The sequence below is a fragment of the Enterococcus sp. 9E7_DIV0242 genome (assembly GCF_002140975.2).
Classification (GTDB): domain Bacteria; phylum Bacillota; class Bacilli; order Lactobacillales; family Enterococcaceae; genus Enterococcus_L; species Enterococcus_L clewellii.
Map to the genome: position 1 here is coordinate 4,356,371 of NZ_CP147247.1, position 57,671 is coordinate 4,414,041.

The following is a 57,671-nucleotide window of genomic DNA, read 5'->3' on the forward strand; positions in this document are numbered from 1 at the left end:
TACGGAACTGGAGGAGTATTTGACCTCCGTGAATCTGATGATTGATGAACAGGAAGCTACTTTTCTTGCAGCGGCTGACAAAGGAGAATCCTTGGAGGAGTCGTTAACCCTGCCGACCTATCCTTTCTACCGAGCAGCACTCAATAATGAACTAATTAATAAAGAGCTACCGCCTTATTCTATGCGTTATGGGACACAAAGCAGTGTATTTTCTGCCATCGTCTTAACAGGGATTGCCAGTCTATTAGGAATTATCTTTTTCCTATTTTTATTTGGCGATAGTCTGACAAAAGAGTTTGAGGAACGAACAATGAACCTCTGTTTGACTCAGCCAATCTCACGCGTACGACTATATCTATTGAAGTATTCGCTGACAGTAGGGCATTCCTTTTTACTGACCATCTTTCTTGTAGTGGTTGCAAGTCTAATTGGGTTAGGTATATCAGGAGCTAGCTCATGGCAATATCCGATAATAGTATTTACAGAGATGTCTATGACATTTATACCGATTATTCAATATATGGCACGTGTTCTCGGCTTGTTTCTTTTTGTCCTGTTGTTTTGCTTTGCCATTCACTTTTTGTTCAGCACATTGTTTAGGAAAACGACCTTTTCCCTATTGGCGACTATTTTTATACTAGCTGAGGGGCATTTTATCAGTGTATCTTCAAATGAAGTCTTAAGGAAGATTGCTCATCTAAATCCTTTTACTTATCTAAATGTTGGTAAGCTGTTTATCGGCTATGATTTTCGGGAGTATGGTCAATACAACATTGAAAATCAAGAATATTATGCCAATTGGTGCTTGCCGCGAACGCTTCATAATCCCCAAATTGAGTTTACCCAGGGGCTTTTGGTTTTAGGTGTGACAGCGCTATTGATCTTTTGTATTGGCTGTTACTGCTTTAGAAAAAATATCCGTTTGGATGTGTAAAAAGAATAAGGCTTTTGTGCTACCTGATCGCAAGAAGAAGGAGTTTACTTTTTAGCATACAACACATAAAATAGTAGGGTATTCATTTATTGGAAGAAGGAGCTTATGCGTGAAGGATTATGTGAAACGAACAATGACCTTTTTTAAGGAAAAAAAGATAGATAAGCTATTGATCGGCTTGGGGTTGATTCTCTTGGTCATCGCCAGCAATCTCTATTTACAATGGTGTCAAAATGATCTTTCCGTCGTTCTTGCCCGTAATTTTGCTTTTTCTTGGCATACAGAGAAATTCTTTCTTGGTTGTCTGGTCTTGGCAGTTTTCTTACTATTTTTGGTTACGTTGGCTGGTTCGATTGGTATTGGAAGCCTACTTTATACAATCATTCTTGGGGTTCTTGGTTTTGCGGATTACCAGAAAATGTTTTATCGGACAGAACCGATCTATCCAGATGATTTAAAGATGATCACTGAGTTTGGCTTACTACGTGAAATGGTTGGAACAGGACCGTTCGTATTGATTCTGGTTATTGCAGCCATAGGTATTGGTGCATTTGGTTACGCCGTATATAAAAGTTTTTTCAAACCGAAAAAGCAACAGATCGTTCGGGGGATTCTATTTGTATGTTCGATTGGCCTGCTTGCATATATCAGCGATTTTAATAACCCAAATAATCTCCTGAGAAAAGCGTACAATGAGACAGCGCTGTGGATTCCATATAGTCAAAAAATGAACTACTATAATACTGGTTTTATTGGTGGTTTTCTTTACAATTTGAAAGTTGTCGCAATGGAAAAACCAACGGACTATTCGAAGGAACGAATTGAGGAAATTGTTGAGGAGTACGAAGAACTGGCGGACAAGAAAAATGAAACAGCTGCTCAGGAAAAACCGAATATTGTTTTTGTCATGAGTGAGAGCTTTTCGAATCCTCTGGCGTTAAGCGGTGTGACGGCCGATAAGAATCCTTTGGTAGACTATCAAAAAATTGCGGAGCAGACCTATAGTGGACAGATGCTTTCCCAAAATTATGGTGGTGGTACCGCGAACATCGAATTTGAAGCACTGACAAGCTTTTCAATGGAGCTTTTCAATGCACAAATGACGACGCCCTATACGATGCTGTTACCGAAGTTGGATGAAGTTCCTTCTATTGTCTCTCTATTGAAAGAAGAAGCCTATCAAACAACGGCGATTCATCCTTACAATACATCAATGTACAAAAGAAAAGATGTTTATGAGCTGTTGGGCTTTGATAACTTCCTCTATGAAGACACAATGAAGCATACGGAAAAGATAGAAAGTAATCCCTATATTTCTGATGCAGCGGCTTATCAAGAGGTTATGGATTTACTTGGCGATGATGAGACACCTCAATTTGTCCATCTTGTGACGATGCAAACGCATATGCCATACAGTGATAAGTATACTGCACTAAATTATTCCTCTCAGAGTAAAGGCAATAAAGGTGCTATTGACAGCTATATGCAGGATATTGCATATAGTAGCGAGGCATTGAAAAACTTTATTGAAGAATTGAATGAGCTTGATCGACGAACGTTGGTCGTTTTTTGGGGAGATCATTTGCCGAGTATCTATTCTGATGAAATAAAAGCAGACAACGATGAAGTGGCACTGCATAAAACAGAGTTTATGCTGTATGACACGGCGGGAGAATTGACTGAAAAAGCGGAACATGAAGTGACGACAAGTCCCTTCTATTTCGCACCAAGCTTGGTTGAACAGAGTAATTTAAAAACTAGTGGCTTCTATCAACTGTTATTAAAAGTGCAACAGGAACTTCCGGCATTTGAAAAAGGGTTCTATTATAAAGACGGCAAATGGACGAAGGAGCTTTCTCTGACGAAAGAGCAAGAAGCGTATTACAAAGCATACCAGCTGATTCAATATGATATAGTCTCAGGAGATCAATACAGTATGAAGTCAGATTTCTTTGCAGCAAGCAGAGAATAGCTGATTACATCAATAGTAGAGTTCAATTTAAGACAAAGTATAAAGTAGTACGGTAAATGGAAGAAAGAGTAGATGATTTTTGAAGGAGTTTCATTATGGGGTTTAAGAAAAAGGACAATCAGTTATACTACAATCCAATTCGAAAAGCTGTTTTATCGCATCAGATGATTGAGGCAGGAGATAAAGTGGCGATAGGAATGAGTGGCGGCAAAGACAGCACGAGCCTGTTTTATTTTCTAGATATGATTCAAAAACAGGAACGCTTAGGGTTTTCCTTTGAAATTGTGCCGATCTCACTGGACATGGGCTTTGAAATGGATATTCAGCCAATGAAGGAGTTTGTGGAGCAACTGGGGTATGAACTAGACGTTGTTCCAACAAATATTGCCCAAGTTGTGTTTGATATTCGAGAAGAGCGTTCCCCTTGTTCGCTTTGCGCAAAGCTGCGAAGAGGGATCTTATACAAACGAGCAAAGGCTTTAGGCTGTAATAAAGTAGCGTTGGGACATCATTTGGACGATGCGATAGAAACCTATTTCATGAATTTTCTATTTCATGGAAAGATGGCTAGCTTTGAACCCATCAGCTATTTGACGAAAACAGATATTACTCTTATTCGTCCGCTGCTCTATCTTCAAGAACGTGACATTATTCGACTGGTAAAAAGAGAAGAACTACCAGTGATATTCAATCCTTGCCCAGTGGATAAGAAGACAAAGAGAGAAGAGATCAAAAATCTCGTATCGAATCTTTCAGAAGATTATCCAGATATCCGAGAGAAGTTCATTATGGGAATGGAACAAGGAACAATGGAAGATTTCTGGCAGAAAAGTATCAAAAAATAAGTAACTAGAAAAAAAGCATCCAAGCAACTATGGAATAATCCATATGCTTGGATGCTTTTTTTTTGCCTGTATTTATATAGATGGGAAGATAGAAAAAAGGATTGAGCCGTCAAAATAGCGCACTAAACTCTTTTCATAAGTAATAATCGAAAAAAGAAAAATACTTTCTTTAATTAATATACTTTGAGAAAAAATTTGTTTTTCTTAATAAAACAATTCTAAAACAAACTAACAAAGAAGTCTATAGGTTTTTTATCATTTATTTCTCTATAATTCGATATTTTTGAGAAAAAAGAAATATATTATTTATTTTTTGGTAATAATAGAAATACTGATAAAACAGTAAAAACCATTGATTTATATGGTGTTTCAGGTCTTTTTGCCGTCATCTGAGCCGTCGGATTTTTTTGAAGTAAGAAATTATTATTTGATATATGATTTGATTTAGTTCATTTTTTCAATCTAATATTATACTATTTCATAGTTTAGCCTGTTAGAAAGCCGTCGAAAAGACCGTCAAATGTAATAGTAATCTCTTATTAAGAAAACAAATTTTTTCTCAAAGTATATTAATTAAAGAAATTTAAATCTCATAAAAAAGTTATGTAAATTAAGAAAAAAGCAATAATCGAAGGAGGAGAGTCATTAAATGAATGCAGGTGTTATCAACTTATCAGTAGAACTTGCTGAATCTTATTCAGAAGAACTTCAAAAAAATGATATCAACGTGATCCCCTTGACAATAGAAAATTTTGAACAGAAGATGTCTGAACTTGATGCAGTGATTATTAGAGAAAATACGCTAGAGGATACAGCGCAGACTTGTAGTATTTTACTAAAGCTTAAAGAAAACGCGGATATCCACGTTTGGGTATTTTCTTCAGGTTCTCAGAAGGTTATGCGAACAGTTTATCTTCAATTGGGTGCGCTGGGTATCATCTCTGAAGAATGTGAAGAAGATGAGCTGCAGCTGATCATATCTAACAGTTTAGGAAAGAAAAATGTTCGATGCGGCAAGCAATCGCTCAATGAAGACGAAGCAAGTCCGGAAGAAGCAGACAAGCTGAAGCTCATTCCAAGAAATCACAGCGTGAAGCTTCATGGAAAAAAAGAAATCCCGTTAACGAAGCTTGAGTATAAAACGCTTGAGCTACTCTATAAAAATAAGAACAATACGGTAACCTATGGAGAGCTATTTGAAGAGGTATGGAAAGAGAAATTCATCAATCAAAACTATCGTGTAGCGAATCTAGTTTTTCATTTGAGGGAAAAAATAGAAGATAATTCTGTGAGCCCTATATTTATTCGTACCGTTCGTTCTAAAGGGTATATGTTGGATTTATGGGATTCTTCAGTAGAAGAGTCGTAGTTTTAACCTTAATCAGTATTTCATTTCCTGAAATGGTCAGGGTCAAAACACAATATGAAATCTAATGATCTTGCCCGGGAGGGAGATTGAAATAAATGTATCTTGGTCAAAGGACAAGATACACAAATATTGAGGAAAGGAGGAAGAAAATGAGAATAGAAAAAAAGAACTATGTCTTAGGTACAATTGCTGTTCTTTTTAGTATCCTTTGTATGTATTTTGCAATGAATACGAACTTATTGAAAGCAAATGAAGCCGTTGGATCATATGGGCTTACGGGAGAAAATATTACCGAAGAAGCCGCATTTTCAGGAACAATTCAGGTTGATTCAACAAAAGAAGAAACGTTGAAATTGGAAGTAAGTGGAGAGAATGATGGCATTCTCTATGCCGAAAATCTTCAAGAAGCTCTTCCAGCTGAATATCAGGAGAAAGTTGAATTTAAGGATATCGATGCCGGTAAATCTGTAGCAATGACAGTCAAAAAAACTGACGGAGCTTTGGAAATACCAGTAACAATCGAAACAGAGCTTTTTGCTGAGGCATCAACAAGAACTCTTTCGTTAAAAAAATCAGATGAGGTCCTAGAAACTCTTGCGTTGGAAACAACAAAGGACCCAGAAGCAGATGTCCCTGTCCAACGTTCTGTGATGAACCTTTCCACTAGCATAACACCATTCGCCCTTGCGGGAGCCACAGAAGTCACTACTTGGGATGAATTTGTTTCAGCTTTACAAAATCCGAGTGTCACAGGCATTCAGTTGATGAACAATATTGCGAAAGGCTCATCATCTGCTACACCAGGTACGATTACAAGAAGCGTAGCAATTGATGGAAGTAGCAGCGATGGCTTAACGCAATATGAGCTTGATATGGGGAGCTTAGCAACAACAAACTTCCGTATCACGTTAGGTGCTGCAGCAGCAGGTTCTGAAATTCGTTTTCAGAATTTGAATCTGAAAGGGTCAGGAACTGCTTTTACGCTGGATTCGGCGATTGTTTATTCAACCGCTGCTAATAGTGCAAATTGGACAGCATCCTTTAACAATGTTTCTCTTTCAGAAGGGCATACTAAGCGGATTGCTTATCTGCCTAATGGAAGTATTGTCATGGATGGTGGTGAGTTCAATTTTTCTCATTCGGCAGTTGGCTCAGGTAGTGCCGGAGGAACCTCTATTACGGCTGGCTGGCATAAGCTGTTTGAAGCGAAAAACATTCATATCACAAATGGCAGTAAAGTTTCCGGTGAATTTTCAGACATGTTCTTAGCGTCAAGTGTCGCAGATTCAACGATTCGTGTTGATCAGGGATCCGTTTTAGATTTGAAAAACTCTCGAGTGGCGATGATTGCGATCGATGGGGCACGGGCGACTGTTCAATTTGATGGTGAAGGAACTAGAGCTACGTTATATGGTTCTCAAAGCGGTACCGATCGGATGGGTGGCTTGCTCTGTGTTGAAGGAGCCAACTCTTTGATCGAAGTAACTAATTATGCAGAGTTCGATCTTCATTCTGCTACCCACCCATGTACAATTTTGATGGGGAACTATAGTGTATTCAATATCAAAAATAATGCAGATTTTAATGTGAAAATCGATAACGATGCCAGTGGGAATGCTTACGGCGCCGTGATGCGTTTTAGAACATCGAATTATATGGAATTTAATATCGACGAAAATTCAGTTTTTTCTCTGATAAAAGAACAGAGTTCACGTTCCGAAACACTACGCCTGTCTGGAAGTGACAACACAGTCAATGTCACCGGTGGTTCAAAATTCTTTGTCCATAATAAGGGGAATCAAGAAGGGATCAACTATGACGGAGGCAGTCGGAACAGTTTCTATCTGAAAGACAAAAACTCCAAAGTGGAGGTTATCTCTGAGCAAGGTCGAGGCATTAACGCCGGCACTTACTTTAAGGTTGCCGGAGAATCAGGAACAGAATTTACAGTAGATGGGTATGGAAGTTCCAATGCGGCTTTTAGTTATGGTAATAATTCACAATTAGAGTTCCATAATATGCTTTATTATGATTTCCGAAACAATAGCGGTCATTCTGTATTCGATGGAACAGCTACACTAAATAGCGTCTATTCTGATGTTAGTATCTGGAAACAGGGAAATGCTAATCAGTTGGAAGGAAATCCTTATAGAGCATGGACGTTAGTTGACATGGGACTATACGGTGCCGGTGAACGCTATACAGTTCATAGCTCAAGAGCGTCTGCATATCGAACCTTTACAATGCCTTTGTTAGGTTTGACAGGCACATATACGACAGATGATGCCGTTCATTCCGTGTTAGGAACAACCGCTGATGATATGCGATCTATGGCTCGTATCAGTGGAAATAATGCTGATCCAGTCGTAGATGAACTCAGAATACCAACGAACGCAGACAAATATGCTTTTGGACATGTAACGATTCCGGAGGGTGTTGAAGGTCAGCGTGATGCGTGGACAGACGAAGTAACGGTTGTTTTAAAAGTTACAAAAGCGGATGGAACCACGTATGAAATCAATGGTAAGACTGTCGGTGATGATGAAATCGGTGATGGCTTGTCAATTTATGGCGAACCAGACAGAGCTGGGATGTTCCAGGCTGAAAATCGTGGTGGTGCTTTCTTTGAAGAAGGTGACACAGTCGAAGTTCTACGCGCTTGGCGTGGGGGCAATGATGGTGATTTGAATCCTGATCCTACCACTGTGCATATTGGTTATCCTGGAGATGATGTTCCTGGCGATCTTGCTCCTTGGGTAGACGCACCAGTAACAGCTATCGATGTCACACCTCCAACTCAGGCAGTTGTAGATTCAAGTATTACTTTAACCAATGCAACAAAACAATTAAATGGTACAAGTGATGAAAATGGTTCGAAAGTTTTTGTTAAAGTCAATGGTACTTGGTTGAGAGATGCAGCTTCCAATCTGCTAACTACTACAGTTACAGATGGGAAATGGGCATTGAATCTTCCTGGATACCTGAACACTTCAGACAAGCTGGATATCTATTTGAAAGACACAACGGTACTCAACGGTGATCCTGGATTTACATTACCAGTAACCTACACAACAGAACCTGATGGTGTGTACGGAAATATCAATGAGGAAGTAGATGGTTATGATAGCTATGCTGGGTATCATGATGCAGTAGACTCTACTTCAACAGGCGGTTCAGATGAGCGTTTTGATTCAGCTGTGCGTTTGATAGCTAAGGACATTATTCCAGATGCACCGAAACTGACCAAATATTCAGTATCTAGTGGTGGTACTACAACTTCCATTGGAGATGAAGTGACCTACACGTTGACTGCTAAAAATGATAAAGCAGACTCTGTGGATTGGACAGACGTAGTCTTGGAAGACATATTGGCAACTGGCTTAGATTTTGATGCGACTGATCATGGGATCACGATCAAACAAATCGATGCTTCCGGCACAGAAACAAATGTCCCATTAGCAGCTGATACCTTTGACTACAATGAAACAACCCGTTTGTTGTCGATCAAGCTTGGCGATATTCCTGCGAAGTATAGCTATGTCGTGACCTTCAAAGTAACGATAGGAAACGATGCTACAGTGGATCAGGATATCATGAATAAAGCAACGGCTAAAGGGTATTCGCCACAAGAATCGCTAGACCCATTTGTTCCGGGACCAATTACCGGTCCATTTAAGGTGATCGATGTCACCTCAGATGAAGTCGGACTTCCGGGTGGTACCTTGTATGGCATCCTACAGTTGACTTCCGCACCAACAGTTATCGATTTCAAGACACACACAGTCACAATGAATGACACACGGGTGGAAGAACCGGAGTTGAACATGCCTCTGACCGTTTCTGATAGTCGGGGCAATCTGAAGAGTTGGACATTGACAGCGACATTAACGAAGGAAATGGCGCATATGGGGGATACGACAAAAATCCTACATGACGCAATTAAATTCAATAATGGCACGACAGAAGACGCTTTGGATGGGGATTCGACCTTGATTAAGACGTATACACATCCGTCTGCCGGAGATTACGTTGTCAGTAATGACTGGAGTTCCGGAGGAACCGGGCTCAAGCTGGAAGTTCCAGCCGGTTCGGTAAGAAAACTTGGACAATATCAGGCGGAAATCACTTGGCATTTAGGTGACACGCCTTAAACATGGGGAGGAGAAACATGAAAAACAACATCATTCATCTGATTCGACTCTCCATGCTCCTGTTGCTGACTACCGCTTTTACAGCTGGTGTACCAACCAGTATTGCGGCAGAGAACGGTGGAGCAGTCCAAACCAATGGAGTCATTCAGTTTTATGAAGAAACAACGAGTAGTACGACAATACCCAGTACGTCTACCTCAACACCTGTCACAGAGACGTCCTCTTCGGTGTTGCCAGTCACAAAACCTGCTGGGAAATATCCCTCTACAGGGGAACTGGTGAAAAAAAGTCTGGCTATCAGTGGGTCCGCACTTGTTGTCCTTGTGCTTCTGTTCTTTTTCTGGAAGCGCAGAAAGGATGAAAAGGAGGCAGACAGCCGATGAAACAGAAACTATTTTCAGTCAGTCTGCTTGCTCTACTTTCTTTCGGAGTGAGCCATTCCGGAACGATTGCTTATGCAGATCCTAGTGTGACGAACCATGGCGTTGTAGAATTTGAAGGCGACTATGGCAAGGATGTACGAGATCCGGAAAATCCCGGAACGATCGTTGATCCCGGCCCAAGTCCCAGCACCGACGGTCCTTTACGGATTGAGTTTGTGCCTCAATTAGGCTTTGGACAAAATAAGATCACGAAGGGCGACCGCCTCTATGAAGCGAATGCTCAGCTGTTCTTTGGAGACACCAATCCTAGAGGAAACTTTATTCAAGTCTCTGATTATCGGGGAACCGGCGGCGGCTGGACGCTTCAGGTGCGTCAGGAAACTCAGTTTCAAAATGCCAACACACTCAATAATGAGCTGAAGGGTTCAGTCATTTCCTTTGATAAATCCTGGGTCAACTCGACATGGGATTTGTCAAAAGCGCCGAGCGTGTCTAAAGATGTCGTACGAATCAACAACATCGGAGAAACGTATACACTGGCGGAAGCGTCTAAAGGCAATGGGGAAGGAACGTGGCTGATTGAATTTGGTGCCTCAGAAGAGAACACCAATGGTCAGACCAATACGTTAAGCCCTAGACTGACGCTAAACGGCGAACAGGTGGTAGACCCTGCATTTGAGAACAAGCCTGTTTATAAAAACAGTGCAGTCACTTTGTCTATACCGGAGGCAACTAAAATCGATCCGGTGCCTTATACTACGGTGTTAACTTGGATTCTATCTGAGTTGCCATAAATGCAACAAACAAAATACACACACATATCTTAGGAGGAAAACACACATGAAAAACACACACAAATTATGCGGCGCTGCCCTATTAGCAGTAATTGGATTCGCAGTAGCAGCACCAAGCGCAACACAAGCAGACTGGAAAGGTGACGGTATCGTAGAATTCGAGAAAGATACAACACCAGATACAATTACACCACCGGATACTGACGGACCAGTATTGCCTTACCCACCAGTAAACCCAGATCCAGCGGATCTGAAAATCGTTGCGGTAACACCGTTAGACTTCGAAAAACATGCAATCCTAACAGACGGAAGTGACCAAACTTACACAGTAAAAGCATTCAACGATGCAGCTTTCGGCGACATGGAAAACTTTGTAGAATTCAAGGATGTTCGTTCCGTTGATGAAAACACCTACAAAATCGAAGCAGAATTGACAACACAATTCGCAAACGGAAGCAGTGTGTTGACTGGTTCATCAATCAAGTACAACAACGTTCGTGTATCAACAAACGGTTCAGCTGGTGCGAACGCATTGGCTCCAGAAGGCGTTGTAACGTCTCCTGCTGCTCTTGAATTGGGCAACAAAGTAACTTTCTTGGATAATACAAGCACAACTAAAGGTTTCGGACAATACAAACTAGCTTTCGGTCAACGTGGCTTAGCTGCAACTGACGCTGGTTCACCTGAACAATCAGTTAAATTGAATGTTTTGGGAACAAACGCTAAAAAAGTTGGTACGTATAAAGCTGAAATTACATGGTCAATCACTGCTGCGCCATAGATCGCAGAGTAAAAAAGAAAGACAGTAAAGTAATGAGTCCCCCCGATAGTATCGGGGGCTCATTTCTGATTGAAGGAAGGGAAATTATTTTGAACAAAAAATGGCCGGTTTTACTTTGTTTGGTATACATATTTTCATTCATTGGGTTTGGAATGACCGCTTATGGGGAAGAAACAGACGCTGATATCACGAATGCCGGAGGCTTCAGTTTTGAAGTGATCCAGCCGGAGAATCAGCGTGATAGCAGCAAAGGCTATTTCGATTTACGAATGACTCCAGGGCAACAGCAGACGGTCCAAGTCAAATTAGTCAATCCAACAGACATAGAAATAACAGTAAGTGTAAAGTTAAACGGAGCGAAAACAAATAAGAACGGTGTGATCGAGTATGGTCCGAATACCTTTGAAAATGATGCTTCATTAACGTATGATTTTGTAGACGTTGTGAAAGGTCCGGAAGAAATCAAGATTCCGGCAAACGGTGAGACAACATTGGATTTGGCAATCAGCATGCCGGCAGAACAATATGATGGTGTGATCACCGGTGGGATCGAGTTGCAGAACTTGAGCGCTGATTCGACTGAAAATCAAACAGGTTCTGTTATCAATAAGTATGCCTATTTGATTGGCATGGTGCTATCAGAAACGGATACCGAAGTTATGCCTGATTTAGCCTTGAATAAGGTCTATCCGGAATTAAGCAATTACCGCAATTCAATCTTTGTGAACTTTTCCAATACACAGGCAGTTATTGTCGATGATATGACGGTGGATGCACAAATTACAAAAAAAGGCTCTGATGACGTCCTTTATGATACGAAAGTAGCCTCCATGCGGATGGCACCCAACTCAATGATCGATTTCCCTATTTCGATGCAGGGTGACCGAATGGTAGCGGGCGATTATACAGCCAAAATCGTAGTAACAACAAAAACTGATCGTTGGGAATGGACCGAGGATTTCAAAATCACCGACGATGATGCCGATAAGTTTAACAGCGAGGACCTAGGGTTGCTTCAAGAGCAAGGGGTCGATTGGACACTGATTGCCATGATCGTAGGCGGCGTATTCTTAGTGGTTGTAATCATTTTCGTGTTGATTCGCCGATTCGGTAGTAAAAAGAGCAAAAAGAAGCGCGGAAAAAAACGTCCCAAAAAGAAGACAGGAAAAAAATGAGTGATGGATTTGGAGGATAGGTAAATGAGTGTATTAGATTGGTTGTTCATTGGCTTACTATCGAGCGCTATCCTCTTTCTATTATTTATGGTTTTAGTGAGCGTGGGTGCTTTACTGACCGGACGTAATGTAAAGAAGTTAAAGCAAAGAAAAGTCAAAAACAAAAAGAAACGAAAAAAATTGAAGCGTGCGATCCGTCAGATGCAGGAAAAGCGAAAGCAGCAATGGATAAATGTACTTCTGCTATTGGTTCTTTCTATTGGTCTGGGGGGAGGCGCCATCTATACGCGCCATTATCAAGGAACGACATTGGGCGAAAGAGATTCAGATGCGTTGACACAAGGCTATTATTTGGTAGATGAGATCAAAGGACAGCTGGAAGGTGCGGAGAGCGCAGAAAGTAAAACAAAGGTTGCCAAGAACATCAAAGACCTGTCCGGGCGACTTTCCAGCTATGGAACGCGTGTGGCCAGCCAACGGCTGACGTTAGAGAATCAGAGTATGTTGAACAAGCAATATAACTACATGATGGAGCTAGGCGTTAATCTGAATGCACAAACGGAAGAATTTCTGAGCGATCCGGAAAAACTGGCTGAGTTTGAAGCTGACTTGGAGAAAGTGCGTACGCATCAGCAACAAGTGTTGAAGCAGTTGAAAATCAGTGAAGATTCTCTAAAGAAAAAGGATAGATAAGAGTTGAGGTTCAGCGATGAAAAAGCCCAAAAAGCGGAAGCAAAGAATAGCCCCTTCGTCACCTACTCGCAGAACGAGCGCGACCACAAGTAAAAAAGCAGACAGCGCCAGCTTGTCTAGAAAAAAGAAAAGAACCATACAGAAAAAAAACAGCGACCGGCATCCCCAAAAGAAGACACGGCCGACTGCTCGTCAACGGAAAAAAGAACCTGAGAAAGCAATCAAAAGGATCCTGCTTCAATTAGGACTCAGTATCTTTTTGACGATCGGCTTGGTTTACCTCATCTCCTTATTCACTTTTACCATCCAACGGATGGAAGGCTATATGATGGCTCCAACAGTTACGGATAGAGAGGTCCTGTTTGTCAACAAGCTCGGAACGGTTCGCCGTTTTGATTTGGTGTTGATTGAGGATGAGCAGGGGATACGGTCTGTTCGGCGTGTTGTCGGATTGCCAACGGAAAGCATCTCCTATAAGAACGATGAGCTCTTTATTAATGGTACCTATCAAGTCGAGCGTTTTTTAGAGAAGAAGCTGTACGAGACCCATCAGATGGGGATGATTTTAACGAAAGATTTTACGATATCCCAGGTTACAGGAGAAGCCATGATCCCCAAAGAAGAATATTTTGTCTTGGGCGATAATCGAGCCTATGCGCAGGATAGCCGCGATTATGGGACGGTAAAGAAAACGCAGATTGTCGGTATTGTCAAAGCCCGACTATTTCCCTTTCACAAACTGAGTGGATTTTAGTTTCTCACTATAAGGAGTAACGTTATGGAACAGAAAAGGAACAGAAGAAAACGAAAAAAAGGGACGGGCAATAGACCCTACAAACAAAAGAGAAACGTACAGAAACAAGCGTCCAAGGAACCGCAGTCATGGCTGGTCAATGTTCTGATGGTGGTGTTTCTTGCCGGGCTTCTCTTTTTTTTATTTGCTTTCCAAAAGCACACCGTGGATGGGATTTCGATGGACCCAACCTTAAAAGATGGTGATCGAATCGTCATCAGGAAAACGAAAAAAGTACAACGCTACGAACTGATTACTTTTGAGCCAAAGGACCAACCGGGAAACTCATTTGTTAAACGAGTGATCGGGTTTCCGGGAGACCACATGAAGGTCGAAGAGAATACCTTGTATCTAACTAGCGGTCGATCCTTCGAAAATCAGAGTGATCTGCCGGATGGGACCCTCAAAGTATCGATTGCTTCCGAAGTCCAATATGCCTTGAGTGGTCTGACAGAAATCCCGGAGGATCACTATTTTGTTTTGGGTGATAATCGAGAGAAGTCAAATGACAGCCGCAGTTTTGGATTGATTACGCAGGATCAAATCGAAGGGGTCGTTGTTTTTCGTTATTTCCCATTTGCTTCGATTGGCTCACTTCGTTAAGTCGTTTGGCCGGTTGCTTGTGAGCCGTGGGTGAAAATTGAAAGAGAAAGGGAGACTTATGGATAGAAAAAGAAACACGTTTATAAAGGAAAAAGGGCGTTGGTTAGTGTTAGGCTTTGCCTTACCGATCATTGTATTGGTTATTGCGTATGGGCTGATTGGGATTTATCCGGGTAGTGAAAAAAGTATCATGGCCAGTGATTCCTTTAGCCAGCTGGGCAATTTCTTTGCCAGCTACAATACCATGTTAAAGGGAGAGGAGAGTATCTTCTATACCTGGTATGCTTCATTTGGATTGAACTACTGGTCGCTTATTTCTTATTACTTAGGCGGGGTGTTTACACCGTTGGTGTATTTCTTTGATAACCAGCAGATACCGGAATTTCTCTATTTCTTAACCTTGCTTAAATTCGGGTGTTCCGGTTTGGCGTTTTGTTATTACAGCTTGGAGACCTTCAAGCTGCCGAAATGGGGGCATGTCGGGCTAAGTATTTCCTATAGTCTGATGGGCTTTGGTTTGGCCTTTTCAGAGATGGTGATGTGGTTAGATACCTTCATTTATTTGCCATTGATCATCCTGGGGATTCATCGGATCCTGGAGAAACGAAAACCAACACTGTTGTTTGTTAGTTATGTCTTGTTATTTATTTCCAACTTCTATATGGCTTTCATGGCCGGGCTCTTTACGTTTCTTTATTTCTGTGCACGAGCACTATTGTTGCAAAAAGGGCAACGAAAACAGCCGATCGTTATGTATCTGACGACCTCCTTATTAGCAGGTGGGGCATCCATGGCGATGTTGTTGCCCACCATTCTGGATTTGAAAAACAATGGGGAAGCGATGTCGAAGGTACAAACGATCTTGACCGATGGCACCGGTCCATTGGACCTGATTGCCAAGAATTTCGTAGGGGTCTATGATACGACGATGTTTGGGGCAGTCCCTTTTGTATTTGTTGGGTTACTGTCTTTGATCCTCTGTCTGTATTTCTTTGTCAGTAAACAGACCACGAAACGAGAGAAGTTGGTTTATGGCGGTTTATTCGCTGTTCTGATTCTCAGCTTCTACTTGGAGCCGTTGAATCTGTTCTGGCATGGTCTGCACACGCCGAACATGTTTCCGTTTCGTTATAGCTTCGGCCTTTCTTTTCTAGTGATTGCCTTAGCCGGTTACGGCTGGGAGCGACTGGACAAACAGGGAATTGATCGGCTGTTGAATATCGTGTTGGTGCTCGTTTTACTGTTTACCGGGGTCAAATTAGTCGGTTCCTATAGCGGTTCGTATCACTATGTGACCTTGTTGTCCTTTGGGGTGACAGTGGTTCTGAGCTTTGGTTATTTAGGTCTCTTGTTCTTACAGAAGAAGCGTCCTACAAAATGGTTAGGCCTGCTCTTTGTTCTTGTTATTAGTATAGAGAGCGGCGTCAATGCCTATAGTATTTTTTCTGGTATTGAAGGGGAGTGGTCCTATCCAACGGTGGCGAAGTACAACGGTTCTTATTCGGACATCAAAACGCTAGTCGATCAGACGAAGGAAGAGAACGCCTCGTTTTATCGAATGGAGACCTTGGATCCTGTTACAAAAAATGACAGTTTAGCCTATGGCTATAGTGGAGTTGGCATGTTTTCTTCGATTCGTAACCGTCATTCCTTGTCCTATCTAAATGATCTGGGCTATCGTTCCTGGGGAACGAATCTACAGATCAATTATCTAAACAACACCTTATTAATGGATGTTATTTCAGGAATCAAGTACAACCTGACAAAAGAAGACATGCATAAGTTCGGATTTACTAAACAGGCGGAAAGCGGCGAGTATGCGCTCTATAGTAATGCATACGCGATGCCACTAGGTGTATTGACGAATGAACAGGTCTATGAGGAAGGAAAAGTGCGGAGTCAGACCTCTCTGTTCAACCAATTAGCGGAAAAAGATTTTGAGTACTATACGTTTATGGAGCCGGAATTAGTCGAGCTGGATAATGTAAAGCTGGAAAAATCTGAAGGGTTGGTTACCTATCGGGCAAAAGATGAAGAGAAATATTCAAAAAAAATCGTCACTTGGGAAGCTGTGATTCCGGCAGGAAAACAGGCCTATCTTAGTTTAGCCCCTTACAATTATGATGATCTGGGTACGGCGAACATCGAGCTGAAGGTCAATGGGACCAGCCAAAAGACCCGAATCAACATGACGGGTCAATACTACGATTTGGGGATGTATGAAGAAGAGACACTTGTAGAATTTTCAGCAACGCTAACAGGTAGTACGGTATTCAGTTTCTTGACACCGGATATTGCTTTGTTGGATCTTGACTTGTTTGAAGAGGCCGCTTCATCGATTCAGCAAAAGGGCGTTGCTTTCACAGTCTCTGGACGTACAGCAAAGGCTGAGGTGGTAACCAACGAAGAGCAAGTATTGTTTACTACGATTCCTTATGATCAGGGCTGGACAGTCTCTGTAGATGGGAAGCAGGCAGAGATTCCACGTTTCAAGGATGCCTTTTTAACCGTAAAGATTCCAGCCGGGACCCATACGGTAGAATTTGTCTATCTGCCACCTGGCTTGACAAGCGGCAGCCTACTAACCGTTGGAAGTGTGTTTCTCTTTGGTGGTTATCTGTTTGTTTTAAGGAAACGAAAAGGCGATCTATTCTATCAGGTGACGACAGCCGATAGAGAGGACACTGAGTTAAAGTTGGAAAAAAAGGTAACAGAAAGTGAAGCAACAGAAACGCTGCAGTCGAGTACAATCGAGAAAGCAGAGTGCGAAAATTCTTCTTTAGGTATAGTAGAAGAGTCTGTACCAGAGAGTGAAGGGAAAGAAGAGCCTTCAGAAGCATCTTCCTTGATGAGTTCGTTCACCTTCAGTGACAAGCAGGAAGGCTTCGGCTTCTCCCTCCACACAGAAACAGAAGTAAAGAAAGAAACAGAGGAGCCTTCTGATCAAGAAAAATAGCTATACTAAAAAGCTTGAAGTTTTCTTAGGAATGCTTCAAGCTTTTTCTTTTTTTAGAAAGAGAATAGATGTTTTGAGAAGAACATTTGAGTTTATCAGATGATTTCCACTCACAAATTGACATCATAATTTTATAGTCAGGCAAGATACGCACTTCTTTGTTTGAACAATCCTGACTTTTTGGTAAAATAGAAGAGTGATCAAGGGAATGAACCATTATTCCCCTATTGAATTTCAGGAGGTAAACAAGAATGTACCGTTTAGAAGAAGAACAAGAAAATACACCAAAAAATGATCAAGGGTTGATCATGAAAAAAATGCTCGAGGAGCGTACCATCCTTATTTATGGAGAAGTAACGCAGGATTTAGCGCGTGAAGTCTCTTCTCAGCTATTGCTTTTAGCTGCTATGGGTGATGAGCCAATCAAAATTTTCATCAATAGTCCGGGAGGACATGTGGAGTCTGGCGATACGATTCATGACATGATTCAGTTTGTAAAACCGGAAGTTATCGTCATTGGTACTGGTTGGGTAGCGAGTGCAGGGGTAACGATTTATCTTGCTGCAGAAGCGAAAAACAGATATTCATTGCCAAATACACGATTCATGATTCATCAGCCTGCTGGTGGTGTTCAAGGTCAAGGAACGGAAATCCAAATCGAAGCGAAAGAAATCGTACGTATGAGAGAGCGTGTGAACCGTATGATCGCTGAAGCAACTGGTCAAACTTATGAGCAGGTTGCAAAGGATACCGATCGTAATTTCTGGATGTCTGCGGACGAAGCGAAAAACTACGGCATGGTTTCAAAAATTATCAAATCAAGTGACGAAGTGTAGTTCGTAATTTATCGAGTTCAACAGAAGAAATGGAGCAGTTGGGAAAAAATCTCAACTGCTTTTTTATATAGAATCCGTGAAGGAGAGCTTGTGAAAATAAAGTTTGGGAAGCTTTTTATCGTTGGTTTAGTGTCATTCAATGTGTAAATAGAAGTCTGAAGAAATCTTAAGTATTTCTGCCTTTAGTTGCCGCTGATAGTTTGCTAAACTTAGTAGGGAAAGGGGCTTGAAAATGATGCCGACGATTTTACTAGTTGAGGATGAAAAAGAAATTTCAGAGTTGATCAGCTATTATTTAAAGAATGAAAATTATCAAGTGATCGCTTGCTTAACAGGAGCCGAGGCGATGGATCAACTCGCACAGCAAAAGATTGATTTGGCGATTTTAGATGTGATGCTTCCTGATATGGACGGGTTTGATATTTGCCGAAAAATTCGAGAGACCCATATGTATCCAATCATAATGCTGACTGCTAAAGGCGAAGAAATAGATAAAATCACAGGACTGACTATCGGTGCGGATGATTATATGACGAAGCCGTTCAAGCCATTGGAGCTGATAGCCCGAGTAAAAGCTCAGCTGAGAAGAGTAACAACTTATAATGGTGGGGCAGATAATCTGTTGGCGATTCGAGGTTTGTTGATGGATTTGGAAAAGCGAAAGGTTCTGCTTGATGATGAAGAGCTGTATCTGACGCCCCTTGAATTTTCAATATTGAAGCTGCTTTGTGAGCATAGAGGCCAAGCTGTCAGCTCTGAGGAAATGTTCAAAACGATTTGGGGCGAAAAGTATTATACGAATTCCAACAATACCATCATGGTCCATATCCGTCATCTTAGAGAAAAAATGAACGATTCTGTCGAAAAACCAAAATACATCAAAACTGTGTGGGGGGTAGGCTATACAATTGACTAAAAAGGAAAATCGAAAATTGTTATTAAGAATCACTCTGGTTTGTTCTGCCATCTTAGTTTTGTTTTTTTTGTTCATTGAAAGTGGATTTAGTCGTTTCTTTCGTCAATTTATTTATGATTTCTTAGTATATAACCAAAGCTTCGAGGTAAATGACGAGCTCTACTATGAAACAACGGTTAGCTTGACTGCACTTAAATTGTTACTCATTGTGATTGCTGTTGCGGCCATATTATCTGTAGCACTTGCTAGCTATCTGATTGCAAGGGGGCGAATCAATGCCAGTGTACAGGAGCTGTCAAAAAGAATACCGGAGTTCCTGACAACAGATACATCAATGACTACCGGAGATATTTCCTTGGATAATGAGCTGCTAAAAATCAAAACGATGAACATGAAAAATGAGGAGCTGCTTAAACGAGAGACACAACGGACGAAAGATTTGATCACCTATCTTGCGCATGACTTGAAAACACCGCTAGCTTCAGTGATCGGCTATTTGAATCTGTTGATCGATTCACCGGAATTGACTACGGAGCAACGTGCAAAATTTCTGAAAATCACATTGGACAAAGCAGGCAGGTTGGAGGAATTGATCAATGCGTTCTTTGATATTACACGATTCAGCCTACAGGATATCCACTTGGAAAAAACTGAGATGGATCTGGTGTTATTAATTCAGCAAATGACAGAAGAATTTTATCCATTATTAAGTGAGAAAAATCAACGAATGACCTACGAGGGACCTGAAACGGTAGCTGTTGAGGCAGACAGTGAACAGCTTGCTCGTGTGCTCAATAACCTATTCAAAAATGCGCTGTCTTATGGGAACCCGAATTCTAACATACAGGTGAGCTTGTCTGAATCTGCTAAAGCAATCCAGCTTTCTGTCCGCAATGAAGGAGCAACGATCCCTAAGCGACAATTAGAAATGATTTTCGATAAGTTTTACCGACTTGACCATGCTCGTTCAACGAAAACAGGTGGTGCAGGGCTGGGGCTTGCGATTGCAAAAGAAATTATGCTTGCTCACGGTGGAACGATTTTGGCTGTCAGTGAGAACGGCCTGACCACATTTGAGTTAACGTTGCCAAAGTCTTAAGAAAGCTTAAGACGAACCTAAGTATAAATTAAAATCCATCCTCTCTTTTATTGGTTTAATGAAACCAAGAAGGAGAGGATTTTTTATGAAGAAAATTGCAGTATTGTTTGGCGGAAAATCGTCTGAGTATGAGGTATCATTAAAATCAGCTTTTGCTGTATTGGAAGCTCTAGATAGTAAGAAGTATGACATCATTAAAATAGGAATCACGAGAACAGGCGATTGGTATCATTTTACAGGTGAAAATGAGAGCATCTGTATGGACCTTTGGCAACAAGTAGAGGTGTGTCAAAAGGTTTCTCCTATCATCGGTGGAGAGCAGCACGGCTTTCTACTCCAAGAAACCAATCAGCTCTTGCAGGTGGATATTCTTTTCCCGATACTTCACGGGGAGTTTGTTGAAGATGGTTGTCTACAAGGTGTATTTGAATGGATGGAGCTACCCTATGTAGGATGCAAGACGGCTGCTTCCGCGGTTTGTATGAACAAAGAAATGACCCATCGTTTTGCAAATAGCATTGGCATCAAAACGACCCCCTCCATTCGTTGTGACACCCATAATCTGGACGTTCAAGAAATTCACCGATTTATTCAAAAAGAACAGTTTCCAGTATTTATCAAACCATTACGAGGCGGGTCGTCTAAAGGTATCAATCGATTGACAGAAATGGCTCAGCTCCCACAAGCAATTGAAGCAGTCAAAGAGGTAGATACACAGTTTGTTATAGAAAAAAGCGTTGATGGTTTCGAAGTCGGCTGTGGTATTTTAGGCAATGACGAGTTGATAATTGGTGCGGTCGATGAAATCGAATTAGCTGAAGGCTTCTTTGATTATACAGAAAAATATCAAATGCTTTCTTCCTCTATCCATCTACCGGCACGCATTTCAGAGGATATGAAGCGTGAGGTATGTTATCAAGCGGAGCGACTCTATCGTCTGTTGGGTTGTCAAGGATTAGCTAGAGTGGACTTCTTTATTTCCAGAGAGGGGGAGCTGATGCTAAATGAGATCAACACCATGCCTGGATTTACAGATAACTCCCGCTATCCGAGCATGTTGAAAGCAAAAGGGTATAGCTATTCAGAGCTTCTTGACCGACTCATCGAGTTAGCAGAGGAGGCAGAAAAATGACTGTGTTAGCAAAGAAAAGAATACCATTTCCTCGTCTGATCAACGCAGCTCATTGCTTAACACCCTTCGAGGTGCCGGCCGATCTGGTTGAGGCTCCATTCTCCGCTGGAAAAGCGCAAGTATCTCTTGAGGTCGCGGAGCAGCTAAGCCAGTTGATCCACCATGTTGGCGGAGAAAAGCAGATCATTGTGACCAGTGGCTATCGCAGTTACGCAGAGCAACAATGTCTTTATGAACATTCCTTGACGAAGTATGGGAGAGCCCATACAGAAAACTATGTGGCGAAGCCAGGATGTAGTGAACATCAGTTAGGGCATGCTGTTGATCTGGGATTTGCAGATACAACGAATGATGAGGTGTGCCCGACCTTTGAAGGCAGAGAAGTAAGTCAAAAATTTTTAGCTAGTATGGCAAATTTTGGGTTTGTTTTACGCTATCCAAAGGGAAAAGAGGTTGTGACCGGGATTGCCTATGAGCCTTGGCATTTTCGTTATGTCGGACGACCACACAGTGAAATCATGTGCCAACAAAGCTGGACCTTGGAGGAGTATCAAGCATTTCTGAGAGACGGGGGTGAGGTATATGGAAATCACGACCTCAGATAATCAATTACGGACCAAATCGATCCAGACAAACCGTTCCTCAGGTATCGATCAATTTCGTTTGATTGCCGCAGTCATGGTGATCGCCATTCATACCTTTCCTTTTGCCTCTATCAATGAAGGCTTGGATCAAGTCGTCACCCTAACGCTTTTTCGCGTCGCTGTGCCATTTTTCTTTATGGTTACCGGCTATTATGTTTTAGGACCTTACGCTGAGCGAAGGAACTATCCGAAACGTTGGAGGATCGACCAGACGATGTTGGAACTGCTGAAGCTGTATCTAATTGCCAGTCTCCTTTATTTGCCGCTTTCCCTATATACCGGCGTGCTTGCCCTGTCCAAGCCGCTTTCTGAATGGATAAAAGTGCTTGTTTTTGATGGTCCGCTGTATCATTTATGGTATTTTCCGGCGATGCTCCTTGGTCTCATTTTAAGCAGGCAGCTTTTGCAGCGATTGTCTCTGTCGTCTGCCTTATTCGTCGCTGGATTGCTATATATGGTAGGGCTTGGAGGAGATAGCTACTATTCCATTGTTACCCAGATACCTGCAATCAAGACATTCTATTCACTATTGTTTCAGTTGTTTGATTACACGAGAAATGGCTTGTTCTTCGTACCGCTCTTTTTGTGTTTGGGGGCTCTTCTATATCTTAAAAGAGCTCGCACTGTTTCCTTCCCGTCAATCAAGCTGTCAGTCAGTCTTTTGGCTTTAGGACTCGAAGGCTTCTTCTTACATACCTGTACAAAGATGCGACACGACAGTATGTACCTGATGTTGCCAGTAGTTTCCTATTATCTCTTGGTTTGCTTGTTGCATTGGCAACCAAGGGTCATTTTTCCAAAGGCGAAGGACTATTCTTTGTGGCTCTACATTCTTCATCCTTGGAGTATCCTTTTAGTGTATTATTGTTCAACAGTTGTGGGATTTCTTCAAAATAGCCTCCTACAATTTTTTCTTATACTTGCTGTGACGAGTGGGCTAACAGCTGTAGCCTTATCTCTTTTGAAAAAAAGGAAGAGGGAAGAGATCAAAGAAATTCAGCGTGCAAGGAAGCGAATCGATTTGTCTGCTTTGGAGAAAAACTATCGATCTGTGCGAACGCTTTTGCCGAAAAAGACCAAGCTGATGGCGGTAGTAAAAGCAGATGCGTATGGTCATGGTGCAGTGAAAATCAGTCGGTTTTTGGAGCAGCAGGGAGTGGACTTCTTTGCTGTCGCGACACTGGAAGAAGCGATTCAACTGAGAAAAAAGGGGCTTCAGGGAGAAATCTTGGTTCTGGGGTATACCTCCCCACAAACAGCAATCGAACTTAATCGATATGAGTTGATTCAGGCTGTTTTTTCTTTAGACTATGCAGCTGCATTAAACCGAAAACGGGTAAAGCTCCGGTGTCATGTAAAAATCGATACTGGGATGCATCGGCTGGGATTTGCCCCTTGTCTTTCAGAAGTACAGCCGGTTTATACCATGAAATACTTGCGGTGTGAAGGCATCTATTCCCATCTTGGGTCAGCGGATGCCGCAGACGATGAGTCCAGAGTACGCACAGAACAGCAGATCGAGACATTTGCCCGATTGTTAGTGGATTTAAAAAAACAGGGAATTGAGTATGGTGTGACGCATTTACAAAGCAGCTATGGGGTTGTTAATTATCCGGAGCTTTCTTATGATTATGCAAGAGTAGGTATCTTTTTATATGGGGTTCTTAGTCAACGTGATCAACACTTAAAGAGCAGACTGGCGCTACGACCTGTTCTGTCTATCCATGCCGTACTTGTTTCAGTGAGACAGGTTTCTGTCGGTCAATATATTGGATATGGAACAGCCCTCAAGGCAGAGCAAGAGATGCGTATAGGAACAGTGGCAATAGGTTACGCGGATGGGCTGCCAAGAAATCTTTCTAACACTGGTTATTCTCTACATTATAAGGATTTTGAGCTTCCTCAAATAGGGAATATTTGTATGGATATGCTCTTGGTCGATATAACAGACATACAGAATTTGGCTCTTGGGACAGAGCTTACAATCATGGAGAGCAGTGAGGATATTGCTGAAAAGAGTGAGACGATTTCAAATGAGGTGTTGAGTAGAATAGGCATCCGTTTGGAGAACGGCACTTAGTGAATAGGGAAGGTGTCGAATCACTCACAGAGGTATCTAGACCACAAGAGTACAAGAAAAAAACGCTGATTGTGATGTCTTTCCAAAAGTCGACAGTATGCCAATTTTAAAAAGAGATCACAATACACGCGTTTATTTGTTTCCAACTCAACTCAACTGTTCTAGGATGGTTTTGTTGAATGCCGGAAGATCCTCCGGTGTTCGACTGGTAACCAGCTTCCCATCAACAACAACTTCTTGATTTTTGATTGTTGCACCAGCGTATTCCAGGTCAGGCTGCACGGTAATGTAAGAAGTCATTGTACGACCGCTAGTCAGCCCCGTTTGAATAAAGAGCTGAGGACCATGACAGATAGCGAACAAAGGCAAATCATTTTCTAAATAATATTTTGTGAAATCGACAAAGCGCTGATCTGCTCGCAGCTGATCAGGGGAGAAGCCGCCTGGAATAAGCAATGCTGCAAATTCTTCAGGAGAGACATCATCAATAGAGGCATCGATTGTAAAGGTCGTGCCTTTTTTTCCAGTTATCTTTTTCCCAGCTTCTTTTTCAATCAACAGAACTTCATAGCCTGCTTTTTCTAATACCTTTTTAGGGGAGGTCAATTCTATGTCTTCCACCATATCAGTGACCAGTACAGCTACTTTTTTTGTGTTTGTCATCGAATCTCCTCTTTCATTTATAAAGTGCTCTGTTCAGAGAGCTTATCTTTATACTAAAGGCGCTGAACGGATGGCGCAACTAATACGCGCAGGAGAATAAGAGTAAAAAGTATGTATCAAAATTGTTGCATTTTACTTGCGATAGGAGAGATAGATGATCTGAAAAAGTTCCATCAATGCTGCTATTTTTTCACAGACTTGTCAGGGTCGCTTTAAAACGGTAAAATGGATGAATAATCAAAAGAAAGTAGGAAGAAACGTGAAGCAAAATTTAGGTTATTATATTCAAGCAGTAAATGATATTGTTCAGGATACAGAGAAAATCGGAGAATCAATGAACAGCTATTACGAGGAAATACGCGAAGCAATCGATAAAGATAAAGTGGATGAGTTATCTCCGGAAAAAATGACTGAAATCAAGGAAGTTTTTGAAGGCGGCACGAAGAAGTATGAATTGATCATGAAGAAAATCGAACAGCTTCGTCCACCGGTAAAAGTGATCGGGATTCACAAAAAATTGGAGCGTTCTTACATCGAGTATATTGCAGGATGTAAAGAAATGACGATGTCCTTGGATGCAGAAAAAGGAATCGACACAAAGCTGTTCAACTCTTCAGAGGAAAAACAAGATAAAGCAACAGATGATATTTCCTTTTGTATAACAAAAATGAGTAATACTTTGATGAAAAAATAGAGTATAAATAACTAATAATTTTTAATTAAATAGTATCGCCTTTTTACTAGACAAATTTTAGAAAGTATTGTATTATTTATTCATACCAACAACAACCTTTTTATTTTTCATTTTACTCTTATTGAGTAATACTCCTTTTCCATCGGCTATCCTAGCCGATGGTTTTTTTGTTTCTATTTTTTTGATACCGCTAAGATATCGAAATTATCATCTGATAATTTTATATATTTCTCTGTACCAAATAAAAGGCACCAATAAGACCAGCATCATTCTGGTGGTAGCATCTAACGATTGGTGTTTCAAATAATGCCCACTCGGGATATTTTTTCAACGGCTTTTCAATCAGTGACAGCAACAACGGGTTTTGACTGACACCACCACCAATCAAGACTTTCTCCGGGTTCATAGAAACAATGATATTGTAAACGACCATAGCAATATATTCTCCCCAAAGCTTTAACACGTCCTTCTTCACTAAGGTATTTCCTTTGAAAATCTCTTCACCTGTTACGGGAGTATCAGAGGTGATCCCAAGGCGTTGACGATAAAGGTTCAATAACCCTTGTGTAGAGGCATATTTAGCCAAAATTACAGGTTTCCCCAGTTTATCAGGGATCAGCATCATACCGAATTCACCGGCGCTGTAGCGACCACCCTTCATCAGAGACTGCTCATGGATGATTCCACCACCGATACCAGTTCCCAATGTCAGTACGACAAAATCCTTTAACTCGCGCCCGTTCCCGGAGTATAGCTCGGCAAGTGCGGCACAATTTCCATCATTCTCAATAAAAATGGGGTATTTATTTCCTGTACGTTCCCTCAGTAGCTGAACAAATGGCCTGCCTCTTAAGGGTTTGATTGCGCCAGAAACAATTGGTACCCCCTTTTCACTATCAATGACACCGGGAAAACTGAAACCAAGTCCCTTGATGGTATGCTCCTGCTCATATCTTGAGATAATTCTTGCGATCATGATAAAAAAGCTGTCTTCGGTTTCTATCTCTGTCGGCTGTTTTCCTTGGTGGATAATTGTTCCGTCCATATCGAACAAGCCGTATTTGACAAAAATTCCCCCAACATCAAAACTGATAATCATTTTTTTCATCACCCTTCTGGTTTTAATTCTTGTTATTTTTTTGCAGCAGGTACACAAAAATGAATCGATTCATTTTTAAGACATATTATTGTTGTGCAGTATCTTTTTTCACTTAATAGATGAGAAAGCCTAAAAAAATCTCCAAGACTAGGTCTTTCTAGACTTGGAGAGAATAGTTCTAATTTTCTACATTTCGTACATAATCATCGAAATACTGAATCAAATCGGATTTGATTTTCTGGTATTCTTCCTCTGTATACTCTTTCTCTTCTATGTTGCCATTAAAAAATGGAATTTGCAGCTCTTCTTTCAAGCGCTCCAGTACTTCAGTTTGATTCATTTCTGCACCTCTTTATTTATGATCATCTTTCATTATAAAACATTGAACCAATTCGTCAACTCCTCAAAGGAAGTTTTCATTTCATCCAACTTCTTGTAAAGCAGAGCAATATCAGAATCCTCGTGGAAAAAGACCTGTTTTAGCTCAAAATAAAAATTTTCAAACGCATCGAAAAAGGGTGCAACATCGGCTTGATCCAGCTCTGGATTGCTGTAATAAAAAATACGCACACTATGATAGTAAGTAAACACTTCATTGATGTTTAATAAAATACGTATATCTGTCTCATCTGTCCGAGGCTGAATACTGATCAGGTCATAAAGCGCCAGTGATTTCGTATGTGTTTCAGAGAGATAGGATAATAAAATATCGATTTTTTCCGTTGATGCAGGCATGGTAGCCACCTCCGTTTTTCTTTTATTATAGTAAAATTCAGCGTTCTTGAGAAGCGATAGCTCTATCAGCCAGAAGAACGCTGACAATCAGTGACGGTCAAATTGAACGAAATGACTTCAACTCATTCATAATAAAAGGAGACTTTTCACGTGTCTAGCGACGTTCCGGAAATTGAAAATCAATCAGTGCACGATTCAAGTAATCATTGAACGGCTTCATCGCTTCGAATACATCCAGACAGGTCTGAATCAGCTGTTTTTCATCTAAGAGCTGATCGTAAGCCAGATCATATTGAAGATACCAGCTTTTATATTTGATAAAAGGGTCAATAGCTGTGCCTGTTTCCTCATACCCTTTAGGGAATCGTTTCAGCTGTTCGCCTTGCAGCTGAAAGTATTTTTTGAAACGAGGTGCTTCAAGTAAGGCGAGAAATTCTTGTGGGTGTGCCAATAAGTACTCTCTTACGAATGCTGTGGCCTGTGGAAATTGCGTGCCGAATACACCGCCGCCTAAGAACGAGTCATGCCCTTCAGGTGCCAACTGGATGAAATAACCGGCTGGAATATACGGTTTGCCATTTGGTCCGATATGCGCTCTAAAGGTTGGATTATAAGGCGATTTATCATGACTGAAACGGGTATCTCGATTCAGTCGAAAGCTTAATTTGTTTGGCTCGATCATGGGGATATCCGGATCGAATGCAGGAATTTCATTTTGCAACGTCTGAACCAGTCCGTAAAAGTGATTCAGTGCGTCTTTCTTTTCTTTTTCATGTTGATGCATCCATTCCAGTGAGTTATTCTCAGCGAGATTCTTCAAAAAAGTTAGCATTGTTTTGTTTGTCGTAGTCATTTTTCACACTCCATTTGTTTGACCTTTGGCTGAAGCCTGACGCTAGTTCACCTTTTTGGTGGTTTTAGAAGAACAACTCCTGATGAAATTGGTTGCCTTCAGCATTATAGCCAACAGTTAATCGTTCTTTAATTATTCCATAAAGTGAAAGGAGAGACAATGCCGGCGAATAAAAAGCCAGCCGTTTTACAGAGAACAGTCTTACAAAAAAAGAAGGTTGACGAGCTGATTTTTTTGAAGTAAGATTATAAAAGAAGTTTATAAAGTTTTTTTATAAAGTAGAATTAGCATGAAATGGAGGTGGTTTGCAGTGCAGCCCGGAACACCGAACCAACTAAAGAACAGCAATATCAATCGTCTGCGCAAAATCATTTATCAGAAAAAGCAAGTGACGAAGCCTGCACTAGCTGAACAAAGCGGCTTAAGTATCATGACTGTCAATAACCTGATGAGGGAGCTGTTAAGCAATGAAGAGGTGACCGAGACAAAATCCTCTGTCTCTACAGGTGGAAGACGGGCCAGTGTGTTTGAGTTCAATGCGATGCATCGCCTGATTTTGACACTCTGTTTGTTGGAGAAAAACAAGACTTTTGCTTTTCTGTTTTCCGTTCATGATTTGAATGGGAATATTCTCGTTCAAGAAGAGCTCGCAGGAGATCATTTTGATAAAGTAGTGGCAAAAAAGCAAATCGAACAATTTTTAGTCAGCTATCCTGCCATCGGTTGTCTAGTCATTGGACTGCCGGGAGTGGAACACAATGGAGTCGTTCAAGTGATGGATTTTTCATTGATGAAAGGCGAACGGCTGAAAAGCTATTTTGAAGATGCGTTTCATTTTGAAGTGATTTTAGAAAATGATGTGAATGCAGTGGCGTACGGGTACAGCCAATCGGCAGAGACGAACTATAGTAATGCGGTTGTTGGACTCTATTATCCGGAAACTTTTCCGCCGGGTGCCGGTGTGGTACTCAATGATCGGATCGTCAAAGGGCGAAACGGCGTTGCCGGTGAGATTGCCCATTTACCGTCAGATCCGGATTGGACGACGTTCAGCTTTACTGAAACGGCAACAATCGGCAACTTGCTAAATAATATCCAAACCTATATGAGTCTTTATGACCCAGACTGTTTTGTTATCTATAGAAACTATTGGAGTGATGACCAGCAATTGAAAATACTGGTCGAAGGGCGAATCAAGATGGAATTTCCATTTGTTGAGCTGCCTGAGATCATCTTATCAAAGGACTTCGATCAGGACTATGTGTTTGGTTTGTTTTCACTGGGGATCAAGCAATTGAATATGGAGCTGGAGCATTTTAATTAATATATATAGAACGCTTATAAACATAAATATGGGAATCAAAGCAGCAAAATAGTTATCAAATGAAGAATGAGCTGCTAAAAAATAACGAGCTAAATGAAGCAACTATGATCGTCCTGTTAAGGAGTAGGTCTCTAAAAAGTTATCTTTTATGATACCTCAAACACAAGAATCGTTTTCATCCAGAGAATCTTTTACAGGCCGATATACAAAAGAATATTTTGAAGAATGGAGAAAAGAGATGCGAACTGAAAAGGAACGGATGCTGGCAGGAGACCTCTATCTTGCCAATAATGAAGAACTGAGAGCGGATTTTCGACGCTCACGTCAGCTGACACGCTTGTTTAATCACACAACGGAGGAACAAATCGATTACCGCAAACAGCTGTTGAAGGAGTTGTTTGAGAAAACCGGGGAAGAGTTGTACATCGAACCACCATTTCACTGTGATTACGGCTGTCATATCAGCGTAGGTGAAAATTTTTATGCGAACTTTGATTGCATCATTTTAGATGTTGGAAAAGTGAAGATTGGGAAAAATGTTATGTTTGCGCCACGTGTTGGGGTTTATACGGCAGGACACCCGATTGATGCAGAGGTGCGAGTCCGTGGCTTGGAATTCGGAACAGCGGTAACGATTGGGGACAATGTCTGGGTTGGTGCTAACGCGGTAATCAATCCAGGTGTAACGATCGGCAGCAATGTGGTCATTGGTTCCGGTTCTGTTGTCACAAAAGATATTCCGGATAATGTTGTCGCGGCTGGAAATCCGTGCCGTGTTTTACGAGAAATCACTGAGTCAGACAAAACGTATTGGACACAACTGGAGACGGCGTACCATAAAGAACAAGGTTCAGACGTTGATGTAGAGTAAAATGGTGTAGAAGCAAGACCTCAAGTTGTCGAGGAGTGGGGATATGACAGAATATACAAGAAATAATCTGATTTTTTCAGGCTTCATCATCATTACGATCAGCGCCAATTATTTATTAGGAAGTATAGCGATCTACGGGGCAGCGGCCTTTACAGAGTTTCATGCAGTAGAGCTGTTTGGAAATCTAATCATCGTAGAAGCTTTGGCAAGAAGTGTCTCTTTGCTTCTCTCCGGTCGCTTGGGTGAATGGCTTGGACGAAAAAAACTATTTTTGCTGAGTACGGTTGTTTTCGGAGTAATGATAGCCGTCTCTGCTTCGGCTCCATCGGCGATGTTTTTCATGTGGAGCCGCGGCATTGCCAGTTTTTTCTGGGGACTGTTTCAGGCCAATATTTTTACAATGGTTAGTGAACGTTTTGATGAAGAGGAGTACCCCGTACGTGTCGGTTGGTTACAGACTGTCGGTTCGTTGATTTTACTGATAGGGCCAGTTATCTGTGGTGTATTGATTCAACAATTCAGCTGGCGGGTGTCTCTACTTAGTGTCTTACCACTATTTCTAGTCAGTTTACTTTTGATCGGCAGTTTTTTTCCAAGCCAACGAGACCAGCACCACACACTCGCTCCATCAAAAAACAGACAGCTGGATAAAAAGAACGGGCTTATTCAGCTGCTTTCAAAAAAGCATTTTATTATTATGGTTCTAATTACTTTTTTATATACATGTATGTCAACAAGCGGGAACTACATTCCTCTCTTTGCGCAGACGATACTGAATGCCAGTCCGACGATCAGCTCATTGATCCTTATACCATGTAATTTATTGGTCATGTTCTTTTCAAATATGACCGGACGTTATATTGCTAAGAATGGCTTTCCAAAACGCCTGATTGTTTTCATGGCAGGAGTTGGCTTGATCGGCAGTTTTCTCTATACGCTGACGTTGTTCTCACCAACGTATGTGATCATCATTTTATCGACAGCAACAGTCGGATCAGGCTTTGGAATGTCACAGGTCTTGCCGATCGCATTTGTTCAGCGATATACAGAAAAAGAACTGGTTGCAGAGGGAACATCGTTTATCCTTTTCATTCAAGGTTTTTCTTCGGTCATTGCCGGTGTGGTCTATTCAGCAGCCATGAACAGTCAGGGGATGCCCTTTGCCTTATCGACTGCCGTCGTTTATGGTGTAGTATTGATTTTGCTTACAACACGAATGTATAGAGAGCCTGAGAAAAGATATGAAGGATGTAAGGAAGAAAAGAATCAAATTGAAAATGAATGTCCTGAGGAGGAAACACGATGAATAAAGTAAAAATGATAGCAGTAGATATGGATGGTACGTTTTTAAATAGTCAAAATGACTATGATCGAGCAATGTTTCAAGAGTTGTATCAAAAAATGCAGGAGCAAGGGGTGAAATTTGTCGTAGCCAGCGGCAATCAATATTATCAGTTAAAGTCATTTTTCCCTGAAATTGAGAAAGAGCTGTCCTTTGTAGCGGAAAATGGTGCGTATATTGTGCATGAAGACAAAGAAGTAGCCTGCGGTAAAATCGAGCTGGAAACGATCCATGAAATTTTAGATATTCTAGGAAAATACGACGAGGTGCACACCATTCTTTGTGGAAGAGATAGTGCCTATGTCAATAAGCGTGAACCACAGGAATTTATCGATCATGGCAGTATCTACTATTATCGCTTGAAAAAGGTCGATGATTTGTACAAAGTAGATCAGGACACTTTATTCAAATTTGCTTTGACTGTTCCTGTCGAGAAAGTAGAAGAAATTTTGGATAGCTTGAACAAGGAGTTAGGCGATAAAATCACACCTGTATCAAGTGGACATGGCGACATCGACTTGATTATCCCAGGCGTTCATAAGGCCAATGGCTTGACGAAGCTGCAAGAGCTTTGGGGGATCAAAGCGGAAGAAGTAGCTGCCTTTGGCGACAGCGGCAACGATCTGGAAATGCTGAAGCATGCCGGATTTAGCTATGCCATGGGCAATGCGCATCCAAAAATCAAAGAAGCGGCCAAAGAAATCATTGCAACGAACAATGAAAATGGTGTGCTAAAACAGATTGCTCTTTTACTCGAAGAAGGATAGGAGCATTAACAGAAAAGTAACGAGGTTGGGACAGAAGTTGCTTCTGTCCCACCGTTTATTCGGTTTTAGATGTATAGAGGTGTGTGGGATTGAGTTATGTCCCACACTTTTTTCTGTTTCTATTTTAGTGGGTAGTACAAATAGAGATTACTACTCAGAGTTGGAAAATTAAAAAATTCTCATAAAAAGTATTGACATTCGTGTCAGATTTCTGTAAAGTACCGTATAAGAAGTAATTGACAGAAAATTCAGGAAATAAAGGATGTTGATTGTAATGAGACAAACTACATACAAACAAACATTTTTATTATTATTGAAGAAGGACTCGGCTATCTGATTACGGTTTTTGATCAGAACGGAAGAGTCCTGTTTAGCATTTACATGAACGGGATGAGTCAAGCATCCCAGGCATGGGGTGCTTTTTTTGTTGGAGGATTCACTGGAAGGGCAGAAGGCAGAAAAAGACTGCAAGAGAATCGACCAAGTAACAATTACTGAATTTCAATCGAAAGGAGTCCATTACCCAAGTAGAGACACATCTTATTTATTCAGAAAATTCGAAATAATCAAACAAAAGAAAGAGGGATATAGATTATGGCAATCATTCAATTTTTTGATACGACATTGAGAGATGGGGAACAGACCCCCGGCGTCAATTTTAATACGAAGGAAAAAGTACAGATAGCCATGCAGCTGGAAAAATGGGGTATCGATACAATCGAAGCGGGTTTCCCCATCGCTTCTGAAGGAGACTTTGAGGCGGTACAAGCGATTGCTCAAGCGGCAAAACGAATGACCGTTGCAGGACTGGCACGCTGTCAGAAAAAAGATATCGATCGTGCCCACGAAGCGTTGAAAGAGGCGGTTCACCCACAGATTCATGTCTTTCTGGCGACCAGCCCAGTCCATATGGAATACAAGCTGAAAATGACACCGGATGAGGTGATTGCTTCTATTACAGAGCATGTCAGCTATGCCAAATCAAAATTTGATAAGGTGCAGTTTTCACCGGAGGATGCGACACGGACAGAAAAGAACTTTCTATTAAAAGCAGTTCAAACAGCCATTGATGCTGGAGCAACGATCATCAATATTCCCGATACTGTAGGCTATTCCAATCCGACAGAGTACGGTTTGCTGTTCAAATACCTGATCGAAAATATCACGAGTCAGGAAGAAATCATTTTCTCTTCACATTGTCATGATGATCTGGGCATGGCAACAGCCAACGCACTAGCAGCAATCGAAAATGGAGCAAAACGAGTAGAGGGCACGGTGAACGGAATTGGCGAACGTGCCGGGAACACCGCCCTAGAAGAAGTTGCATTGGCGCTTCATATTCGCAAAGATTTTTATCAGGCAGACAGCAACATCGTTTTGAATGAAACGAAACGCACCAGCGATTTGGTCAGTCATTTGTCTGGCGTGGCCGTTCCAAGAAACAAGGCAATCATAGGAGCCAATGCCTATGCCCATGAATCAGGCATTCATCAGGATGGCGTATTAAAAAATCCAGATACCTATGAAATCATCACACCTTCACTGGTTGGGGTCAATACAAACTCACTACCTTTGGGTAAGCTATCTGGACGTCATGCCTTCTCTACAAAAATGGAGGAGCTTGGCTATCAGCTAAATGAAGAAGAAATCAAAATAGCCTTTAAACGATTCAAAGCGTTGGCCGATAAAAAGAAACAGGTCACGGATGAAGACTTGATTGCTTTGATGATTGGTCAGTCACAGGAAACTGAAGAAATTTGCCGCTTGGAACGTGTCCAGCTGCAATATGTATCTGATGGCAGTCAAGGGGCGATCGTATCGATGAAGACAGACAAAGAGGAAACAAAAACCGAATCAGCGATCGGCTCGGGGAGTATCCAAGCAATTTATAATTCAATCGATAAAATCATGGCGCAGCAACCGGAACTGAAGCAATATGCAATAAAAGCAATCACCGGCGGGGAAGATGCGCAGGCAGAGGTGTACGTCACTGTACAGGATCGTGAGACGAGACAACAATTCAACGGCACAGGCATCGATTTTGATGTACTGCAGGCATCGGCCAAGGCTTATGTACAAGCTAGTGAACGATTCAAAAAAGAAATGGAGCGAAGCAAATGACAAAACGAATTATCGCATTGCCGGGAGATGGCATCGGCAAAGAAATCATGGACAGTACCTTGACAATTTTATCAGAAATCATGGTTCAGGAGGAGCTGGATTTTGACATTCAGGAATACCCGTTTGGCGGAGCAGGGATCGATAGTGAGGGTGATCCCTTACCGGAAAGAACCTTGAAGGCCTGTAAAGAGGCAGATGCCATTCTCTTAGGAGCAATTGGCGGACCGAAGTGGGATAAAGCACCGAAACGACCGGAGCAAGGACTTTTAGGCTTGAGAAAAGCGTTGGGCTTGTTTGCGAATATTCGTCCCATCAGTGTGCCGGATGCGGTCGTCCATTTATCGCCTCTAAAGGAAGAAAATGTCAAAGGTGTAGACTTTATCGTTGTGCGTGAGTTGACAGGAGGTATCTATTTTGGAGAAAAAAAACTGGCTGAAGATCAAGCTTCTGATTTGTGTACCTATACGAAAGCGGAAATTCAACGAATCCTTCGTAAGGCATTTGAAATTGCTCGAACAAGAAATAAAAAAGTGACCTCTGTTGATAAAGCAAATGTCCTGTCGACCAGTAAGCTATGGCGACAAACAGCGGAAGAAGTTGCACAGGAATACCCAGACTGCACGCTAGAGCATCAGCTGGTCGATTCAGCCGCAATGGTTATGATCACACGACCTAAGGACTTTGATGTGATCGTAACAGAAAACCTGTTTGGTGACATCCTAAGTGATGAAGCCTCCGTTATTCCCGGTTCACTGGGGATGATGCCAAGTGCCAGCCATAGTGAAAACGGGCCGTCCCTTTACGAGCCGATCCATGGTTCAGCACCAGATATTGCCGGACAGGATATTGCAAACCCGATGTCGATGATTTTGTCCACAGCAATGATGTTGCGACAATCATTTGGGCTAGAAGAAACAGCACAGAGAATCGAAAGATCCTGTGACTGTGTGATGAAGGCAGGCGTTTTAACAAAAGATCTAGGTGGAAATGCAGGAACTCAGGAATTTACAGAAGCGGTACTTAAGGAATTGAAGTAGTATGCGCAAATAGAAATTAACGACATGAGTAAGTGAGGAGCGAATAATATGGGAAAAACTTTGTTTGATAAGCTGTGGGAACGCCACGTTGTTTCAGGAGAAGAGGGAGAGCCGCAGCTGTTGTATGTGGATCTTCACTTGATTCATGAGGTAACATCGCCACAAGCATTTGAAGGACTACGCGAAGCGGGAAGAAAGGTACGAAGACCGGAGAAGACCTTTGGTACGATGGACCACAATGTACCGACAAAGGATATCTTCAATATCACGGATCTGGTAGCGAAAAAGCAAATCGAAGCCTTGAAGAAAAACTGTGACGAATTTGGTATTACACTATGTGAAAATGGCAGTGAGCGCCAAGGGATCGTCCATATGGTCGGTCCGGAAACAGGCTTGACACAGCCAGGAAAAATTATCGTCTGCGGGGATTCTCATACAGCAACACATGGGGCTTTCGGTGCGTTGGCGTTTGGCATCGGAACCAGTGAAGTGGAGCACGTTTTTGCGACACAGTGTATTTGGCAGCGTAAACCAAAAAGCATGGGTGTAAAAATTAGCGGCAAGCTGGCAAAAGGTGTATATGCAAAGGACATCATTCTGGCGCTGATTGCTAAATATGGCGTTGACTTCGGTGTTGGCTATGCGGTGGAATTCTACGGCGACACGATCGAAGCTCTATCTATGGAAGAACGCATGACGATCTGCAATATGGCGATCGAAGGCGGCGCAAAGATGGGCATGATGGCTCCTGATGAAAAGACCTATGAGTATGTTCGAGGACGTGAATATGCCCCTGAGGATATGGACGCAGCAATCGCCAATTGGCAAACTCTACCAAGCGATCCCGATGCGACCTATGAAGCTAATCTTGAGCTGAATGCAGATGAGCTGGTACCGTTTGTTACATGGGGCACCAACCCTGAAATGGGGATTCCTGTGACTGGAACCTTCCCGGAAATCAAAGATATGAACGATGAACGAGCATACAACTATATGGATCTGCAGCCGGGGCAACGCCCTTCGGACATTGAAGTGGGCTATGTCTTTATTGGCTCCTGTACCAACGGCCGCTTGTCTGATCTAGAAGAAGCGGCAAATGTTGTACGTGGTAAGCAGGTCAAGGACGGCGTCACAGCAATCGTCGTACCCGGCTCAAGACCCGTACGTAAAGCTGCCGAGAAAATTGGACTGGATAAAATTTTTAAAGAAGCAGGCTTTGAGTGGCGAGAGCCCGGGTGTTCGATGTGTCTGGGCATGAATCCTGACCAAGTACCGGCAGGCGTTCACTGTGCATCAACGTCTAACCGAAACTTCGAAGGACGTCAGGGCAAAGGGGCACGCACTCACCTGTGCAGTCCGGCAATGGCCGCTGCAGCAGCATTGAACGGAACATTTATTGATATCAGAGAGGAGCTGGGCGCATAATGCAAGCATTCACACAGCACACAGGAACGACCGTTCCATTGATGAACGACAACATAGATACGGATCAGATCATCCCAAAATCATTTCTAAAAAGAATCGAAAAGACAGGCTTCGGCGAATTCCTATTTGACGAATGGCGCTACCTGCCGGATCGCTCGCTCAATCCGGATTTCATCCTAAATGAGCCACAATACCAAGGCGCCGAATTCCTAATCTCCGGCGACAACTTCGGCTCCGGCTCCTCACGTGAGCACGCCGCTTGGGCACTCGCCGACTACGGTTTCCGTGCCGTCATCGCCGGCAGCTTCAGCGACATCTTCTACATGAACGCCACCAAGAACGGCCTACTGCCTATTGTGCTTCCATTGGAAGCACGTCAGAAGCTGGCGGCTCTGCCGGCAGACCAAGCAATCACGGTTGATTTGCCAAATCAACAGGTGATTGCGGATGGCGAAACATACGAGTTTGAGATTGATGGAACATGGAAGCATAAGCTGGTTAATGGGCTGGATGATATTGCTATAACACTGGAGTATGCCGATGCTATTGGGGAGTATGAGGGGAAATAAAAAGAATAAATCCACTATTTTTTACAAAAAATAGTGGATTTATTCTTTTTGGAAGTTTATTATTTATTTAGGAACAAATAATATTTTTCGATAAAATGGAGGATGCAGTTGTATATTGAAGAAGAAAAGAAAATTGTTAGAAATAGAATATTGTGTAAATCAGTGAATGAGCTTTCAGTCAAAAGATATAGTTCATCTTGTGTAAGTAGAGACTATATAAATAAAATCCATAATTATTTTTCTATGGATGATGAAACAAAGGAATTTAAAGAATCAGAAAAAATTAGAGTAGAAGACTTAAATAGTTGGCAAAAAATGTTCGATTCTATCACCGGGCATAAAAGGGCGGATGAATTACTGGTCTGCTATCTTTCAGGACCTAGTCCCAAAAATGATTTTGATGAGCTTATCTCATTAGGAGTACTACCGCAAAACATCTATGCGTTTGAGAATAATAATGAAGTCTATTTGAAAGCGATTTCTGAATGTGGTGATTACAATTTTTCTAGTCCAAAAGTTATAAAATATAGTATTGAGCAATTTTTCAAGGACACTCCCAAAAAATTTGATATCGTTTATTTAGATTCATGTGGATCTGTACCTAGCAAAAAACATTCTTTAAGAAGTTTTGCTTCATTATGTAAATTTCATAGATTAAATACTCCTGGTATAGTTATAACAAATTTTGCTTCGCCTAAAGGTGGTGGAAACAAATTAATGGTTGAGGGTTATTTGGACATGATGGCACTCTATCTATTTTGTAAACAAAGAAATCATAATAATTTAATTGTTGATAACAATAATGAGCTTTTTTCAAACGAGTTTTTTAGACTAAAAGAGGAAATAGAAATGAATTTTGACCATTACTACGGAGAGTTTATTACTCATCTGTTAATGGATATTTCTTCTGTTATTATTCCAGCTCAAAGATTTACTAGTTCGGCATATTTAAGATCAGTTTCAAAAGAAAAAATGAAGAAAATTTCTAAGATTAAATTGGCTGATGTTAACAATGAAAAGAATGGTTCTATATACAAATTTTTTTTACTAGCAAAATATATCGAGGAAAATGAGGTTTTTAGTAAAGAAACCCAAAAGTTGATAAAAAGTCTTTTATCTGAGTGTAAAGGATTTGACAGTGAAGGGGGATATGAAATATTAGATAGCCTCAACTATATCAGAAACATGAGAGAGGCTACTATGGATTTTAATACAAGTTTTAAGTCACAAATAGATTATTTCTCAGATGCTGAAAATATTTATCAATTTCTAGATAAACCTAGTAGTAAATTATTTACAGATTTGGTAATAAATCAAATTGGTTTTCCTTTGCACCCTGTAGTTGAAAAAATTGATAGATTCTGTTATAAGGCAAAAGAAACAAAAATGTATACGGATGTTTTGGTATTAGATGAATGTAGATACATTTATGAATGGTTACCTATGATAGATCAAACTGCAAAAGCATTCTCCAATAAAAGTATCCAGTATATTTTTAGATATTGTTTGGATGGCTTGATAAAAAATCGGTTAAGTTATAATTCGGATTATTTTTTTGGTTGTTCTGTAATATCATCTGGTATTCAAGGGTTTGGAAATAAGATTTTATCCAAAAGGATTGGATTTTGAAGGAGATTGAGGTATGGAGAGAAATGATTTAGACGTAAAAGATATAGATGAAATAATGAGAGAAAATTTAAAGATAGATGATGATGTAAAAAGCGTAAGATCAATATTTCTAAATGAGCGTTCTAGAAAAAGAATTGATTATAAACCGTATTTTCAAAGAGAATATGTCTGGGATAAAGAGAAAGCCACTTATTTTATTGAAAGTATAATTTTGGGGACAGAGATCCCGCCAATAGTATTTTTTAAAGTAAAAAATATAAGTGAGGTAATAGATGGCAGACAACGATATGAAACGATATATAGATTTATCAGTGATAAATTGGTTTTAGAGAAAAAAGGTTTAAAAACTTTAAAATCTTTGGCAGGGAAAAAGTTTTCTGAACTTACTCCTGAAATTAGGGAGACGTTTAAAGAAACAAAAATTCGTACTTTAAATTTTAGCGTGGTAAATGAACCTAATCTTGATGAGGCTAGTGAAGATAAAATAAAGAAAGAAATTTTTAGAAGGTATAATTCGGGTATATCGCCTCTAAAGAAACATGAGATAGATAGGGCTGAATATATAGATGATAGATTAACTATTATTTTGAAAAATGAACTGGAAAATGACCAACTTCTTTTTGAGAATATGAAAATATTATTTCTTCCAAAAAGAAGTGAGAAGATAAGAAAAAGAGACCAAATAAATGTGTTATTGTCAAAAATCAGAACTTTGTTAGTACTTCCCAAATTACCAATGATTAATTATGCGTCTCAAAATTCTAAGAATGAAGTAATACAAGATTTTTATTACTATTTTTTTGATGATGCCAATTATAATGATGAGATAGTAAAAATTAGAGAAATAATATCTCGGATTTTAAAATTAAAAAAATATATAGAAAATCATGGTAAGTTTCATTTTTTCAATTTACAGTTTTACGAAACATGTTATTGGGGAATTAGTGTTTTAGACCAAAACGAGATTAAAATAAATGATATAGACTTGAAAAATTTAGCAGAATTAATTTTTAAAAGTAATGATGATCGATTGATATGGAAAGATATTGAAGAAGAATATCGAGCTATAGAATTAATTTTTGATCCGAATAATACTTATTTTAGACAGAGTATAGTTAGTAGATATACGTTTATGAAAAATTCTTTAGAAATGCTATTTCCTGTGGATTTGGAAATTAATTTGAAGAATAAAGAGTTATTTCCAAAAGTAATAAACTCCAAAGATATTCAAAATGATCAATTTAAAAAATATAAATTGCATAAAGTAGACCCATATTCTGTAACCATTTATGATATATTGGACGATATAAAAAGAAATAAATTTTTAATTAGGCCTGAATATCAGAGGTCGGAAACAGGAAATGCAAATACATCGTCTTATTTGTTGGAAAGTGTATTGCTAGGTATTAAAATACCTCCATTGTTTATCTTCAATAGAAAAGATAAAGTAAAAGAAGTAATTGATGGACAGCAGAGACTATTGACTTTTTTAGGTTTTTTAGGAGAATCATATATTAATGAAAATGGTGAAGAAGAGTTTTCAAAAAAGCATAAGTTCAAATTAAGCAATTTGAAGATTATGAGTGAACTAAACGGGAAAAACATAGATACCATAGATATCAGAGATAGTCTGGTTCAAGCAGAGGAGAGCTATAAAGATAAAATTTTAGATTTTCCATTAAGTGTAGTTGAAATAGATGAGGAACAAAATGAATCATTTGATAAAATCGATTTATTCCTTAGATTGAACACTAAACCATACCCTATTGCAAAAAACAGTTTTGAAATGTGGAATGCCTATATAAGAAAAGATCTCACACAGAAAATAAAATCTATTGCAATAAACTACAAAGAAATAATTTTGAGAAGGTCAAATAAGAGAATGAAAAATGAGGAAATGATTACTTCTTTGGCATATCTAGATTATGAAACAAAGACTAGCTCAGAAGATATTAGTGCATTACTAAACATATATATTCGTAACAATAGAGTTTGTGCAAGAATAAAGGGAAAAGGAAAAATTACTAAATTATTAAAGGAAATAACGGGAACAGAGATAACTGAATTTTTTGAATCAATTAATAGTGTTAATCTATTTTTTGAGAAAGTGGATTATTTGATTGATCATAAGGAGAAGGAGTTTATAAAACTTTTTAGCATCTTAAAAAAAAGTAATAGTTCATTAAGATCGGATCAAAATTTTTATTTTCTCTGGATTATGTTAAGAAATCTTCCTTTAGATAAAATAAAAGAAAACAAACAACAATATTTATCTTTGTTACTAGAGAATAATCAATATTTACAAAATTTTTATTCTGAAGAAATAGGTGATGTAGAACTACTTATAGACAGAATTAGCATGAAATAGTATCTGTTACTATTTCATGCTAGTTATTGAGGTTTTCATTTCTTCTAGGTTATAATACTCTATATATTATAAAGTTAGGACCGATGACATGAAAAAAATAATTCGAGTGGTTGGCGCTGTTATTGAAAAAAATGGTTTAATCTTATGTGCGCAACGTGGAATAGATAAATCTTTAGGTGGCTTCTGGGAGTTTCCAGGTGGAAAGATTGAAGAAGGAGAAACGCCTCAGCAAGCTCTTGAACGTGAGATTAAAGAGGAGCTGCTTTGCAAAGTGGCTATAAAAAACAAGATTGTTACAGCAAAGCATGAGTACGATTTTGGTATTGTTGAGTTAACGACATTTTTCTGTGAACTGCTTTCTGGCGAACCTAAGTTGACAGAACATGAAAGTATTAAATGGTTGGCTGTTTCTGAATTGAATTCGTTAGAATGGGCGCCAGCAGATATTCCAACAATTGATTTGCTAGTAAAAGGAGTTTAATCATGGAACATTCTTTGTTAGAACATTTTCAAAATTCTTTAGAGCATAGTTTCATTGATCAGGATAAAGATTACAATGATTTATACAAGGCTAGATTATTGACGAACAATGAAGAAGAACGTAGCTTTGTACTAAATGAAATTGAAGAAGAACTTAGCACCTGCAAGGAATTTTTCTTTGCGGTTGCTTTTATTACAGAAAATGGGTTACAGCCATTAAAAACTGTATTAGCTGATTTAGCAAAGAAAGGTGTTCGAGGACGGATTATTACTTCGAATTATCTTTTTTTCAATGCGCCTAAAATGTTTCAAGAGCTTCTTAAGCTAAAAAATGTTGATGTCCATATTACTGATATGGAAGGATTTCATGCTAAAGGCTATTACTTCAAGCATGAAGATCATGAGACATTTATTTTAGGCAGCTCAAATCTAACTATCAAAGCTCTAAAGGTGAATTGTGAATGGAATTTGAAATTGAATTCATTAGCTAATGGTGAGTTAGTCCATTCAATGAAAAATAATTTTGAGAAAATGTGGTTAAATTCGTTTACGCTTTCTGAAGCTTGGATTAGTGACTATAAGAAAAAGTATAAGCCCATTTTAAATACCAGAAAAGTTGATGGATTAGAGAGTCCAATTGTATCAATAGATGAAGCCGGCTTGAAGGATGACATAGATAATAGCTATCAAGCAGCATATATTAAGCCAAATGGAATGCAACAACAAGCGTTAAAAGAGATACAACGAGTTCGTGATGAAGGGAAACAGAAGGCGTTAGTTATTTCAGCGACAGGTACAGGAAAAACGTATTTATCTGCTTTTGATGTGAGAAACTATGCACCTAAAAGATTATTATTCGTAGTTCATAGAGAACAAATATTGGGAAAAGCAATGGAGGACTATAAGAAAATAGTTGGTGGAAAAGATAATCAATATGGTATTTTGTCTGGTAGTAAAAAAATAACAGACGAAAAATATGTTTTTGCCACGATTCAAACATTGTCTAAAGCAGAGACTTTGAATGGCTTTGCAAAAGATGAGTTTGATTATATCTTAATAGATGAAGTGCATCGAGCAGGAGCAAAAAGCTATAAGTCAGTTGTTGATTATTTCGAGCCGGATTTCTTTTTAGGAATGACAGCTACTCCAGAACGAACAGATGATTTCAATATTTATGAACTATTTGATTACAATATTGCTTATGAAATACGATTACAGGAAGCTTTAAAAGAAAATATGCTTTGCCCGTTTCATTATTTTGGCATTAATGATCTAGAAATAGATGGAAGCTCAGTTGAAGATATGTCTGTTTTCAATCAATTAGTAGGCAAAGAGCGAACGGATCATATTTTTGAGCAACTTGATTACTATGGACATTGTGGTGATCAGGTTCATGGACTAGTTTTTTGTAGTAACAAAAAAGAAGCTTTTGAACTAGAAAAAATCTTCAATAAACAAGGCTTGAGGGCAAAAGCATTATGTGGTGACCATAAGATGGAAGACCGAGAAAAGGCTGTTAAGGATTTGGAAGAAGGGCGTTTAGACTATATTATTACTGTAGACATTTTCAATGAAGGAATCGATATTCCTCCAGTAAATCAAGTAGTAATGTTGCGAAAAACTAAATCAAGCATCGTTTTTATTCAACAATTAGGTAGAGGCTTAAGAAAATCTGCTGGCAAGGATTTCGTAACGATTATTGATTTTATTGGAAATTATGACAATAATTATTTAATTCCAATAGCACTAACAGAAGATCAATCATTGAGTAAAAATGATTTGCGAAAGAAAACAATGGCGATGAAATATCTTTCTGGAGTATCAACAATAAGCTTTGATGAAATATCAAAGAACAAGATTTTCCAATCTATAGAGTCGTCTAAACTAAACAGCGGTATGAACTTTAAAGAAGCCTATAAGAACTTGAAAAATAAAATTGGTCACATCCCGATGCTTTTAGATTTTATCCAAAATGATACTGTAGACCCTATATTAATAGGAAGCTATAAAAAGAATTATCATAACTTCCTTATTTGGATGAAAGAGGAAGTTTCAAAGATTTCAAACTATGAAAACCAAGTTTTGACGTTTCTTTCAAATGAATTACTCAATGGAAAAAGAAATCATGAGCTTCTATTATTAAATACGCTAATAGAGAGTAAAAGTATCTCAATTTCTGAGTTTTTTAAGTATTTACAAAGAAAGAATTATCCAGTGGATACTACGATAAAAAACTCCATCAATAGAATTCTTAGCTTGGATTTTTTTGTAGAAACTGATCGAAAGAAATATGGAGACCAGCCTTTAATCAAGATTGAAAAAGATACGTACTATTTGGCAGAAGATTTTTCAAAATGTTTAGACAAAAATCCATGGTTTCATAAAAATGTAATGGATGTGATTAACACTTCCTTCGAAAGAAGTAACCGCTATGACTTAACTCGTCCATTAACCTATAATGAGGTTTATACGAGACAAGATGTTTGTAGGTTATTGAACTGGGAAAATGATGAAAAGGGAACGATGTATGGTTATCGAATTAAGTATGATACTTTTCCAATTTTCGTGAATTACCATAAAGATGATTCCATTGATAATAGTGTGAAATATGAAGATGAGCTGATTGATAGACATACTCTACTATGGTATACAAAGGCAAACAGAAATATGAACAGTGCTGAAGTTAAAGCTTTAATAAATTACGAAGAATCAGATTTAGCTATTCATATTTTTGTTCAAAAAGAAGTCAACCAATCAAGTGAGTTTATCTATCTTGGACAAGGATATCCCAAGAAAAAGACAATAGAACCACAGGTTGTGAAAGACAAAAATGGAAAAGATACAGATATAGTCCATGTAGAATTAGCTTTAGAAAAACCAGTCCCATTAGAAACCTATGATTTTATAAAACAAAGATAGTCATAAGCGATGGAAAGAGAATTCTTATCCATCGCTTATTTTCTCTCCCTCAATCATCTTCTCAATTCCCTGAGCTTCTCTCAAAATTAAATCCCCATAATCCTTCTGAAACACCTTAAAAATTTTCGCACAGGTATGATAATCTCGTATAATCTTCTTCTTGTTGACTGGTGGATTCTCATCAGAGAAAAAGATTTCTAGGATTTCCAGCATGCTTTGCCAAGAGCTCAATCGCTCATTGATTTCTTGTAGCGTAAGTATTTCGTGGTAGGGGATGGCTTTGACACAGTTCACTTGTTTTTTCATGGTTGATACTCCTTTTTGGTAGATTCGATCATTATGTAGTGTATTCGGCGTTCATTTTCTAGAAATCAAGAAATCGATAGAGTGTTGCAAGAAAAATTTGTCCTTGTGTAGCAATCTTTCTTGAAATTAGGTACAATAACAGTTGGGCAACTTGTATAGATGGTTACAGCTGTTTATACAGGGCTTTGTCGTTCGGTTGGCGCCAGACGACGAAGTGCCTTTTTTATTTTGTGCTGAAACTTGAGTAAGGTATTCCTCATCATTCTCTTGCTTTTTTTAGTAGTCTTTGTATTCTTTTTATATTGCAGGATAGAAAAAAGACGATAGCGAGATGAACCCTGCTATCGTCTGCAATAGTCAACAAATAATACTGGTATGCTTACAGTCCATGGGTAAAGGAGTGATTGTCCTTTTTAGGTCAAGGAGAATTGGGTAGACTGAAGCAATCAGTTTGTTTGTGCTACTGGCGACTTGCAAGGCAGTTACAGCTGTCTCTACAAGGCTTCATTGATGCGGTTGGCGCCGAATCAGGAAGTGCCAATTATCTATTCAATTGTCATTATTTTCTATCCTACGCCATTTAGTATAGCCGAAAGAAATGGCTGTTGCAATGCGAACAAATGTTAAATAACATCAACGTGTGCTTCCTTTTAATATATAAGGAAAAATAACATGAAAAAATTTTTGTCGTTTGTAAATTATAGAGAGCTCAATTCTTAAGTACCTACTTTGTTTTAGACTTGAACACCAAAAATCCCCTGAATCATTGCCCAGAAAACTACTAGTAAGAGAAACGCCCATCCTCCGGCAATCTTTTTTGTGATAAAGATTTTTTTTGAAGTAAAGGCTGTGTACAAGGCATTGGAGCACACAACAAATATAGAAAGATATTCTATCGCCTTCAAAAAGTCTCCGTTTTTTAAACTGTCAAAGAATACACCGATGGACCCCATAACGAAAAAGGAAAGAAAAAATATCCAAACTAGTTGTATCGTAGTTTTCGGAGTTCTACGGGGACTCCTATCCTTAGGTCGAGGTGGTATCGTCGATTGTCGGCTTGGTCTTTTTGGTGAAATAGTGGGCTTCGCGGTGGTTTTGACCTTTTCTTCAATGACAGAAGAGCCATTTTCATAAACCGTATGACAATAAGGGCAAGTGTAGACAGAAGCATCTTTTACCAATTCTACACTACCACATGCTTCACAATATATTTTCTTCATTTTTTTCTCCTTTTTTGTGTTCTAGCAATTATTATACACTTTTACAATTAACTGATTCAATCTAATTCTCAAAGAATGTGATTCTTCTAAAATGGAGGGTTATGAAACAAATTAGCGGAGGGGAACAGCTAATGGTTGTAAACTAGAAGAGTGAGAGCGCTATTTCTGGAAACCGAATGAATGCTGCTTGTTTTCCTAAATGGTCAGTGAAAATGACTATGTCCATTATGAAAGTCATGATTTATAATAAGCATATAAAAAATCTTCAAGAAAAGGAGCACCCCTATGTCCAACCAACAACTACCAAGCTTCAAATACAGCCCCAACCTTGAATCGATCGGTATTCTCAATAACAAGGAGAGTACCTGTGAGTGCTGTGGAGACAGAGTGACTAAATCGATCAGCCATATGTACTGCGTCGATGAAATCCAATGTATTTGTCTGAACTGTGTATCTAATGGAAAAGCGGCAGAGAAATTTGATGGGGATTTTATTCAAGATGCTGAACATGACCAAGTGACTGATCCGGCAAAAATTAAAGAACTGTTTCAACGAACCCCTGGCTATATCAGCTGGCAGGGAGAATACTGGTTGGTGCATTGTCAGGATTTTTGTGCTTATCTTGGTGAGGTTGGAACGAAAGAACTGGAGGAGCTGGGGATAGCCGATCAGGTGATTTCCGAGTATGAAGCGTTAGACGAATATGAGGATATTCGACCCTATTTAGTAAAGTCTGGCTCGATGTGCGGGTACCTATTCCAATGCCTGCATTGTGGAAAATACCGATTATGGGTAGATGCCGACTAAGTACGATGTTGTGGTTGCCCGCCCAAGAATCGGTTTTTTACTTGAAGAAGCCATTTTTTGAATCATTAGAAAAGGACATAGCAGCCGCTATGTTCTTTTCTTTGCTCGCATTTTTTGTAATTTCAAATTGAAAAATTATTCCATTCTCACATCTGTTTATCATTAAAAAGTAATTGGAATTTTCAGAAATCTTCGTTTTTCTCTTTTTCTATAACAAAACTTGGTATATACTTGGAAAAGCAAAAAAATTTTAAAGGAGATTAGGCAAATGGAATGGATCAAGTTAATCGGTATTTTGATTATTTTAGTTGGATTTATTTTTAAGTTTGATACGATCGCAGTCGTGTTGATTGCGGCGTTTGTAACAGCAATGGTATCAGGGATATCGATTGTAGAGTTTTTAGAAATGTTGGGAGAGGCGTTTGTTTCCAATCGTTTGGTTACGTTGTTCTTATTGACCTTACCAATGATCGGGATATCTGAGCGATTCGGGTTGCGCCAACAAGCAGTGGTGTTGATCGAGAAGATCAAGAGCCTGACGCCGGGACGTTTTATCACCATTTACTTGATAATTCGAGAACTGGCCGGGGCATTCTCTATTCGTATCCAAGGACATACGCAGTTTATTCGTCCTATTGTTAATCCAATGGCGCAAGCAGCGGCTGAGAACAAATACGGCAAGCTGGATGAAGAGGATGAAGAGAAAATCAAGGCTCGCGCAGCTGCAAATGAAAACTTCGGGAACTTTTTTGCACAGAATACCTTTGTTGCAGCGTCAGGTGTGTTGTTGATTACAGGAACGATGAAATCGTTGGGCTATGAAATCGCGGAATCATCTGTCGCTAAAATGTCGATTCCTATCGCTTTGATCGTGTTGATTTTAGCAGCAGGATACAATCTATTGATGGATCGAAAATTAGCGAAGAAGTACGGCAGTAGACAGGATAAAGGAGGACAACAATAATGGAACAATTGATTACGAACTTATTGGAGTTTTTCTATATTTTGATTGGGCTCCTATTGATAGCAACGGCAGTGAGAGTATTCAAGGATGAGACACATCCTACACGTTTGGGAACATCGGCTTTCTGGCTGCTTTTAGGAATTGTTTTTGCTTTTGGTAATTTTATCCCGTTTTTGATTGACGGTATTATCATCATCCTGATGGGTGTGTTGACATTGTTCAAACAGGTTCGGATCGGCAAGCTGGCTGATGTGGATGAAGAGGTTGCAGAAGCTTCAGCAAAACGTGTGGGCAGCTGGATTTTCTTACCATGTATCCTTTTAGCGTTATTCGCTGTTGGAATCTCTTATACACCATTAGGCGGTCAGGTTGGGATCGGGATCGCGTCTATTCTGACCCTATTGATTGCGATGCTTATTACCTCCGCAAAACCAAAAACGGTGGCAGACGATGCAGACCGTATGATTCAACAAGTTGGGACAAGCGGTATTTTACCACAGTTGTTAGCAGCACTAGGTGTTATCTTTAACGCTGCTGGTGTTGGAACAGTTATTTCTAACGGGATTTCCGGGTTTATTCCAGAAGGCAATCGTTTTATAGGTGTTGTTGCATACTGTCTTGGTATGGTGATTTTCACGATGATCATGGGGAACGGTTTTGCGGCTTTCACTGTGATTACGGCTGGAATTGGAGTACCGTTTGTTATCGCTCAAGGGGGTGACCCAGTTGTTGCCGGAGCACTTGCAATGACTGCCGGCTTCTGTGGGACTTTACTGACTCCGATGGCCGCGAATTTTAATGCTTTGCCAGCGGCTTTATTGGAAATGAAAGACCCGAATGCGGTCATCAAAACGCAAGCACCGATTGCAGCGATTCTGATTGTTGTGCATATCGCATTGATGTATTTCTTAGCGTTTTAGTTAAATTGATTGCTTGAAATTGCATGGATGAAAGAGAGGGTGTATCATGGGTTTATTCTTTGAATAGAAGCCAAGATATGACCTGAATTGTAGCATCAGCTCAAATTAAACAAGTAGTAGTAAGACAGCTATTTTGTTAGTGAAACAACGGGTAAATGATGGACAGTGGTAGAGACCTAGTTGTCATCATCAGCTTTAGAGAGCAAAAGAATACAGAGAAGGAGCGAAATAAATCATGAAGATTTTAGTTACAGGATTTGATCCTTTTGGCGGAGAACCAATTAATCCGGCGTTAGAAGCAGTAAAAGGCTTAGCTGATACGATCAGTGGAGCAGAAATCATCAAACTTGAGATTCCTACGGTCTTTGGAAAATCAGCTGAGGTGGTGAGAAAAGCGATTCTTGAGCATCAACCAGATGTTGTTTTGAATATTGGTCAAGCAGGTGGCCGTTTTGCCCCATCGCCTGAACGTGTAGCGATCAATGTGGATGATGCGCGTATTCCTGATAACGAGGGCAATCAGCCAGTGGATGAAGCAATTCAAACGGATGGTGAGCCTGCTTACTTCACACAGCTGCCAATCAAAGCAATGGTAGCTGCTATGAAAGAAGCTGGATTCCCGGCAGTTGTTTCCAACACAGCTGGAACATTCGTCTGCAACCACATCATGTATCAAGTGCAATATATGATCGATAAAGAGTTCCCTAATATGACGGGTGGGTTTATCCATGTTCCATTTATTCCGGAACAGGTTGTAGATAAAGTCGGTCAGCCATACATGAGTTTAACTGATATCACGAAGTCTTTAGAGAAAGCGATCGAAGCGATTGTTGCCTATGATGGCAAAGAGGATATGAAGGCTATAGGGGGTGCCATCCACTGATGGATGGAAAAGAATTACCGTTATTTACCTATGGCAGTCTGATGAAGGACTTGTTCAATTACCAAAAATATCTGAATGGGAAAGTCAAAGGAACACCAAGAAGAGCGCGGATTAAAGGGCAACTGTTTCATATGAATGAGAAGCAGTATCCCGCATTGCTTTCCGGTGCCGACTGGGTCTATGGAGAAATTTTTGAGCTCAGTGATTTCGAGCAGGATATTTCCTCTGTAGATCGATTGGAGAATTATTTTGGTGTTGAGGATGCGCGTAATGAGTATGAACGTCGCGTCGTTGAAGTCGAGGTGTTTGATGAAAACACGGGGACCTTTAGTCTGACGGAGAAAGTTTATTGCTACCTCTATGTGGTGGACAACGATCCTCGTTTTAATCAGCACAGCTTGTATTTGAAAGATGGCAATTGGCGGAATTACCATGAACGTATCGCCAACTAAGTGAAGAAGGTCTAGATGAAACACTCTTGGAATCAGTTTTTACTGATTTTCAAGAGTGTTTTTTTATCGGAATATTGATGGAAAAACAGGAGGACGAATGGTCGGAACTATAGTAAAATAAAAGGATAAAAGAAATGATCGGTAGGCTTTCTTAAACGAGTTTTATGAGAAGAGAGAGAACGAGAATGAGTGGAATAAAAAAGGAGTCGGAGAAATTGACAAGGGGAAAAGTAAAAAAAGGCATAGTGATAGTAGCAGCTGCTGTTCTCATTTTTATGGGGGTTCGGGCGCTGTTCATTTTTTGGCTTAGAGGCAAAGAGGTCAGTAGTATTCAGACGGACAGAGAAGTGATTGAACGTTATTTCCCAGATTTTCCGGAGACTCAGGGGCTTTATTGGGTTTCAGCGGTGGAGAAAAGAGCGATTGGTCCGGCAATAACTGAACTTTATATTTATGCTCAATTGGAAGAAGCTGAGTTTGCTCATCTAATCGAGGGCACCTCTTATTCAGAGGTTTTGAGTTTGCCATTGTTTTTTCAGCCTAAGCAATTGAAAGGGCCTTTTCGTTGGCGAAGATTGGAAGAATCGAAGCACCCGTTACGGTTGCATTCTGAGCTTCATCGGACGATTTACATTGAGTTGGAAAAGTCTTTAGTATTTATCGAAGCCAATGGAACAAACCTATAGTTCGAGCATAGACGGGATGGCACAAACGAAAAATAAGTGTCTTTCACTCATAGCGAGAGGAAAATCAAGAAAGAAGAAGGCGGTAGAAAATGAAACACGTGTTAGTTGTTGAGGATGATGAGAATATTTGCCAGCTATTGCGGCATCTCTTTCAAGAAAAATATCGATTGACGATTGTTCAATCGGGGACGGAAGCAGTGATTCAAATTGCTGAAAATCGTTTTGATTTAGTCTTATTAGATCTGATGTTACCAGGGGTTACGGGTGAAAGTGTACTGAAAATGATCAAAAGGGAGTCATCTGTGCCGGTAATCATTATGACGGCGGTCAATGATAAGAAAAAGACTGTTGAGCTGTTAAAAGACGGTGCGGCTGATTATGTAACAAAGCCGTTTGATATCGACGAACTGGAAGCGCGTATGGAGGTTCAACTGAGAAACAATGTTGTAGCAGCGCCGAAAAGTGAAGAGCTGATTTTCAAAAATTTGTCATTAGATAGTGAGAACTACGAGGTTGCGGTCCATCATGAAAAGCTGGATGTATCTCACAAAGAGTATCAGCTATTGGAACTGCTTCTGAATTACCCAAATAAAATCTATTCAAAAGCAAATCTTTACGAACGTGTATGGGGAGACTCATATATCGGTGGAGAAAACACAGTAAATGTGCATATCAGTACACTCAGGAAAAAGCTGAAAGAGGCTGATCCGGAAAATGAGTATATTGAAACAGTCTGGGGGATGGGGATTCGTCTGGCGAAGGAGGACAGCTGATATGTTGTTAATAATTTTAGGCGTTGCATTATTTCTAATGGGCATTTATTTAGTATTTTTATTGACTGATTTGAGAAATATTGTCCGTCAACTAAAATATATAGTGATTGAAGAGACGAATGCTGAGTTGGTTTCGACCTCCAAGATTTCGTTGGTTCGCCAGCTGCTAGATCAAAATAATCGATTGATCCGTAAAAATAAACACCATTATCAAGAGCAACGGCAAAAAGAAAAGCAGCTTCATCAATTATTGTCTAACTTGACCCATGATTTGAAGACGCCATTGACTGTCTCATCAGGCTACACGCAGCTTTTGTTGAAAGATCCGGCATTAGCAGAAAAACAGGAGATGATTCAAAAGATCGACAATAGTCTGACCTCGATTTCTCACTATCTAGGCTACCTGATGGAATACAATTTGATTCAAGAAAAGGGTGTGGCACTTGATTTGGAGCAGTTGGATTTATCAGAGCTGCTAAGGGAGAATCTGTTCACTTTTTATGAGGAATTTCAGGAGCGAAAAATGCCCTTGTCTGTTGAAATTGCAGAGACTGGGCGATTGATTTCGGATCGTACGGTCCTTCAACGGATTTTTCAAAATGTATTAGGAAATATGCTGAAGCATGGGTGTCAGGAATCTGAGGTGAGATTGTACAAGGAAGTAGAGCAATGGGTGATTTGTTTTACTAATGGGATCGAGCAGCCAATTGCTGATCCGCAACTGATGTTTCAACGGTTTTTAACAGAGGACTCTTCCAGAACCAATAAGAGTACGGGCTTAGGTCTCCATATCGTGAAGGAGCTCGTAGAATTGCTGGATGGTGAAATAGAGCTAAAATCAGAGGACAACACTTTCGAATTGATAATTAAGCTGAAAAACAGTCAGAGACAATAATCTCTGACTGCTTTTTCAGCATATTATAGTTCTTTCTGACGGATGATCAGAGCACTTCCTGCTAAGGATAAGACAATCAACGCTAGGCTGACTGCTGCGTAAGGAAAGAGTTCTTTGACGGAAAGCGCTCCGACACCAATCTGTTGTACAAGCCCAAAGAAATCTAAGTATTTTAATCCTTCAAATTTAGTGATCAACGCGAAGATTTGAATTGCCATCGGATAAACGACCACAAAGACAGAGGCAAGTACCAAACTATTACTGCTGACTAGAATCAACGAAGCCAAGCTGAATATTACACTGATGATCAGGCTGACACCAATCGCCATAATCAGTGTATCCCATAAAAACGGAGCAAGTGCGGTATCGCCAAACCCATATTTGATGGAAGCAATAACCACAGCACCACCATAATACAAGACGGTTGCTACAAAGAAAAACAGTAGTTGAATCAAGTATTTTGATAAGACAAAGGTCATGCGAGAAACACCGGCAGTTAAACTGTTCTTGTAGGTACGTTGAGAAAATTCATAGCCAAATAGGATAACGAATAGACCAATCAAAAAGTAAACCAGAAAAGCACTGGAGAAAGAAGCATATTGCACTGCCATTTTTAAATTCCACTGAACAGCCCCGATATCCACTTTGTCTTCCATATTGACTCCTACACTGCCGACGGATTGAGATAAGACGATCAATGCGGCATAAGCCATCATTAAAATCATAGTGATGTAAAATCCTTTTGTACGTAATAGGCGATAAATATCTGCTTTTATTAATCGAATCATTATTCTGCCCCTCCAATTTCTTTGACTAGATTTGTATAGTAATTTTCCAGACTGATTTCTTTTTTTCCTATAAAGGAAATATCAATGTTATTCGTAACCAGTAAGCGGTTGACCACCGGGATCGATAGACTGCTATCGTGAATTCTCAGCTCCTGATCATTTGTCGCGGTAAAGTCTTTTGTGAGCTGTTCTCTTACAATAACAGACGCTAAATTGATATCATTGACATGAATAATAATGTCTTCGGTACAAAGAGCATCAAAATCCGTTTTTGTGATTTCCTGGATCATTTCGCCTTTGTGGATAAAGCCAAAGCGAGTGGAAACCTGATAGAGCTCTGTTAAGATGTGACTGGAAATCAAAATTGTCGTGTTGCGTTCACGATTGATTTTTTCCAAAAGCTCCCTAAACTCAATGATCGCGATAGGATCAAGCCCATTTATTGGCTCATCAAGAATGAGAAAATCAGGATTATTGACTAGGGCCATCGCAATACCTAAACGTTGCTTCATCCCTAAAGAGAAATTTCTGAATTTCTTTTTGCCGGTTTCTGCCAAGTTGACAAATTGAAGCATTTCTTTGATAACAGAAAAATCGTGGATTCCCTTTTGAATACAGATGATTTTCATGTTTTCATAGGCCGACAGCTTGCTGTAAGCAACAGGCTCTTCAATAACGGCACCAATGTGTTGCAGCGCTTGGGTATAGCTGCTCTGCTTTTTACTTCTTCCGAGTAAAACGATTTCTCCATCTGATTCTTTCGATAGGTCGGTGATCAGCTTCATGATGGTTGTTTTACCGGAACCGTTTCGTCCAATCAAACCATAAATATCTCCTTTTTTTACTTCTAAAGAAACATGGTTTAATGCTTTTTCTTTTCCAAAATTTTTCGATACATTGTTTAAAGTTAACATAGCTTCATTCATAATTCTTCGCTCCTTTGTATTTGTTGAGGAAACACGTCAGGTAACAGCCGAGTTTCGTCGATTGTAAGGTCCGCTGTCCGTAACAACTAGAGGTTCCTGTACCAGAGTAACGGCGCTCCTTTTATTTGTTGAGGAAACACGTCAGGTAACAGCCGAGTTTCGTCGATTGTAAGGTCCGCTGTCCGTAACAACTAGAGGTTCCTGTATCAGAGTAACGGCGCTCCTTTGCATTTGTTGAGGAAACACGTCAGGTAACAGCCGAGTTTCGTCGATTGTAAGGTTCGCTGTCCGTAACAACTAGAGGTTCCTATACCAGAGTAACGGCGCTCCTTTTATTTGTTGAGGAAACACATTAGGTAACTGCCAAGTTTCGTCGATTGTTGGGTCCGCTGTCCGTAACAACTAGAGGTTCCTGTACCAGAGTAACGGCGCTCCTTTGTATTTGTTGAGGAAACACGTCAGGTAACAGCCGAGTTTCGTCGATTGTAAGGTCCGCTGTCCGTAACAACTAGAGGTTCCTACGCCAGAGTAACGGCGCTCCTTTTCTCTACGCTTATAACTATACCAACTGATTCTTAACTGGTCTCTTAATCAATTCTTAATTAACTCTTAAATCTATCAATACCCATTAATTTTATTCCAAAAAATTCGTTGTTCATTTTTCGGATGCACAGATTGAAGGAAGGGCTTATAATCAAAGAGAATTAGATGAGACTACTTTCATATGTGATATGTGTCTGATGATAGTTTTGAAGCACAAAGATTGGACTGCCGTGTATTCGGTTTTAGGTAGCTAGGGAAGTTCTGCTCTTATATTGCAGACTTTAGATAGGAGAGATTAGGATGATTACGAATGAAAAATTAAAGTTGGTTTATTACCAAGCTCTTTTAGAAAGAAATACGGAATATGATGGTATTTTCTTTGCTGGAATCAAAACGACTGGGGTCTTTTGCCATGCGACGTGCCCAGCACGAAAACCAAAGTATGAGCACTGTTCTTTTTATGAGACGGCTGAAGAAGCATTGCTGTCAGGTTTTAGACCATGCAAACGCTGCAAACCATTATCTTTTCCTCGTTCCGTACCTGAGACGGTACAAAAGATGGTTGAGCTGGTAGAAGCTGAACCGGAAAAGCGTTGGAGTGACAAGGATTTTACAGCACTAGGCATTCATTCAGCCACAGCGAGAAGACAATTCAAAAAAGTCTATGGTATGACTTTTGTACAGTTTGCGAGAGCGCGGAGGATGGGGATTGCAATGAAGACAATAAAAAATGGAGAGAAAGTCATCGATACGCAGTTGGATGCTGGTTATGAGTCAGCGAGTGGTTTTCATGATGCGTTTACTAAAATCATGGGCAGAAAGCCGATACAGTCGAAGGACTTAAAGGTTCTTTATGCTGACTGGATCGATACAGAGCTTGGGCCCATGATGAGCATAGCCGATGATGAGTATTTATACCTATTGGAATTTGTGGATCGTCGTGGGCTAGAGCGAGAAATAGAGCGGCTTCGTAATCGCTTGAACGCACAGATCATTCCGGGGAAAACAATAATTTCTGAACAAATCAAAGATGAGCTGCAACGCTATTTCACAAATGAACTAGACGAGTTCAAAACACCATTTATTCTAATTGGTTCTGATTTTCAAAAGAGCGTTTGGACACAGTTATTGCAGATAGAGAGTGGGAAAACGTCTTCCTACAAAGAAATGGGAATAAAGCTAAATCGACCGAATGCTTCACGAGCTATCGGGAATGCAAATGGTGCGAATCAGCTGGCGATCATTGTCCCTTGTCATCGAGTGATTCAATCAAATGGTACCTTGGGTGGCTATGGTGGTGGCTTGGAAAGGAAACAATGGCTTTTGAACCATGAAAAGAATAAAGCCAAGAAGGCTGAACAGTAAAAAAACACTATAGTAAGTAATTGAATAAACAATGGATCGAAACAGGTGTTTCAAACATCTTCCGAAATTTCAGAAAGACGAGCACGATATTTAGGATTTTCGATTGATTCATTATGGTGTTACCCTTCGACGTTAGCCGTTTCTTAAAAAAGTTAAAAGATTCTTCTGATTGGCTAAAATTTGTCTTAAATCAAAAATGAGAAACCCATTTGCTTCTATTTAGAAGTGTGTTACAACTGTCCTTGGATTGATTTTGTTGTAATGAGGCTTTGTGTGAGTTGTTTGACGTTTTTTTTGATAGAAAGAATGCTAAAAAAATCCGCTTTTTTATGAGGAAATAACGAGTGTTCTTTCCTTTATTCTCATATTAATTCGCTTTCATTTTAACTTGGAAAAAATGCAAATCTTTGTCAAATTTTTTAATGCCATGGTATACTTTCAACGATTAAAGAAAGGGAGAGATAATATGGTATCAAAAAAATTGGCATTATTAGGTTTAACAGCAGTAACAACTTTAGTATTGGGCGCATGTGGTGCGGATGATAACAAGGATTCCGCAAGCAGCTCATCTTCATCAACAACAGAAGTAAGCACTGCGGATAGTAGCACAACTGATGTTGTATCAACAGCTTCTGTAAGTGATGATCCTGCCGTTCTTGAAACAGCTTTATCAGCAGATGGTAACTGGATCGTTGCGGCAACAAAAGATGTGACGTTCACAAATGATATTACTGTTTCCGGTGAATTCCATGACAAAGGTGACGATAGCAGCGATATCTACAGAAAATTAGCCTTGTATTCTCAAGATGCTGACCGTAATGTTACAGCTGAATACACAATCACTGTTCCTACATTGACTGTGGAATCAGAAAACTTCAACATCGTTCATGGTACTGTGAAAGGTGATGTTGTTGTTAAAGCGAACGGCTTTGTATTAGATGGTGCAAAAGTTGATGGAAACGTGACTTTTGAAAAACAAGAATACCAAGATTCAGCAACAATCGATAAAGATGGTGCTTCAGTAACTGGTGAAGTTACTGTTAGTGAATAACTAGTAAGATTGTCAGTTTAGACAAGCAATAGAGGCTCAT

At 40.0% G+C, this 57,671-nt stretch carries 52 protein-coding genes (1 of these 52 cut by a window edge); 43 read left to right on the plus strand and 9 right to left on the minus strand.

Annotation, left to right across the window (positions count from 1 at the left end):
- The 19 genes from A5888_RS20305 to vanT form a co-directional block, all read left to right on the plus strand.
- Window positions 1-934, plus strand: the 3' portion of a protein-coding gene (locus A5888_RS20305; protein WP_170924777.1) for an ABC transporter permease. The gene continues 188 nt to the left of window position 1, outside the view; 934 of the gene's 1,122 nt are visible here — the last part of the coding sequence; the start codon falls outside the window, past its left edge; the stop codon is at window positions 932-934.
- A 121-nt stretch (window positions 935-1,055) separates the two neighbouring features.
- Window positions 1,056-2,906 (plus strand): LTA synthase family protein, encoded by a 1,851-nt coding sequence (locus A5888_RS20310; protein WP_422389758.1) that lies wholly within the window; start codon window positions 1,056-1,058, stop codon window positions 2,904-2,906.
- Between the two features lie 95 nt (window positions 2,907-3,001).
- Window positions 3,002-3,751 (plus strand): tRNA lysidine(34) synthetase, encoded by a 750-nt coding sequence (locus tag A5888_RS20315; protein ID WP_086349266.1) that lies wholly within the window; start codon window positions 3,002-3,004, stop codon window positions 3,749-3,751.
- A 649-nt stretch (window positions 3,752-4,400) separates the two neighbouring features.
- Window positions 4,401-5,120, plus strand: a complete 720-nt coding sequence (locus tag A5888_RS20320) for a winged helix-turn-helix domain-containing protein (protein WP_086349267.1) — start codon at window positions 4,401-4,403, stop codon at window positions 5,118-5,120.
- Between the two features lie 149 nt (window positions 5,121-5,269).
- Window positions 5,270-9,271: a pectate lyase-like adhesive domain-containing protein gene (locus A5888_RS20325; RefSeq protein WP_170924778.1), complete on the plus strand. Its 4,002-nt coding sequence runs from the start codon at window positions 5,270-5,272 to the stop codon at window positions 9,269-9,271.
- A gap of 17 nt (window positions 9,272-9,288) precedes the next feature.
- A complete protein-coding gene (locus A5888_RS20330; protein WP_249274475.1) occupies window positions 9,289-9,654 on the plus strand; it encodes an LPXTG cell wall anchor domain-containing protein in 366 nt (121 codons plus the stop codon).
- Window positions 9,651-10,448, plus strand: a complete 798-nt coding sequence (locus A5888_RS20335; protein ID WP_339101774.1) for a WxL domain-containing protein — start codon at window positions 9,651-9,653, stop codon at window positions 10,446-10,448. The genes A5888_RS20330 and A5888_RS20335 overlap by 4 nt, the downstream gene beginning before the upstream one ends.
- 46 nt (window positions 10,449-10,494) lie before the next feature.
- A complete protein-coding gene (locus A5888_RS20340) occupies window positions 10,495-11,229 on the plus strand; it encodes a WxL domain-containing protein (protein ID WP_086351138.1) in 735 nt (244 codons plus the stop codon).
- An 89-nt stretch (window positions 11,230-11,318) separates the two neighbouring features.
- On the plus strand, window positions 11,319-12,404 hold the full coding sequence (locus tag A5888_RS20345; protein WP_086351143.1) for a DUF916 and DUF3324 domain-containing protein: 1,086 nt from the start codon (window positions 11,319-11,321) through the stop codon (window positions 12,402-12,404).
- A gap of 24 nt (window positions 12,405-12,428) precedes the next feature.
- A complete protein-coding gene (locus A5888_RS20350; RefSeq protein ID WP_086351139.1) occupies window positions 12,429-13,097 on the plus strand; it encodes a hypothetical protein in 669 nt (222 codons plus the stop codon).
- A 16-nt stretch (window positions 13,098-13,113) separates the two neighbouring features.
- A complete protein-coding gene (lepB, locus tag A5888_RS20355) occupies window positions 13,114-13,851 on the plus strand; it encodes a signal peptidase I (RefSeq protein WP_086351140.1) in 738 nt (245 codons plus the stop codon).
- A 24-nt stretch (window positions 13,852-13,875) separates the two neighbouring features.
- A complete protein-coding gene (gene lepB / locus A5888_RS20360) occupies window positions 13,876-14,493 on the plus strand; it encodes a signal peptidase I (protein WP_086351141.1) in 618 nt (205 codons plus the stop codon).
- Between the two features lie 58 nt (window positions 14,494-14,551).
- The gene (locus tag A5888_RS20365; RefSeq protein ID WP_339101812.1) at window positions 14,552-17,449 is read left to right on the plus strand and encodes a YfhO family protein; all 2,898 of its coding nucleotides are present in this window, start codon (window positions 14,552-14,554) and stop codon (window positions 17,447-17,449) included.
- 251 nt (window positions 17,450-17,700) lie between these two features.
- Window positions 17,701-18,285 carry an ATP-dependent Clp protease proteolytic subunit gene (locus A5888_RS20370; RefSeq protein ID WP_086349271.1) on the plus strand — a complete coding sequence of 195 codons (585 nt, stop codon included), beginning with the start codon at window positions 17,701-17,703 and terminating at the stop codon, window positions 18,283-18,285.
- 232 nt (window positions 18,286-18,517) lie between these two features.
- The gene (gene vanR / locus A5888_RS20375; RefSeq protein ID WP_086349272.1) at window positions 18,518-19,201 is read left to right on the plus strand and encodes a VanR-ABDEGLN family response regulator transcription factor; all 684 of its coding nucleotides are present in this window, start codon (window positions 18,518-18,520) and stop codon (window positions 19,199-19,201) included.
- Window positions 19,194-20,300: a sensor histidine kinase gene (locus tag A5888_RS20380; protein WP_249274476.1), complete on the plus strand. Its 1,107-nt coding sequence runs from the start codon at window positions 19,194-19,196 to the stop codon at window positions 20,298-20,300. The genes vanR and A5888_RS20380 overlap by 8 nt, the downstream gene beginning before the upstream one ends.
- An 85-nt stretch (window positions 20,301-20,385) precedes the next feature.
- The gene (locus A5888_RS20385) at window positions 20,386-21,432 is read left to right on the plus strand and encodes a D-alanine--D-alanine ligase family protein (RefSeq protein WP_086349273.1); all 1,047 of its coding nucleotides are present in this window, start codon (window positions 20,386-20,388) and stop codon (window positions 21,430-21,432) included.
- The gene (locus A5888_RS20390) at window positions 21,429-22,037 is read left to right on the plus strand and encodes a D-alanyl-D-alanine carboxypeptidase family protein (protein ID WP_086349274.1); all 609 of its coding nucleotides are present in this window, start codon (window positions 21,429-21,431) and stop codon (window positions 22,035-22,037) included. Before A5888_RS20385 ends, A5888_RS20390 begins: the two co-directional genes overlap by 4 nt.
- A complete protein-coding gene (gene vanT / locus A5888_RS20395; protein ID WP_086349275.1) occupies window positions 22,015-24,156 on the plus strand; it encodes a membrane-bound serine racemase VanT in 2,142 nt (713 codons plus the stop codon). Before A5888_RS20390 ends, vanT begins: the two co-directional genes overlap by 23 nt.
- Before the next feature lie 147 nt (window positions 24,157-24,303).
- Here the strand turns inward: vanT and A5888_RS20400 are convergent, their stop codons facing one another.
- A complete protein-coding gene (locus A5888_RS20400) occupies window positions 24,304-24,819 on the minus strand; it encodes a type 1 glutamine amidotransferase domain-containing protein (protein WP_086349276.1) in 516 nt (171 codons plus the stop codon).
- Between the two features lie 259 nt (window positions 24,820-25,078).
- Here A5888_RS20400 and A5888_RS20405 point away from each other — a divergent pair, with 259 nt between their 5' ends.
- Window positions 25,079-25,513 carry a hypothetical protein gene (locus tag A5888_RS20405; RefSeq protein WP_339101814.1) on the plus strand — a complete coding sequence of 145 codons (435 nt, stop codon included), beginning with the start codon at window positions 25,079-25,081 and terminating at the stop codon, window positions 25,511-25,513.
- 220 nt (window positions 25,514-25,733) lie between these two features.
- Here the strand turns inward: A5888_RS20405 and A5888_RS20410 are convergent, their stop codons facing one another.
- The 4 genes from A5888_RS20410 to A5888_RS20425 all read right to left on the minus strand — a co-directional run bounded on the left by A5888_RS20410 (window position 25,734) and on the right by A5888_RS20425 (window position 28,200).
- A complete protein-coding gene (locus A5888_RS20410) occupies window positions 25,734-26,621 on the minus strand; it encodes an ROK family protein (protein ID WP_339101815.1) in 888 nt (295 codons plus the stop codon).
- 169 nt (window positions 26,622-26,790) lie between these two features.
- Complete coding sequence (locus tag A5888_RS20415) at window positions 26,791-26,952, minus strand: hypothetical protein (protein ID WP_086351182.1); 162 nt, start codon at window positions 26,950-26,952, stop codon at window positions 26,791-26,793.
- Window positions 26,953-26,984: 32 nt separating this feature from the next.
- A complete protein-coding gene (locus tag A5888_RS20420; protein WP_086351181.1) occupies window positions 26,985-27,347 on the minus strand; it encodes a hypothetical protein in 363 nt (120 codons plus the stop codon).
- Between the two features lie 154 nt (window positions 27,348-27,501).
- Window positions 27,502-28,200: a DUF2461 domain-containing protein gene (locus A5888_RS20425; RefSeq protein WP_086351180.1), complete on the minus strand. Its 699-nt coding sequence runs from the start codon at window positions 28,198-28,200 to the stop codon at window positions 27,502-27,504.
- Window positions 28,201-28,510: 310 nt separating this feature from the next.
- Here A5888_RS20425 and A5888_RS20430 point away from each other — a divergent pair, with 310 nt between their 5' ends.
- From A5888_RS20430 to A5888_RS20485, 12 genes are all read left to right on the plus strand, one after another.
- Window positions 28,511-29,524: an ROK family protein gene (locus tag A5888_RS20430; RefSeq protein ID WP_086349277.1), complete on the plus strand. Its 1,014-nt coding sequence runs from the start codon at window positions 28,511-28,513 to the stop codon at window positions 29,522-29,524.
- A 238-nt stretch (window positions 29,525-29,762) separates the two neighbouring features.
- Window positions 29,763-30,395, plus strand: coding sequence for a sugar O-acetyltransferase (locus tag A5888_RS20435; protein WP_086349423.1), 633 nt, complete (start codon window positions 29,763-29,765; stop codon window positions 30,393-30,395).
- A 43-nt stretch (window positions 30,396-30,438) separates the two neighbouring features.
- Window positions 30,439-31,701, plus strand: a complete 1,263-nt coding sequence (locus tag A5888_RS20440) for an MFS transporter (protein ID WP_086349278.1) — start codon at window positions 30,439-30,441, stop codon at window positions 31,699-31,701.
- Window positions 31,698-32,504: a Cof-type HAD-IIB family hydrolase gene (locus A5888_RS20445; protein ID WP_086349279.1), complete on the plus strand. Its 807-nt coding sequence runs from the start codon at window positions 31,698-31,700 to the stop codon at window positions 32,502-32,504. The genes A5888_RS20440 and A5888_RS20445 overlap by 4 nt, the downstream gene beginning before the upstream one ends.
- Before the next feature lie 594 nt (window positions 32,505-33,098).
- Window positions 33,099-34,625, plus strand: a complete 1,527-nt coding sequence (locus tag A5888_RS20450) for a 2-isopropylmalate synthase (RefSeq protein WP_086349280.1) — start codon at window positions 33,099-33,101, stop codon at window positions 34,623-34,625.
- Window positions 34,622-35,662, plus strand: a complete 1,041-nt coding sequence (gene leuB / locus A5888_RS20455; protein ID WP_086349281.1) for a 3-isopropylmalate dehydrogenase — start codon at window positions 34,622-34,624, stop codon at window positions 35,660-35,662. The genes A5888_RS20450 and leuB overlap by 4 nt, the downstream gene beginning before the upstream one ends.
- Window positions 35,663-35,710: 48 nt before the next feature.
- Window positions 35,711-37,087, plus strand: coding sequence for a 3-isopropylmalate dehydratase large subunit (leuC, locus tag A5888_RS20460; RefSeq protein ID WP_086349282.1), 1,377 nt, complete (start codon window positions 35,711-35,713; stop codon window positions 37,085-37,087).
- Window positions 37,087-37,656, plus strand: a complete 570-nt coding sequence (leuD, locus tag A5888_RS20465) for a 3-isopropylmalate dehydratase small subunit (RefSeq protein ID WP_086349283.1) — start codon at window positions 37,087-37,089, stop codon at window positions 37,654-37,656. Before leuC ends, leuD begins: the two co-directional genes overlap by 1 nt.
- 108 nt (window positions 37,657-37,764) lie before the next feature.
- Complete coding sequence (locus tag A5888_RS20470; RefSeq protein ID WP_339101818.1) at window positions 37,765-39,285, plus strand: hypothetical protein; 1,521 nt, start codon at window positions 37,765-37,767, stop codon at window positions 39,283-39,285.
- Window positions 39,286-39,298: 13 nt separating this feature from the next.
- The gene (locus tag A5888_RS20475; RefSeq protein ID WP_339101819.1) at window positions 39,299-41,653 is read left to right on the plus strand and encodes a DUF262 domain-containing protein; all 2,355 of its coding nucleotides are present in this window, start codon (window positions 39,299-39,301) and stop codon (window positions 41,651-41,653) included.
- Window positions 41,654-41,741: 88 nt separating this feature from the next.
- Window positions 41,742-42,134, plus strand: a complete 393-nt coding sequence (locus tag A5888_RS20480; RefSeq protein ID WP_086349284.1) for a (deoxy)nucleoside triphosphate pyrophosphohydrolase — start codon at window positions 41,742-41,744, stop codon at window positions 42,132-42,134.
- Window positions 42,135-42,136: 2 nt separating this feature from the next.
- Window positions 42,137-45,052 carry a DEAD/DEAH box helicase gene (locus A5888_RS20485; RefSeq protein WP_339101820.1) on the plus strand — a complete coding sequence of 972 codons (2,916 nt, stop codon included), beginning with the start codon at window positions 42,137-42,139 and terminating at the stop codon, window positions 45,050-45,052.
- Between the two features lie 24 nt (window positions 45,053-45,076).
- On the opposite strand, the gene A5888_RS20490 is transcribed toward A5888_RS20485, so the two are convergent.
- Window positions 45,077-45,358 carry a hypothetical protein gene (locus A5888_RS20490; protein WP_086349285.1) on the minus strand — a complete coding sequence of 94 codons (282 nt, stop codon included), beginning with the start codon at window positions 45,356-45,358 and terminating at the stop codon, window positions 45,077-45,079.
- A gap of 404 nt (window positions 45,359-45,762) precedes the next feature.
- Between A5888_RS20490 and A5888_RS20495 the strand changes: the two genes are divergently transcribed.
- A complete protein-coding gene (locus A5888_RS20495; protein ID WP_170924781.1) occupies window positions 45,763-45,942 on the plus strand; it encodes a hypothetical protein in 180 nt (59 codons plus the stop codon).
- A gap of 150 nt (window positions 45,943-46,092) precedes the next feature.
- On the opposite strand, the gene A5888_RS20500 is transcribed toward A5888_RS20495, so the two are convergent.
- On the minus strand, window positions 46,093-46,578 hold the full coding sequence (locus tag A5888_RS20500; RefSeq protein ID WP_086349288.1) for a TFIIB-type zinc finger domain-containing protein: 486 nt from the start codon (window positions 46,576-46,578) through the stop codon (window positions 46,093-46,095).
- A gap of 285 nt (window positions 46,579-46,863) precedes the next feature.
- Here A5888_RS20500 and A5888_RS20505 point away from each other — a divergent pair, with 285 nt between their 5' ends.
- The 8 genes from A5888_RS20505 (at window position 46,864) to A5888_RS20540 (ending at window position 52,958) form a co-directional block, all read left to right on the plus strand.
- The gene (locus A5888_RS20505) at window positions 46,864-47,385 is read left to right on the plus strand and encodes a CbrC family protein (RefSeq protein WP_086349289.1); all 522 of its coding nucleotides are present in this window, start codon (window positions 46,864-46,866) and stop codon (window positions 47,383-47,385) included.
- 268 nt (window positions 47,386-47,653) lie between these two features.
- Complete coding sequence (locus A5888_RS20510) at window positions 47,654-48,349, plus strand: DUF969 domain-containing protein (RefSeq protein WP_086349290.1); 696 nt, start codon at window positions 47,654-47,656, stop codon at window positions 48,347-48,349.
- Complete coding sequence (locus A5888_RS20515) at window positions 48,349-49,269, plus strand: DUF979 domain-containing protein (RefSeq protein WP_086349291.1); 921 nt, start codon at window positions 48,349-48,351, stop codon at window positions 49,267-49,269. Before A5888_RS20510 ends, A5888_RS20515 begins: the two co-directional genes overlap by 1 nt.
- A gap of 235 nt (window positions 49,270-49,504) precedes the next feature.
- Window positions 49,505-50,152 carry a pyroglutamyl-peptidase I gene (gene pcp, locus A5888_RS20520; RefSeq protein WP_086349292.1) on the plus strand — a complete coding sequence of 216 codons (648 nt, stop codon included), beginning with the start codon at window positions 49,505-49,507 and terminating at the stop codon, window positions 50,150-50,152.
- Window positions 50,152-50,604 (plus strand): gamma-glutamylcyclotransferase family protein, encoded by a 453-nt coding sequence (locus tag A5888_RS20525; protein WP_086349293.1) that lies wholly within the window; start codon window positions 50,152-50,154, stop codon window positions 50,602-50,604. Before pcp ends, A5888_RS20525 begins: the two co-directional genes overlap by 1 nt.
- Before the next feature lie 185 nt (window positions 50,605-50,789).
- Window positions 50,790-51,290: a hypothetical protein gene (locus A5888_RS20530; protein WP_086349294.1), complete on the plus strand. Its 501-nt coding sequence runs from the start codon at window positions 50,790-50,792 to the stop codon at window positions 51,288-51,290.
- A gap of 89 nt (window positions 51,291-51,379) precedes the next feature.
- Window positions 51,380-52,063: a response regulator transcription factor gene (locus A5888_RS20535; protein WP_086349295.1), complete on the plus strand. Its 684-nt coding sequence runs from the start codon at window positions 51,380-51,382 to the stop codon at window positions 52,061-52,063.
- A gap of 1 nt (window position 52,064) precedes the next feature.
- Window positions 52,065-52,958: a sensor histidine kinase gene (locus A5888_RS20540; RefSeq protein ID WP_170924782.1), complete on the plus strand. Its 894-nt coding sequence runs from the start codon at window positions 52,065-52,067 to the stop codon at window positions 52,956-52,958.
- A 23-nt stretch (window positions 52,959-52,981) separates the two neighbouring features.
- On the opposite strand, the gene A5888_RS20545 is transcribed toward A5888_RS20540, so the two are convergent.
- Together A5888_RS20545 and A5888_RS20550 are read right to left on the minus strand one after the other, a co-directional pair.
- A complete protein-coding gene (locus A5888_RS20545) occupies window positions 52,982-53,746 on the minus strand; it encodes an ABC transporter permease (RefSeq protein WP_086349297.1) in 765 nt (254 codons plus the stop codon).
- Complete coding sequence (locus A5888_RS20550) at window positions 53,746-54,672, minus strand: ABC transporter ATP-binding protein (protein WP_339101821.1); 927 nt, start codon at window positions 54,670-54,672, stop codon at window positions 53,746-53,748. Before A5888_RS20550 ends, A5888_RS20545 begins: the two co-directional genes overlap by 1 nt.
- A gap of 843 nt (window positions 54,673-55,515) precedes the next feature.
- On the opposite strand from A5888_RS20550, the gene A5888_RS20555 reads away from it, so the two are divergent.
- Window positions 55,516-56,580: a bifunctional transcriptional activator/DNA repair enzyme AdaA gene (locus tag A5888_RS20555; protein ID WP_170924783.1), complete on the plus strand. Its 1,065-nt coding sequence runs from the start codon at window positions 55,516-55,518 to the stop codon at window positions 56,578-56,580.
- A 466-nt stretch (window positions 56,581-57,046) separates the two neighbouring features.
- Window positions 57,047-57,631 carry a polymer-forming cytoskeletal protein gene (locus tag A5888_RS20560; RefSeq protein WP_086349299.1) on the plus strand — a complete coding sequence of 195 codons (585 nt, stop codon included), beginning with the start codon at window positions 57,047-57,049 and terminating at the stop codon, window positions 57,629-57,631.
- Window positions 57,632-57,671 lie beyond the last annotated feature (40 nt).

What these genes read in the sequence shown, in the direction of transcription:
- leuB (WP_086349281.1), top strand. Translation starts at nt 34,622, where the DNA reads ATGACAAAACGAATTATCGCATTGCCGGGAGATGGCATCGGCAAAGAA.
- A5888_RS20385 (WP_086349273.1), top strand. Translation starts at nt 20,386, where the DNA reads ATGAAGAAAATTGCAGTATTGTTTGGCGGAAAATCGTCTGAGTATGAG.
- lepB (WP_086351141.1), top strand. Translation starts at nt 13,876, where the DNA reads ATGGAACAGAAAAGGAACAGAAGAAAACGAAAAAAAGGGACGGGCAAT.
- A5888_RS20500 (WP_086349288.1), bottom strand. Translation starts at nt 46,578, where the DNA reads ATGAAGAAAATATATTGTGAAGCATGTGGTAGTGTAGAATTGGTAAAA.
- lepB (WP_086351140.1), top strand. Translation starts at nt 13,114, where the DNA reads ATGAAAAAGCCCAAAAAGCGGAAGCAAAGAATAGCCCCTTCGTCACCT.
- leuD (WP_086349283.1), top strand. Translation starts at nt 37,087, where the DNA reads ATGCAAGCATTCACACAGCACACAGGAACGACCGTTCCATTGATGAAC.
- A5888_RS20440 (WP_086349278.1), top strand. Translation starts at nt 30,439, where the DNA reads ATGACAGAATATACAAGAAATAATCTGATTTTTTCAGGCTTCATCATC.
- vanT (WP_086349275.1), top strand. Translation starts at nt 22,015, where the DNA reads ATGGAAATCACGACCTCAGATAATCAATTACGGACCAAATCGATCCAG.
- A5888_RS20480 (WP_086349284.1), top strand. Translation starts at nt 41,742, where the DNA reads ATGAAAAAAATAATTCGAGTGGTTGGCGCTGTTATTGAAAAAAATGGT.
- A5888_RS20410 (WP_339101815.1), bottom strand. Translation starts at nt 26,621, where the DNA reads ATGAAAAAAATGATTATCAGTTTTGATGTTGGGGGAATTTTTGTCAAA.
- A5888_RS20510 (WP_086349290.1), top strand. Translation starts at nt 47,654, where the DNA reads ATGGAATGGATCAAGTTAATCGGTATTTTGATTATTTTAGTTGGATTT.
- A5888_RS20450 (WP_086349280.1), top strand. Translation starts at nt 33,099, where the DNA reads ATGGCAATCATTCAATTTTTTGATACGACATTGAGAGATGGGGAACAG.
- A5888_RS20330 (WP_249274475.1), top strand. Translation starts at nt 9,289, where the DNA reads ATGAAAAACAACATCATTCATCTGATTCGACTCTCCATGCTCCTGTTG.
- vanR (WP_086349272.1), top strand. Translation starts at nt 18,518, where the DNA reads ATGATGCCGACGATTTTACTAGTTGAGGATGAAAAAGAAATTTCAGAG.
- A5888_RS20325 (WP_170924778.1), top strand. Translation starts at nt 5,270, where the DNA reads ATGAGAATAGAAAAAAAGAACTATGTCTTAGGTACAATTGCTGTTCTT.
- A5888_RS20420 (WP_086351181.1), bottom strand. Translation starts at nt 27,347, where the DNA reads ATGCCTGCATCAACGGAAAAAATCGATATTTTATTATCCTATCTCTCT.
- A5888_RS20530 (WP_086349294.1), top strand. Translation starts at nt 50,790, where the DNA reads ATGAGTGGAATAAAAAAGGAGTCGGAGAAATTGACAAGGGGAAAAGTA.
- A5888_RS20490 (WP_086349285.1), bottom strand. Translation starts at nt 45,358, where the DNA reads ATGAAAAAACAAGTGAACTGTGTCAAAGCCATCCCCTACCACGAAATA.
- A5888_RS20320 (WP_086349267.1), top strand. Translation starts at nt 4,401, where the DNA reads ATGAATGCAGGTGTTATCAACTTATCAGTAGAACTTGCTGAATCTTAT.
- A5888_RS20515 (WP_086349291.1), top strand. Translation starts at nt 48,349, where the DNA reads ATGGAACAATTGATTACGAACTTATTGGAGTTTTTCTATATTTTGATT.
- A5888_RS20370 (WP_086349271.1), top strand. Translation starts at nt 17,701, where the DNA reads ATGTACCGTTTAGAAGAAGAACAAGAAAATACACCAAAAAATGATCAA.
- A5888_RS20315 (WP_086349266.1), top strand. Translation starts at nt 3,002, where the DNA reads ATGGGGTTTAAGAAAAAGGACAATCAGTTATACTACAATCCAATTCGA.
- A5888_RS20340 (WP_086351138.1), top strand. Translation starts at nt 10,495, where the DNA reads ATGAAAAACACACACAAATTATGCGGCGCTGCCCTATTAGCAGTAATT.
- A5888_RS20350 (WP_086351139.1), top strand. Translation starts at nt 12,429, where the DNA reads ATGAGTGTATTAGATTGGTTGTTCATTGGCTTACTATCGAGCGCTATC.
- A5888_RS20535 (WP_086349295.1), top strand. Translation starts at nt 51,380, where the DNA reads ATGAAACACGTGTTAGTTGTTGAGGATGATGAGAATATTTGCCAGCTA.
- A5888_RS20560 (WP_086349299.1), top strand. Translation starts at nt 57,047, where the DNA reads ATGGTATCAAAAAAATTGGCATTATTAGGTTTAACAGCAGTAACAACT.
- A5888_RS20400 (WP_086349276.1), bottom strand. Translation starts at nt 24,819, where the DNA reads ATGACAAACACAAAAAAAGTAGCTGTACTGGTCACTGATATGGTGGAA.
- A5888_RS20550 (WP_339101821.1), bottom strand. Translation starts at nt 54,672, where the DNA reads ATGAATGAAGCTATGTTAACTTTAAACAATGTATCGAAAAATTTTGGA.
- pcp (WP_086349292.1), top strand. Translation starts at nt 49,505, where the DNA reads ATGAAGATTTTAGTTACAGGATTTGATCCTTTTGGCGGAGAACCAATT.
- A5888_RS20335 (WP_339101774.1), top strand. Translation starts at nt 9,651, where the DNA reads ATGAAACAGAAACTATTTTCAGTCAGTCTGCTTGCTCTACTTTCTTTC.
- A5888_RS20435 (WP_086349423.1), top strand. Translation starts at nt 29,763, where the DNA reads ATGCGAACTGAAAAGGAACGGATGCTGGCAGGAGACCTCTATCTTGCC.
- A5888_RS20425 (WP_086351180.1), bottom strand. Translation starts at nt 28,200, where the DNA reads ATGACTACGACAAACAAAACAATGCTAACTTTTTTGAAGAATCTCGCT.
- A5888_RS20365 (WP_339101812.1), top strand. Translation starts at nt 14,552, where the DNA reads ATGGATAGAAAAAGAAACACGTTTATAAAGGAAAAAGGGCGTTGGTTA.
- leuC (WP_086349282.1), top strand. Translation starts at nt 35,711, where the DNA reads ATGGGAAAAACTTTGTTTGATAAGCTGTGGGAACGCCACGTTGTTTCA.
- A5888_RS20555 (WP_170924783.1), top strand. Translation starts at nt 55,516, where the DNA reads ATGATTACGAATGAAAAATTAAAGTTGGTTTATTACCAAGCTCTTTTA.
- A5888_RS20505 (WP_086349289.1), top strand. Translation starts at nt 46,864, where the DNA reads ATGTCCAACCAACAACTACCAAGCTTCAAATACAGCCCCAACCTTGAA.
- A5888_RS20540 (WP_170924782.1), top strand. Translation starts at nt 52,065, where the DNA reads ATGTTGTTAATAATTTTAGGCGTTGCATTATTTCTAATGGGCATTTAT.
- A5888_RS20415 (WP_086351182.1), bottom strand. Translation starts at nt 26,952, where the DNA reads ATGAATCAAACTGAAGTACTGGAGCGCTTGAAAGAAGAGCTGCAAATT.
- A5888_RS20475 (WP_339101819.1), top strand. Translation starts at nt 39,299, where the DNA reads ATGGAGAGAAATGATTTAGACGTAAAAGATATAGATGAAATAATGAGA.
- A5888_RS20525 (WP_086349293.1), top strand. Translation starts at nt 50,152, where the DNA reads ATGGATGGAAAAGAATTACCGTTATTTACCTATGGCAGTCTGATGAAG.
- A5888_RS20545 (WP_086349297.1), bottom strand. Translation starts at nt 53,746, where the DNA reads ATGATTCGATTAATAAAAGCAGATATTTATCGCCTATTACGTACAAAA.
- A5888_RS20445 (WP_086349279.1), top strand. Translation starts at nt 31,698, where the DNA reads ATGAATAAAGTAAAAATGATAGCAGTAGATATGGATGGTACGTTTTTA.
- A5888_RS20485 (WP_339101820.1), top strand. Translation starts at nt 42,137, where the DNA reads ATGGAACATTCTTTGTTAGAACATTTTCAAAATTCTTTAGAGCATAGT.
- A5888_RS20390 (WP_086349274.1), top strand. Translation starts at nt 21,429, where the DNA reads ATGACTGTGTTAGCAAAGAAAAGAATACCATTTCCTCGTCTGATCAAC.